This is a genomic window from Butyrivibrio proteoclasticus P6B7 (genome assembly GCF_000622085.1).
Taxonomy (GTDB): domain Bacteria; phylum Bacillota; class Clostridia; order Lachnospirales; family Lachnospiraceae; genus Butyrivibrio; species Butyrivibrio proteoclasticus_A.
The window spans coordinates 118,177-172,380 of the sequence record NZ_KK211395.1; the positions used below are offsets into that span (position 1 = coordinate 118,177).

Consider the following 54,204-nt stretch of genomic DNA (forward strand, 5'->3'; position numbering starts at 1 on the left):
GACTAGAAGAAAAATCCGGTTTGCTTTTGAAAGCTTGAGTAGTAAAGAACGTAAACCATTATCATATATGCACGGCAATATTCCGTTATAAGGGGTGAAATGAAGAGTATTGTAATAATGGGGGCTGGAGAGCTAGGAAAAGAAGTACTTTGGCTCATAGAGGATATTAATAAAATAGAGCCTACATGGCTTGTGTTGGGATTGTTGGATGATACTAAAAAAGTAGGCGAAATAGTAGGTGGCTATCCAGTATTAGGTGGAATGGATCATCTGGAGGATTTATATAAGACAAATGATTGTTATGCCGTAATAGCATTGCAGAATGGAGCTGATAAAGCAGCTATAGCTGATAAGCATAAGGATTTCAATAGGTGGGCTTCTATAGTTCATCCTACTGCGGTTATTGCGCCTCAATCCACACTAGGAGCTGGGAGCATAGTTTTTCCTCAAGTTACTGTATCCGTTGATAGCATGATTGGAAAACACAGCCTTCTATACATCCATGCAATTATATGTAATGACTGTAAGCTGGGTGAATTTACGTCAATTATGAGTGGAGTCAGTCTTGCAGAGCATGTAACAGTAGGAACCAAAAGCTATCTATCAGCAGGATGTGATGTTTATCCACATGTGACAATCGGGCAAAACTGTAAAGTGGCAGTAGGAGTAACTGTAAACGAGGATATGTCTGATGGCTCTGAGAAAAAGCAAAAGAATGGATTTTTCAATAAATACTGATACTTAATAATCTATGGGGGAGAAATGCAGGATATTATTATTTATGGAATAGGCGGCATGGCTAAGGAAACTGTCTATTTGATAGAGAAGATTAATAGTGTAAAAGAAAATTTCAAATTTGTGGGATTTTCTGTGGATGATACCTATTTCAGCGACAATATGCAAGTTTTAGGATATCCTGTATTTAAAAGAGAATGGTTAATAGACCATAAAAATGATGTTGTATGTGCGTGTGGCATAGGGTACCCAAAAGATAGAAGAGCGGTTATGAACAGCTTGGAAAAAGATGGCGTAAGATTTACAACGCTTATTCATCCTACTGCGTCAATTATAGATAAGAGCTTGGTTGGTAATGGAAGTATAATTGGAGCCTATTGTTCAGCATCAGTGGATGTTAAGATTGGAAAAGGTGTGTTTTTAAATGGAGATCTGGTAGCTATAGGTCATGATGCAGTGTTAGAAGATTACGTGACATGTTTTCCAAAAGCTCAGATATCAGGCGGATGCGTAATAGGAGAAGCAGCATTGATTGGCTCATTGTCATACATTCATGAAAAAAAGAAAGTGGGAAGAGAAGCTGTAGTGGCACCTGGAAGTATTGTGATGCGAAATGTGAAAGATGGCGTTCATGTTTTTGGAAATCCAGCTAAAGTTGTGAATATATAGGGGGAGAGTATGATAAATGCTTTTTTGTTCCCAGGTCAGGGATCACAAGAAATTGGAATGGGTAAAGAACTATATGAGACTCTTCCGAAAGCAAAAGAGATACTAGATGAGGCATGTGATGTGCTTGGTTATGATTTAAAGCAACTCATGTTCGAAGGATCTATAGAAAAACTGACTGATACGCAATATGCTCAACCGGCTATTTTTACTTGCTCCGCAATGTATCTTGAGAAGGCAAAAGAGCTAGGTATAAATTATGATTATGTTGCAGGGCATAGTCTTGGTGAGTACAGTGCAGTGTATGCTGCAGGAGTATTTAGTTTTGGAGATTGCTTAAAACTAGTTGACAAGCGTGGGAAAGCCATGTCTAAGCAGAATGGAAAAGGCACTATGGCTGCAGTATTGGGTCTGACAGAAGATCAGCTAGAGAAGTATTTGATCGGAAATGCTGTTATGGCAAATCTGAATACAAAGACTCAGATAGTTATATCTGGAACAAATGAAGATATCGACAGAGTTGAAGATAATCTGCAATCTATGATAGATGCAGAGGAGATAAAGCTAAGGCGTCTATCAGTTTCTTCGGCGTTTCATAGCCCGCTTATGGTTGAAGCGGCGGAAATGATGCAGAGTGAACTTGAGAATGCAGTATTCAATGTGCCAAAGTGTTGGATAGTACAAAATGTAACAGGAAAACCAACAAAGGACATAGAGGAAATAAGATCAAATCTTATTAAACAGATTACCGGACAAGTAAGATGGTATGATAGTATTTTAGGGCTTAAAGATGTCGGGGTTGAGCAATTCTATGAAGTTGGTAATGGCGAGATCTTGAGAAAGATGAATAAAGCTATTACTATCAGACCTAAATGTTTGTCTATTTGAGGGGATTATGGGGCTAGATGGAAATAAAGACTGTTACATCAGATATATTTAATTCAAATATGTACATAATCTCAGATAGGGGGCATGCAATAATAGTTGACCCATGTCGTGACTTAACTGATTTTGATGAATCATTGGTTTATGATTGGATATTTCTCACACATGAGCATTACGATCATATAAGCGGTGTTAAATTATGGAAAGAGAAGTCAAAAGCTAGAATTATGTGCAGTCATTCATGTGCAGAGAATATTATGGATTCAAGGAAAAACCTTTCAAATCATTTTGATGCATTTAATGAGTTGCAAACATTCTATCCTAAATATGAGGGCGAAAAAATAGAGGGATTCACTTGTGAAGCTGACGAGTTTTTTACTGAATGTACTTCATTTGAATGGCAAGGACATGAAATTGAAATGATGGAGTGTCCAGGGCATTCTAAAGGGAGCATATTGATTATTATAGATAATCAAGTTCTATTTTCAGGAGACTCTTTATTAAAAGATTATCCTACTGCATGTCGTTTTCCTGGGGGAAGCACAAAACAGTGGAAAAAAGAAGGCATTCCTATCATAAGGTCGTTGGATAAAGAATTAATGGTATATCCAGGGCATTTTGGAAGCTTTTTATTGAATGAAAAGCTATTGAAGGATGATGATTATGTATGACTTTAAAGGAAAAAATATATTAATAGTTGGCGCATCGTCAGGAATTGGGGAGAAGACGGCATCAGTGCTGGTTGATAGTGGTGCGCGCGTTGTTTTGGTTGCACGTCGTGAAGATAAAATGAAATGTATATGTGATGAGATAGGAAGAGAAAAATCATCATATTATGTAGCAGATTTTTCGAAGATAGATGACATTAAGGGAATAATTGACAGTATAGTAAGAGAAAAAGGCAAGATTGATGGCTTAGTTTATGCAGCAGGTATTGGGGAACTAATGCCAATTAAGCAGATGACGTATGATAAGATGCTAGAGATATTCAATATTAACTTTTTTGGTTTTATTGAAACAGTGAGAAATGTTTCTGCCCGGAAGAATCATAATAATGGTCTTCGTATCGTGGCAATTTCCTCAGTAGCATCAGTTCGAGGGCAAAAGGCAAATACAATTTACTCTGCCTCAAAGGCGGCAATTGATGCATCGGTAAGATGCCTGGCCAAAGAGCTGTGGGATAAGGGAATTGTTCTTAATACAGTGCAGCCCAGCATGATAAGGACTCAAATGTACGAAGAGTTTTTAAAGACATGTGGAGAAGATAGTGATGGAAATCAGCAGTTGTTAAAGATGCAATATGCTGGAATTGGTGAAACGACTGATGTTGCAAATGCGATAGCTTTCCTGTTATCACCAGAAGCACGATATATTACGGGAACATCTCTGCCTGTTGATGGAGGCTATACCAGTTCATAGTGCGTTTAAAGGAGAGAATAACATTGCGAGATAAACTGTTTCTTGTCGTTGGAGCATCGTCTGGGATAGGCGAACAGACTGCGATAAGCCTGAATCAATTAGGCGCTAGAGTAATACTGTTAGCAAGGCGAGAAGATAGGCTAAAAGAAATAATGACCAGGATGGACAATAATGGTAATGCCTATTATTGTTTTGATGTTTGTTCGATTGATCAAATAGATGGATTAGTAAAGAAGATAGTTGAGAAACACGGCAAGCTTGATGGAATGGTTTTTGCTGCCGGAATATCAGATGATTGTCCATTGCGAACGTTGACATATCAGAGAGAATTGGAAGTTTTCAACACTAACTATTTCTCATTTGTGGAGTTTGTTAAGCTTACAACTAGGAAAGGCAGACATAATAATGATATGCGAATAGTAGCAGTATCTTCACCTGCTGCTGATTACGCGAACAAAGCACATTCAACATATGCTGCATCGAAGGCGGCAATGAACGCTGCTATGCGCTGTATGGCAAAAGAACTAGGACCAAGAGGAATTTGTGTTAATGCTGTAGCGCCAGGCTGGACTTTAACTGATATGACAGCAGATTTTATAGAAATGAATGGTGAACAGAGTGAAATTGTAAAAGATCTGTTTAAGAGGCAGTATTTGGGAATGGGAAAGCCTGTTGATATTGCAAATGCGATATGTTTTTTACTGTCACCAGAAGCTAGATTTATTACAGGTACTGTTTTGAATGTTGATGGGGGATATTGCGGATCTGAATGACGTAAATTTTGGATTCAAGATTGTTTTAGGTATGGAGGCTACATGAGAGCAAAACTAGATAACATTAGCATCGTAGGGGTTTCAGCAGCGGTATCAAATAAATGGACTCCATTGCTTTCTTTTCAAGATGAAGATTTAGATGAAAAGACGATTAAAAAGTTTTCTAAACAAACAGGTGTGATCGGTCGATATGATGCTGGTGAAAGACAAACTTCTGCGGATTTGTGTTATTCTGCAGCAAAGGAACTGATTACTAGTAAAAATATCGATGTACACGAAATTGGAGTGGTGATTCTTGTTACCCAAACGCCTGATTATAAATCTCCATCCTCGGCTTGTGTTATTCAAGGTCGTTTGGGACTTGATGATAGTTGTTTGGCCTTTGATATAAATCTTGGATGTTCAGGATACACAAATTCTATTATGGTGGCTGGCAGTTTACTTAAAAGTGTTGTAGATAAGCCGTTAGCGTTGCTGCTATGTGGCGACACTTGTGCAAAAGGAAGAGCTGGTTATTATAATTCAAAGACATCCAATGCTTCAAAAATGCTGTTGGGAGATTGTGGAACAGCAACACTTTTGCGTGTTTCACCTGAAGAATGCAAAATTTTAGCAGCTTCATATACAAGAGGGACAGAATTTAATAAGATTATTTCTCCATATTTGGGATTCCGCCACCCTGTTATCAAGGATGATGGAAAAGGTGAGGATCGAATGGATGATATAGAGGTTTTTAACTTTGCTACAACTGAGGCTCCAAAGGTGATACAAGAGGTTATGGCTAGTGCTGGTGCAACACCAGATGATTATGATTGCTTGGTACTTCATCAGGCAAATCTAATGATTATGAAGCGTATAGCAAAGCTTACCGGTTTCAGTGAAGATAAATTGTTGGTGTCAATTGACGAATTTGCAAACACTGCATCGGCTACAATACCAACAACATTAGTAAAGAAGTATGGTGAAACTAATCAACATAAGGCGTTAAGATGTCTAATGTGTGGTTATGGCGTTGGATTGTCATGGAGTGCGGTGGATTGTTTAGTAAATGAAGATGATATAATTCCATTGGTACATACAGATGAGTACTTTGATGATGGATATTATGAATAATTTATGAAAGGAAAAGAAAAAATGACAGAACAGGAAAAAATCGCTTTATTGGAGGAGACACTTGATGCAGAGGAAGGAAGCCTTAAGGCTGATATGGAATTAACAGAGGTTGAAGAATATGATTCCATGGCTAAGTTGTCTATTATAGTTATGATGGAAGATGAATTTGGAAAGAAGTTGTCTGCTGATGATGTACGTGCATTTAAGACTGTAGGGGATATATTAAAGTGGATGGAATGATTAAATCAGTAATTCATTATCATAAACTGGGGAGATTTATATGGATGGCGAAAGAGTGTTAAGCAAAGCTAGGATAGTTGCACTTTCTACGGTAATACCAGAAAAGAAACTGAGCTTACAAGAGTTGGCTGAGCTATATGGAGATGATTACATCGAAAGAATAACAAAGTCAACTGGAATAAAGGAAGTGACAGTGGCAGCGGAGGATAAGACGAGTGCTGATTACTGCTATGAGGCAGCTTTGAAAGTGCTTAAAGAAACAGGATTAAGTCCCTCAGATATAGATGGACTTATTTTTCTATCTGAGACGCCTGATTATATTATCCCTAATACAGCAGCTATTTTACAAGAGCGTTTGGGACTGCCTACTAATTCCGTTAACTTTGATATGCGATTAGGATGTGCAGGCTATGTATATGGATTGTTCCAAGCATCAATGATGATAGAATGTGGATATTGTAAAAATGTTCTTTTTTTGGCGGGCGATACCATGTCAAAATATACAAATGTACATGATCGTTCATTGAAAATGGTTTTGGGTGATGCTGCTAGTGCAACACTTATTTCAAGAAGTGATAATCCCACGCCTAGTATGTACAATTTTTTTGTAGATGGAAGTGGAGCGAATAGTATTATTATTCCTGCTGGTGGGTGCCGAATGCCAATAAAACATGGCGTGACAGATGTTCTTGAATATGATGCTGATGGAAATGGAAGAACTCTGGAAAATGTTTGTATGAATGGTATGGATGTGATGGTTTTTGCTATCAATCAGGCCCCAAAACTAATTAATGGGCTACTTGAAAGCACAGGATGGTCTAAAGATGATGTTGGACTTTTTGCATTACATCAGGCAAATAAGATAATAGTAGATAGGATTGTTAAGGTGTTGAAAATAGATAAAGATAAAGCACCATTCAATATAGAGGATACTGGAAACTGTGGTTTTGTTTCTATACCTTTATTACTCAGTACATACTATTCCGGAATTAACAGTGATCTTAATAAAGTCATAGCGTGTGGTTTTGGAACAGGTCTGATTGCTGCAGCTGCAGCACTTGATCTTAGTCAAACTAATATAATTAAGACATTTTCAGTATAATGAAAGGGAAATTCTATGAAAGAACAATTTGAGCCAATTTATAATCTTGGAGCATATGAGATTCAACAATATCAACAAAATAGATATCCACTGTTGTTTATCGATGTTGTTGAGGAAGTTAGACCTGGGGAGTATGCTAGGGCAAAAAAGAACTTTTCTTATAATGAATGGTTCTTCCCAGCACATTTTGCGGATGAACCGAATGTTCCAGGATTTGTGCAACTTGAGTGCCTTGCACAGACGTTCATTATGACATTTCTCACATTTCCAGAGCATAAAGGAAAAAAGACTGCTTTTTTAAATGTTAATAATTTGAGCATGCGTAAACAAATAGTTCCTGGGGATACATTAATAATTGAAGCGCACTTGAAAAGTTTTAAACGAGGAATAGCTATTGGATATGTCGAAGGTAAAGTAAATGGAGAAAACGCTTTGTATGTAGATATAAAAGTCGGATTACCAGATGTGATGAAGGCATATATTCCAAAGAGTGCTGAGAATAAATAAGAGGTAAACGATGAAAAATGTTCCTGATATAAAGATAGCAATTATTGTAGGAAGTACGGATTGGCTTCCTTCTGATATTGCAATTGAAAACAGGCAGAAACTAGTAAGATCATACGTTGAGAATTATGGTGACGAGTGCATATATGAATGTCCTATATGCTTAACAGATAACGAAGTTAGTATAAAAAGGGCAATGCGTGATGTCGTTAAAGCTGAATGTAATGCGATATGCCTCTATTTCGCTAATTATGGACCTGAATCCGCAGGAACACTACTTGCAGAAGAGTTTGATGGTCCGGTTATGCTTTTGGCAGCAGCCGAAGAAGGTACAGAACCATTTTGTATTCAAAGAACAGATGGAATGAGTGGGTTCAGTAATGCTTGCTACGCTCTTAAACTCCGCGGCACTAATGTTTTTATTCCACCAAATCCAGTTGGTACAATAGAAGAATGTGTGGAAATGATTCATGAATTCATACCAATTGCTAGAACCATAATTGGTGTAAAAGACTTGAAACTCATTACTGTTGGACCTCGGCCTACGAGTTATTTGGCTGCTAGTGCGCCTAAACATCTATTTTATGATATGGGGATAGAGGTATCAGAGTATTCAGAACTGGAACTTTTCGACTCATATAAAAAACATGAGAATGATGGTCGTATCAGCAAAATAGTAGCTGAGATGGAAACTGAACTCAATGAAAACAAGATGTTAGATATCTTGCCTAAACTAGCGCAATATGAACTCACAATGGAGGATTGGATCCGTAACCATAAAGGCAATCGTAAATATATAACGGTGACAAGCACTTGTTGGCCTGCATTTCCGGTTAATTTTGGTTTTGTTCCGTGTTATGTGAACAGTAGAATCACAGCTAAGGGGATTCCTATTGCTTGTGAAGTTGATGAGTATGGTGCGGTTTCAGAATTTATTGGGCAATGTGTGAGTGGAGATGTCGTTACTATCCTAAATATTAATAACAATATCCCACAGTCAGTTTTTGAAGAAAAGATTAAGGGAAAAGTATTTAACGGGAAAAAGTATGATATAGGGGATTTATTTCTTGGATATCATTGCGGTGTAACACCGGCATGTCGCTTATCTGGTAATAGGCTTGAATACCATTTCGTTAATCAGCAGCTTATCGGTGAGGAAAACTCTAAGGGAACAATACAAGGAATCATTAACCCAGGAGCAGTTACTCTTTTAAGAATTCAGGGAACTAGAAACGGAAAACTTGAGGCGTATGTAGCTCAAGGACAGATCCTACCTGTGACAATGGATACGTATGGAGGGCAGGGAATAGTAGCAGTACCAGAGATGAGACGTTTCTTTAGAAATGTTATCTTGGAAAAACAGTTTCCAAATCACTGTGCTGTATTGTTTGGACACTATGCTAAACAGTTAATTAGTGTCTTGAGACAATTGGGAATTGAGGATATTGAATATAATCATCCTAAAAATCATCCGTATAGAACAGAGAATATATTTAGTGATAACGTCGATTGGTATTAATACTTTGTGACAGATAATTAATTTAAAGAAAGGATAAAATAGATATGAATAACAGAGAAAAGTACAATAATGCATTTATTGAGAGTCTTGATGTGGAGGAAAGTCAGCTTGCTGGACTAAAGTATCAGGATGTTCCTGCGTGGGATTCAGTAGGACATATGGGACTAGTAAGTGAGATTGAGGATGCATTTGATATTCAGTTTGAGACTGATGATATTGTGGATTTTAATAGCTATGAAAAGGGCATTGAGATTCTTAAGAAGTATAGTGTTGTGATAGAGTGATTATAGCGACAAATGGAGCGGGAAATGCAGGATAAAAACGAAGTTATTGGTTCACTTAAGGAACATGCTAAGAATATCAGAAAAAATTCTCTGTTGATGGCAAATAGATGCGGTACTAATGCCCATCTGGGTGGGGGGCTTTCTTTAGTTGAAGCGTTAACCGTTCTCTATGGTGCGGTAATGAATAGCAAGGATTTACCTTACGATGAAAAAGACAAGTTTATCTTGAGTAAAGGACATGGAGTTCTTGGTTTTTATGCTGCATTGGCTGAGTTTGGCATCATAGATAAGGAATTGCTTGATACTTTCCTTCAAGACGGATCAGATCTTATTGCGCATCCTGTTATGAATACAGATCTTGGCATAGAAGCTTCGTCAGGAAGCCTTGGTCAAGGGATCTCAATGGCGATAGGTCTTGCTTTATCAGCAAAGCGAAAGGGATATTCTTATCAGACCTATGTATTATGTGGAAACGGTGAATCAAATGAAGGCTCGGTTTGGGAAGCATGTATGTCTGCTGTGAATTATGAGTTAGATAATTTCACTTTGTTTCTCGATAATAACCATATGCAAAGTGATGGGACAAGCGAGAGCGTTATGAACATATCAGATAAGTATTCAGGTATGTTGGATGCCCTAGGTTTTCAAGTAATTGAAATTGACGGAAATGATATAGAACAGGTTTATGATGCCTTTCTGATTCCTCATCAGAAGGGAAAACCAAAAGCTATTATTGGAAATACTATTAAAGGAAAAGGTGTTAGTTATATGGAAAATAATAATGACTGGCATCATAATCGTTTGACAAATGAGCAATTAGAATCTGCTCTTGCAGAAATTGGGTGGCACAATGATTGAAATAAAAAGAAACAAGGTAAAGCTATGGTCACGTCTAGGTGCTCGAGCTACTTTTGGACAAACTATATTGGAACTAGCAAAAGAAAGAGATGATTTTTTTGTGACATCAGCAGATTTGGCACAATCATCAGGATTAGTCAGATTTAAAGAGGAATTTCCGGAACGCTTTGTTAATGCTGGAATCGCTGAGCAGAACATGATAGGTATAGCAGCTGGGTTGGCTAAGGACGGAACTAACGTGTTTGCTACTTCTTTTTCGCCATTTGTTACTATGCGTGCATGTGAACAAGTTCGTATGAATATGGGATACATGCAGTTGAATATAAAGACTGTTGGACTTGGAAGTGGGCTTATAATGTCCCAACTTGGAAATTCTCATTATGGTATAGAGGATGGTTCGGTTATGAGAGCTATTCCTGGAATGACTGTTGTGAATCCTGCTGATGGAGTAGAAATAGTTAAGATGGTGGAGGCTTTATGCGATTTTGAAGGCCCTGTATATTTACGATTGACAGGTGGGCCTGGTCTTCCAGTTGTATATGAGGACGATATAGACTTTCAAATTGGAAAAGCGATAAGGGTAAAAGATGGGAAAGATATTGCCATTATCGCGTGTGGCACAATGGTCTACTATAGCAAAATTGCTGCAGATATATTAGAGAAAAAGGGGATTAGTGCGTCTGTTATTGATATGCATACGATCAAACCACTTGATGGCGTAATGGTGGATAGTGTGTTGGGGTCAAAACTGATCGTAACAGTGGAAGAAGCTAGTACAATTGGTGGACTTGGTAGTGCTGTTGCTGAGTATATATCGTTAAAGAAGAATAAGCCGCCTCAGTTAATGGTTGGAATTAAGGATTGCTTTCCGCATGCTGGAAGTTACCAGTATTTACTTGAAGAATGCGAATTAACTGGTGAACAGATAGCGATAAAAATAGAAAAAGCATTATTCGATGCAGATTATTGAATCAGTGTATAAGTATTATGTATGGTGTCCGATATTGTTTTATGGTTTTTGGCTGAAGGGAAATAAATGAATAAGATTTGGAACTTAGAAAAGTACAAAGATTGCGAAGCGTTAATTGATGAAAATGGGAATGTAGTTACATATGAACAGTTAAAAAGCCAAGGAGAAGATTTGATAAAATCAATCGGAGAACGTTGTCTTGTTTTTTGCTTGTGTAGAAATGAGATAGGTTCGATTGTGGGGTATGTGTCCTTTATCAATAATGGAGTTGTTACTGCGCTTCTTAATAGTCATTTAGAGGAAAAACTGTTAGAAAACCTGTTAGAGAAGTACAAGCCATCGTTTATTTGGGCACCAGAAGATCAGATGAATCAATTTGAGGGACTAGAGTCTGTTTATGAGAAGTATGATTATGTGCTTTTGAAAACAAACTATTCTAAAGAGTATTCGCTTTACAATGAATTGGCATTACTTCTTACGACTTCAGGTTCGACAGGTTCGCCAAAGTTCGTTAGACAATCATACACAAACATTCTTGATAATGCCAGTTCTATTGTTGATTATCTTAAGCTGGATAGTTCTGAGAGGCCAATAACAACCCTTCCGATGAATTATACATATGGTTTATCAATAATAAACAGCCACTTGCTGGTTGGAGCAACAATACTTGTTACAGACAAAGGATTGATGCAGAAGGAGTTTTGGAACTTCTTCAAAGAAGCAGGTGCAACTTCTTTTGGTGGAGTGCCTTACACATATGAGATGCTTGATAAGCTACGTTTTTATAGAATGCAACTTCCGAGTTTAAGAACTATGACGCAGGCTGGAGGAAAGATTACTCCAGAACTACATGAAAAGTTTGCAAAGTATGCTGAAGAACAACACAAAAAGTTTGTAGTAATGTATGGACAGTGCGAAGCTACTGCACGAATGGGATATCTTCCACCCGAAAAGGCAGCTGAGAAAAAGGGCTCAATGGGAATACCGATTCCAGGTGGAAAATTTACGTTGATAGATGTCAATGGCCAAGGAATTACCACTCCACATACCACGGGAGAATTGGTATATGAAGGAAAAAATGTAACGCTTGGTTATGCTGAAAGTGGAGAAGATCTTATTGAAGGCGATGAAAGACACGGCGTATTAGCTACTGGAGATATGGCACAGTTCGATGAGGATGGGTACTATTACATAGTTGGACGTAAAAAAAGATTCCTCAAGATTTATGGGAACCGAGTGAACTTGGACGAAATAGATAGACTTATCAAAGGTGAGTTCGAGATAGAAGTTGCTAGTTCTGGTGTGGATGATCACATGTACATATTTATAACAGATACAGGTTTTGCAGACAGAGTAAAAGATTTTGTGGTTTCTAAGACAAAACTGAATCCTGCTGCATTCAAGACTATTGTTATTGATGAGATTCCCAAAAATGATTCAGGTAAAACTCTTTATAAGGAATTAACAAAGTACTATGCCTAGTATAAAAAAGCAACGTAAGAGGATTTTTTGTTTTACTTATGCAGGTGGAACATCGGCATTTTTTAATCAGATAGAATTAGACCTCAAGGGTTATGAGCTTGTTAAACTCGAATATGCAGGGCATGGAGTAAGGCATAAAGAACAAGTTTATGATAGCTTTGATTCATTGGCTGATGATATGTTTGAGCAGATAAGAGACAATCTGGACAACGATTATGCACTTTTTGGATACAGTATGGGAAGCATAAGTGCGGTAGAGGTATTGAAACGTATTATTGACAGTGGATTGAATCTTCCAACTCACGTTTTTCTTGCGGCACATGAACCACATACCAAATCTGAGTTGCTTGGATATATGGATGATGAAGCGGATGAGTGGGTGAAAAAGAGAACTATAGAGTTTGGTGCTGTTCCAGAAAAGTTGCAGAACAACAAGGTATTCTGGAGAACGTATCTTCCACTCTACCGAGCAGACTATACCATAATTGGAAAATATAATTTTGAAAAACTTGGATTTAGTACAACAATTCCTGGCACAGTTTTTTACTCTGATACCGATACTCCCCGAAGTGAAATGGAGCAGTGGAAGAGGATTTTTATAGGCGAATGTGAGCTTAAGAGGTTTGAGGGAAACCATTTCTTTATTCAACAGCATCATGATGAAATGGCTGAGATAATCAGACAAAGAATGGAAATGAAGAATGACATTTGAAGACATTATCAGCATATCTCCTTATTCTCTTGATAGAGAGGATAAGGAGAGTTTGCTTACAAGCAGATTAAAAGAGTTGACCAAGCTCCATATGGATAGTTGTCATGAATATAGACGCATGATGGATGCGGTAGGGTTTGATGTAGAGCATGTTAAATCCTATAAGGACATCCCTTTTCTTCCAGTGCGTCTTTTTAAAGAACTTGATTTAAAATCTGTTTCGCAGGAAGACGTTGTGAAAACTATGACATCTTCAGGCACGACAGGGCAGGCGGTTAGTAAGATATATCTGGATCGCAATACTTCAGCGAATCAACAAAAGACAATGGTTAAGATTGTCTCAGAGTTTACTGGAGCTGGAAGAATGCCAATGATTATTATTGATTGCCCTAGTGTCATAAAGAACAGGGCAATGTTTTCTGCGCGTGGAGCAGGAATTCTTGGCTTTTCGATGTTTGGAACCAAGAAAGTATATGCTCTCGATGATGATATGAAGTTGGATGTTGAAGGGCTGAAAGAATTCCTTGAAAAATATCAAGGACAAAAGATTCTTTTGTTTGGATTCACATTCATGATTTGGCAGCATTTTTACAAGGAACTTGTCAGACTGAAGGATGCAGGTGTTACATTTGATTTATCAGATGGCATTCTTATTCACGGCGGTGGTTGGAAGAAATTGATTTCCGAAGCTGTAAGTCGAGATGAATTCCACGCTAGATTGAAAGAAGTGTGTGGTTTGGAGCATATACATGATTACTATGGCATGGTTGAGCAGACCGGATGCATATATATGGAGTGCGAGTGTGGTCATTTACACGCCAGTGTTTTTTCTGATGTAATTATAAGGCGAGCTATTGATTTTAAGGAATGCGAGATTGGAGAACCTGGCATTATCCAGGTTGTATCAACTATTCCTGAATCTTATCCTGGTCATAGCCTTCTTACTGAGGATGAGGGGGTTATTCTAGGTGTGGATGACTGCCCATGCGGAAGAAAAGGTAAGTACTTTAAGATAAATGGAAGACTTAAAAATGCAGAGATAAGGGGGTGCAGTGATACTTATGCAGCTAAATTCTAAGGTGCTAGATAAAGTTACGTTTTTGACTGGATCTGCTGATGATGTAATGAACCTTCCTGAAATCAGAGCATTGAGTCCTTTTGATGACAACGTAATGGTTTTTCTCAATGATGTTTCACGAGAACTCATGGGAAACAAAGAAGTAAAAGCTTACCCTGATGTTGTTACATTCGCTTTTTGGATCAGGAAAGGCTCTTTGTTAAAGCTTAAGGAGCGTTTTAAAGATAAAGATCAGATGAGGCTTGGGAAGGGTATTGCATTTCATATAGCACCTTCAAATGTACCGGTGAATTTCGCATATTCGCTTGCGGCTGGACTTATTTTAGGAAATGCAAATGTCGTAAGAGTTCCGAGTAGAGATTTTGCACAGGTTAAGATGATTACTGATGCATTTAATAAAGCTCTGGAGCAACATGAGAGTCTGAAATCATATTTGCTTTGCGTTAGATATGAAAGAGATTCTGAGATAAATGACTTGTTTTGTGCTATTTCAGACATGCGAATAGTTTGGGGAGGAGATCAGACTATTTCCGAGCTTCGTAAGTCACCACTTCCTCCTCGCTCGGGAGAGATTACTTTTGCTGACAGGTATTCTTTGGCAGTTATTGACTCTGATAGTTACATGACAATTGAAGATAAGGCCCGTGTGGCGGAAGATTTTTATAATGATACTTTTTTGACTGATCAAAATGCTTGTACAAGCCCGCGTATTGTTGTGTGGACAGGAAAGCAGATTAATGAGGCAAAAAAGATTTTTTGGTCCGAGGAGCACAAATTGGTTGAGAAAAAGTATACCTTCCAACCAATTCAGGCGGTTAATAAACTGACTCAGGTATACATTGCTTCTACAGCTATGAATGGTGTAAAAGTAGAAAATCACGAGGATAATCTTATTGTAAGAATTAGTGTATCGGAAATAAATGAGAATCTTATGGATTATCGTGATAATAGCGGTTATTTCTACGAGTACGATTGTAAAGATATTATGGAACTTATTTCTCTTTGTAATGATAAAAGATGTCAGACTATCGGATACATAGGCGATAGAAATATGTTTGTGCCGCTTATTTTATCTGGTGTTAAAGGAATTGATCGTGTTGTTCCTGTTGGAAAGACTATGGATTTTGATTTGATCTGGGATGGATACAATCTGCCTGCTATGCTAACAAGAACAGTAGCAATGGTGTGAAAATTGTATGAAGAGAAACTATATTGTTGGAAACAGAAAAGTAGCAATTATCGGATCGGGATATGTTGGATCGTCCATAGCATATGCTCTAGCTATTAAGGATGTGGCTAGAGAAATTGTGCTCATAGACATCAATCATGATAAGACTGATGGAGAAGCCAAAGACATTAGGCATGGATTACCCTCGATGGGAACTGCGGATTTATATGCCGGTGATTATTCAGATTGCGTGGATTGTGATCTCATAGTTATAACCGCAGGTAGAGGACGCAAGCCCGGTGAGTCAAGGCTTGATCTGACTAATGAGAATGTCGCCATTATGAAAAATGTTGTTACTTCTATACAGCAGTATTACACGCGAGGCGTAATATTGGTGATTTCGAATCCAGTAGATATACTGACTTACAAAGTGACAGAATGGATGGAATTGCCTGATGGTATGGTATTTGGCTCGGGGTGTATTCTGGATTCATCTAGGTTTGTCAGAACTATCGCAGATTATGCTGAACTAAGCACTGGTGTCATTAACGGATACATTGTTGGCGAACATGGTGATGGCATGGTTCCTGTTTGGAGCCATGTTACAGTTGGCGGAATTCCTATAGATGATTATTGCTCAGATATGGGAATTGAATGGAATGATGGCATAAAGAGTGATATAACAAATAAAACTAGAACTATGGGATCTGAAATAATAGCTGGAAAAGGTCGAACTCACTATGGTATTGCAACCTGTGTATGCCAGCTTGCTGATGCAATAATAAATCAGAAGCCTACCATAGCATCAGTATGCTCCATTCTTCAAGGCGAGCATGGTTGCAGAGGTGTTGCGTTATCAGTTCCGTCGGTGGTCGGGCCTTCAGGGATAGTCCAAAGGATTAGAGAGAGGTGGGCTCCAGAGGAGTATAGGGGGTTCTTTGATGCAGTGGAAAATGTTAGAATGATTTTAAATAGTGCTAATATTGGTAGTTGATAATATGGTATTGACGTATTTTTTCATATCTTATTAAGATTTTTATGGAGTAGAGTTCATGGAATATAGAATTGATGATATAAATAATAGAAAATATAAGTTTAAATACTTACATTACTTTTTTAGAGAAATATTCGAACAGAAGATATTAGAAGATAGGATGGGTATAATCCGGAAAAACAAAAATAATTGTTGTGGGTACGAATTGCCGGATATAAATCAAACTAACGATATAATCTTTTCTGCTATAGAATCAGATAAACCGTTTGCTTTAGTCAGACCTGGTAATGGTGAAAATAGTTTTGCTGTAGAATGGGAAGAAGAGAAACTATTTGGAAAAAAACTATATAAAAGACATTCTGACAATTATGACAAGTTTAGCGCAGGATGTGGTAATAGGGTTGATGAATATCAACTCTTGTATAGAAATGATGTATCGGATGCTGATATCTTCTCTGTTTTTCCTGGGTCTATTTTGGAAGAATACTTTGTCGATAGATACTGTCGAAGCGCGTGCAAAATCAATTATACTGTGATGAATCCTATATCAGCTAAAAGACCGTGGACAGATGCATTAAAAGGCAAGAGAGTTTTATTTGTTTCTCAATTTGCAGATTATCTTATTGATCAGTATTTGAAGAAGGAACAAATATATAATGGTAAATGGATGTGGCCTGATTTTGAATTAATTCCAGTAAAATCTGTTTGGTACTTCCATGAGAGTAGCAAGTTTCCATCTATGTTTGAGGCTCTAGACTATTTATACAATCAGATCATGAAACATGATTTTGATATAGCTATTCTTAGTTGTGGTCCATTAGCAATTCACTTAGCTCCGATGATAAAACGAGCAGGAAAGCAGGCTATTCAGTATGCAGGGGAATTGCAATTGTTATTTGGAATTAAAGGAGCAAGGTGGGATAATAATCCCTATTTCAAACCATTCTTTAATGATTCTTGGATAAGGGTAACAAAAGAACAAGTTGGAATAACTGAGGAAGAGTCCAAGAACTTGGATGGTGGTGTATGTTATTGGTAATGTGATTTGTTAATTGAAAGGATGATAAGTAAAGTGGATAAGATATTGGTTACAAGATCATCAATGCCTCCAATGGAGGAATATTTTGATGAGATAAAGTCGATATGGGAATCTCATTGGCTTACTAACATGGGAATCAAACATGTGGAATTGCAAAATGAATTAAAAAGAAAATTTGATGTAGATAATGTTGAGCTATTTACAAATGGTCATATGGCTCTAGAGATGACTATTCAAGCGTTTGGATTTGAAGAAGGAAGCGAAGTAATAACAACACCGTATACATTTATATCTACTACCCATGCAATAGTGAGAAATGGTCTAAAACCGGTGTTCTGCGATATAAATCCTGAAAACTATACGATTGATGTGGATAAAATAGAAGATCTGATAACTGATAAAACAGTAGCTATATTACCAGTTCATGTATACGGTAATATCTGTGATGTTGAAAGAATACAGCAAATAGCAGATAAGCATGGATTAAAGGTTATATATGATGCAGCGCATTCTTTTGGTGAGAAGTATAATGGCAAAAGTGTAGCTCAATTCGGTGATGTATCGTGCTTTAGTTTTCATGCGACTAAGGTTTTTAATACTATAGAAGGTGGCGCAGCGTGCTATAGTGATAGGGCTTTAGGCACAAGGTTATATCAGCTTAAAAACTTTGGTATAGCTGATGAAGAGACTATAAATGGAATAGGTGCCAATGCAAAAATGAACGAATTTTGCGCCGCTATGGGTATATGTAATCTTAGACATTTTGATGAGGAAATTGCTAAGAGAAAGGCAGTATATAGCAGATACTTAGAAAATCTTGAGGATATTCCAGGAATTAAGCTTAATAGAATTCAAAGAGATGTTAAGTACAACTATGCGTATTTTCCAATAGTTGTTGATCCTTCAGTTTATGGAAAAACTAGGGATGAGCTTCATGACCTTTTACTTAATAATGGAATGGGATCAAGAAAGTACTTCTATCCTATTTCAAATGCGTGTGATTGCTATAGTAAGGAATACGACGCGGAAGATACTCCGATAGCTTTAAGTATCAGCCATAATGTTTTGACTCTTCCGATGTATTCTGATTTAGAATTAGAAATTGTGGATAAGATATGTAATATCATTAGGACTAAGTGCTTCTGAGATTTGATGTGAAGACGCGAAAGATATTCTAGGATATATTGAGAAAGGAGTTGAAGGTAGATTAGATCTACTAAATACTGCTTTTATGGTTATAGTACGTATTCAAGGTGGATTGGCTAATCAAATGTTCCAATACGCCTTTTATTACTGGTTAACACAAAAACATATTGAAAAGTCACTTGATATAGATACTTATATAGATAATTCTATGTATTATCACAGGGTTCCTAGCCAAGAATGTGATCCTGTTCATAATGGGTATGAATTAGAAAAAGTTTTTGGAATAAAAGATAAAAGTGCTGATTTAAAAGATGTTTATCGCTTAAGTGAATATAGGTATGATATTGTGCGAAAAGCTTTTGTTAAAGCTAAAGTGAAACTGGCTGGAAGAAAAAAAACTCAAATTGGCGATAATGAAGATTATTTAGAACATGTTGATCTAGCTACAGCAGATGAGATGTATTTTTCAGGAACTTGGGCTGCGAAGTTTAAATACGCAAATGATTACTCGTCAAAAATCCGTGATATATTTTCATTTCCGGAGATAGTTGATGATAATAATATGAAAATACGTTTGAAAATAGAAGAAACAAATTCTGTTAGTATCCATGTTAGACGAGGAGATTATCTTAATATTCGTAATGGAATTAACCTAAAAAAGGATTATTACGATAATGCAATAGAAATAATTAGAAGAAGAGTTAACCATCCCGTGTTTTTTGTTTTTTCTGACGATATAGAGTGGTGCAAAAAGAATATCAATTATGGAGATACATTTTTTATTGATTGGAATAAAGGCGATGAGTCTTATCGTGACATGCAACTTATGAGTTTGTGCAAGCACAATATTATTGCGAATTCTACATTCAGTGCCTGGGCAAGTTGGCTTAATAGAAACGAGGATAGAATTGTTATAAGTCCAGAATCGTGATAGTCTTTTCAACGGGGAGAGGTCATATGCTACATTCTGTTTCTGAGGGAAAAAACAGAAATTCTTTTGTGGAAATTTTAAGGATTCTGTGCATTTTCGGTATATTGCTAATGCATAAGAATGGGCGTTTTGTAGATAATGCGACTGGCGTTGAGATTCCGTGGATAATGGCAGTTAACTTGTTTAATTTTGAGTCAACCTTTTTGATGCTAGTTTCTGCGTATTATGGGAATCCATTTTCTTCTAGAAAAAGGCTTCTTAAGCTTTGGTTTATGGTAATATTTTATAATTACAGTGTTTTTATCATTTCTTCTTTTAGCAATGGCTTTTTAATTGATAATCTAGAACAACTCATGAGTGCATTCTTCCCTATAATATCGGGTAGATCATGGTTTGTTTCAGGCTATATTTTGATATTGATGGGAGCTCCATATATAGAAAAAATGCTACAGACATTAGATCAAAAGGAGTTTTTTGAAATTATAGTTTTGGGTGTGCTATTCTTTTTTATAATACCAACTTTTTCTTTGTGTGGAATGCTTTCCGTCTCTGGAAAAGATGCTGGAACGCTTTTTGTTGCATATTTAATTGGGAGGTATTTAAATAGGTTCAAGATTCTGGATAGAAAGAGCACTAGGCAGTATGTGTTACTTGCTTTTATAAGTGTGATTTTGCAATTGGGATTAAATGGATTCTGTATAGCAATGTGGCGGGTAACATTGCACAAAAGCGGAGTTATTTTACCATTTTCATGGGATCATTCATTTTTGGAGTTATTATTATCTATTTCTTTACTTGGTATAGCATATAATAATAGTTTTACGAACAGTGTGATTAACGTTATTGGAAAATGTGCTTTGGGTATAATGCTGGCTGAAGGAATGGTTTATTTACCCTTTGAATTATTGAGACAATATCAGAAAATAGAATTTGGAATGAAATATGTTTTATCAGTAATTCTTTCAGTTGTTTTTGTGATGATAGTTGGCTTAGTTATTGAAAGTTTGAGAAAACTAGTATTCAACTCAATAGAAAACTATTTTATTAGTAAATTTGTATTGTTGAGAAGAAAAATACAGAATGGAGAGGTTAAAAATTGATTAGTGGCATAAAAACTTGGATTGAGTATATTAGAAAATTACAATACATCATGACCAAGAGACAAAAGACCATAGCTACCTTTTTGGTTGTTCTGGTATTGGTAAATGCTGTCCTTCAGACAGTGAGTGTATATGCCATTTCTCCTTTGGTTGGCTCTATGACGAATAGAGATTTTTTCCTGGAGAGCAAGATTATACAATTGATATCCGCTGTATTTCGAACTAGCGATTATACGAGATTATTTTGCTTGTTGTGTGTTGGTATTGCTATTTTGTACCTGATAAAGGAAATAATTTCAGTGTTTCAAATATGGTTTGGAATCAAATTTGCTCAGAAGGTTCAAAGAGAGATATCGCAAACTGTTTTAGATAGTTACATGAGCAGAGAATATGACTTTTTTCTTGATTATGGAACTCCGAAGCTTATTCGTGATATAAAAGAAGATCCTTCTGCGACATACAATATAATAACATGTCTACTAAACATAGTTACTGAGTTGTTAACTGCATTATTGCTTCTTGTTTTCATTATTCTGTCTGATTATAAGATGGCTTTATTTATTCTAGTATTGGCTGTGATCAGTATGCTTGTGATGATTTATGGCTTTAAACGTACCTTGTTAAAAAAAGGTGAAGAAGCGAGATGGAAAGCTGCAGAAAATCATAAGGTGCTACTAGAGAGCGTTGAGGGAATAAAAGAAGTAAAAGTAATGCGAAAACAGAAGTTTTTTTCAAAACTGTTTTTTGAAACATACTTAAAATCACAAAAGCCAATGGTGTTTCAAAACATGGCAGCCACAGCTCCAACTAACGTAGTAGAGGGGATTTTTGTTGTGGGTATTATGTTTTACTTAGGGGGAATGGCTATTGTCGATGGTAGTTTTTGGAATAAGCTCCCTATGTTGGCGTCATTTTTAGTTGCTGCTATTAGATTACTTCCCTCAATTGGGCGTATAACAAATAATATAAATAATATACAGTTTTTTATACCCGCATTAGAGTCGGTTTATAACAATGTTAGACTAATAAGAGAGAGTAATGAAGTTCTAACTACTGACAATAAAGAGGATGAAGATAATAGTATAGAATTTAATAATGAGTTAGTATTGCAGAATATATCCTATCAATATAAAAATACTGATAGAAAGGTATTGGATGGTATTAGCATGACCATTCATAAGGGCGAATCGGTAGGAATAATAGGGCATTCGGGCGCAGGAAAATCCACTTTGGCGGATATTATACTTGGGCTTCATATTCCACAGAGTGGAGAGGTTTTACTTGATGGAACAAGTATATATGATATTCCTTATGAATACAGCAGAGTTATAGGGTATGTACCTCAGAATGTCTATCTAGTTGATGGGACAATAAGAGAAAACATAGCATTTGGAGAGGCAAAAGCTTCTATCAATGACGATGCTATCATTGAAGCATTAAAGAAAGCAAAATTGTATGATTTTGTAATGGATTCTGAAAATGGATTGGATACTATTGTTGGTGAACGTGGAGTTAAGTTTTCTGGTGGTCAAAGACAGCGATTAGCTATTGCTAGAGCCCTGTATCGAAAACCACAAATACTTATTCTTGATGAGGCAACATCCGCATTGGACAATGAAACGGAATCTGCAGTTATGGAACAAGTTGAGGAATTGCAGGGGGCAATTACTATTATCATAATTGCGCATAGGCTTTCTACTATTGAAAAATGTGATTATGTTTATGAAATAGTGGAAGGAAAAGCAGTTAAGAAAAAGTAATACTGATATAAATAGCGATTCTGTATTGATTATTAGTACATAGATGATATATTAGGGTGTATTTGTGGCGTGATGAAAAAAGAGAGTTGATTTTATGATTTCTTCAAAGGTTATTTCATTTAATTCTGACAATGCCAGAATGATAAGGGCAATTGCTTGCATGGGGGTTTTTATTACGCATACAGGAAGGTATTTGACTAGTAATAACTTATTATCTAGTTATTTTTCATTTGGTGCAGAAGGTGTTAGGGCTTTTTTTATATTGAGCGGTTTTTTTATGTGCTGTTCTGCTGAGTTAAGTGAAGGTAATGTATGGGGATACTATAAGAAAAGGACACAAAAAATAATACCAATATATTATTTGGTGATTATTGCATATGTCATTCTAGGGAAGCTAAATATTTATCCTTGGCCCATTGATACTTCCAAGCTATATTTTACGAGATATTTTTTCTTTATAAGTACTAGTGTACCGTCTAATGAAGAGTATTGGGTTAATTTGGGAGGAACATGGACTATTAGCTATTTTGTTTTATCTGCTGGCCCCTATACTATATAGGTATATAAATAATTGGAAAAGAAGTATGATGCTAATTGTTCCATTTTTGGTATTAGGTGCAGCTATACCAGACGGTGTAATAGAACCAATAAAAGGGTTAAGTGTTTTTGTGCTTGGAATAGCAACATATTATGCAATAAAAGAAGAAAAGACTCTTGAAACTATTGTAGCATTTTCACTAGCTGGGCTTTTTCTATATATTCCTGGGTATGGTTATCCATATGGAGATGGATTTATGATTGCAGCTATTATAGTTGCACTACTATCCGTAAAGAGCAAATGCAACTTGAAAATAGTCAATAAAATCATGGGGAACATAGCAAAGCATTCCTACGCTATATACCTTCTACATCCTTTATTTATTTCAGCAATTAAAGAGAACTATATCAGATCAGTTTGTCCATTAGGTGGTATTGTCTATTTTATATTGATATTGGTATTAACAATAATAACAGCGCAGATTTTGGATGGCTGTCTTTATGTTGGCGACAATGTTTAGTTTAATTCTATTTCTTCTGTATAGTATCATTTGAAGGGGGATAATGAACATTATGCGGTTCATTAAGTAATGAGATGAAAAAAATAGTATATATCGGCTGTGGATGCGATGCCATAGAGGGCGCAGACAATTTGGATAATTCGTTTTCTGTAAAGTTGGCGTACAAGCCATTTTTGTTATTTGTGTTTAAAGCGTTGCATCTGCTATCAACGGAAAACATAGAATTCATTAAGTACGTAAAAGAACATAATGTTACATATGGGACAGCCAAAAAGTTAAAATATGACGATGATTCTGTAGATGTAATTTATACATCACATATGTTAGAACATTTATATACTGATGAAATTGAAAGATTTATTTCTGAATCGTACAGGGCATTAAAGTATGATGGAGTATTGAGAATAGTGATTCCTGATCTACGGAAGAATGTTGAAATGTATTTGAATAATCAGGATGCTGACCAGTTTGTAGATTCTTTATTGCTAAGAGATTATGGAAGAAAAAGACCGACACTTAAAGAAAAGTTGAAAATGTTCATGTTTGGCGAGAGAATGCATAAGTACATGTATGATGAAGAGAGTTTAAAGAAGCTAATTCTCTCAATTAGTGAGTTTGATGTCATCAATCTTAAACCAGGTGAAACAACTATAGATTTTAGTACGGGTATTGATTTAACACGTAAGTCTGATGAGAGTCTTTATATTGAATGTATTAAAAGATCAAGGTGATAATAATGATTTTTTGCACATTATTCGACAGTTACTATTTAGATAAGGGACTTGCATTATACAATTCCCTCTTAAATGTAACCAACAATTTCAAATTATATATTTATGCTTTCGATGATGTTGCATACAATGTACTTAGTGAAAAGAAGCTTCAGAATGTCGTAGCATTGCGCAAGGAGGATCTTGAGACCTCATATCCTATTCTTAATAAACTCAAGGAAGAACGCTCAAAGGCAGAGTACAGTTGGACATGTACTCCAGTAGCGATAGAGTATGTTCTAAAACACTTCAATGAAGAAAGCTGTACATATATTGATGCGGATCTGTATTTCTTTTCTGATCCGCAGATTCTTTTTAATGAGATAAAATCTGCTGGGGCTAACGTATTGGTAACGCCACACAGATTTACTGACAGTATAAAAGATAGAAGACTGCTTAATAGAAGTGGTAAGTATTGTGTGGAATTTAACTACTTTGATAATTCGGAGAATTCGTTGGAGGCACTTTCCTGGTGGAAGGAGAAGTGCTTTGAGTGGTGCTATCATATATACGAGAAGGATCGCATGGGTGATCAGAAGTATATTGAGAAGTTTCCGGAGATGTTTGAGGGAGTACATGAACTTGAGAACCTTGGCGGAGGTGTGGCACCATGGAATTTAGCTCAGTATGAATATACAGGCAATAATCTGGATAACGGGATGAATGCCCCTGTATTAAGAGAGAAAGCAACTGGTAAGGAGTTTCCAATTGTCTTTTACCATTTTCAATCAATGCGCTACATTAGTGAAGATTTGATTATAATTAGATCTGAAACTCATTCGAAGAAGACTAAGGATATTATATATAGACCATACTTAACAGAGCTGGAAAAAATTAGGCAGCAGTTAAAAAAGCAAGGAATAACCTTTTATGTAGCTCAGTCATATGCGAGTAATCCAATAATAAAGTTTGTTCAGAAGTATATTCTTCGTTTTAAGATGAAGAGCCTTACGGATGTTTATAATTTGAAAAAGTTAAGGAAGACTATATAAAATAGTTCTGAGAACTGACGATTTCTATTTATAGAAAGAATTAGTTATAAGGCATAGTTATATGGGAGAGTGGTGCATGGCCATTGATAATTATCGTAAGTTGACACTTTCAAAAGTGTTTCTATTTTTATATTTCATAATCATGTTTGGAGCCAGAGCTTTTGGCATTATGGAAGGTAGTCTTGCCTACAACATAGTGCTTGTAATCGGAGCTGGCTCTATTTTTCTTAGACTTATTTCAATTGAATACACTGTATTCGAATTGATTGTTATATCCGTTATTATGGCATTTTCTGGGCTTTCCTATGTGCTAAGTGGTGAGAAGGGTATTCTTTTGTATCTATGTTTGATGTTTGGTATGAAAGAAATAGCTTCAAAATCTGTGGTAAAGGCTGCAGAGGTTATATATGCAATTGCATTTCCAGTCATGGCATTTCTTGCTATTACTGGAATTATTCATGATACGGTTTGGTATATTCAAAGGGGCGTTCTGGGTACATCCACTGATGCAATAATACGATGGTCTTTTGGTTATCATCATAGCAATGTGTGTCATATCGTATTTCTGATTCTGTGTGCTACTTTTCTATATTTTTCTCCCAATAATAAAAAGAGATTGATAATAGATGCTATAATTGTGGTTGCTATGAATATAATCCTATATTTTTATACTTATAGCAGAACTGGATTGGCGTGTGCTTTTTTGCTCATATTTATGAATCTTTATTTTGGACTTATCAAGAAGATACCAGTAGTAGTGAAGGCTTTATTAGTTTCGGTATATCCTTTAATAATGGCAGGATCTTTACTTTTGCCACTGCTTATTAAGCCAGGAAGATTATTTGATGTTTTAGATAAGGTTACAAGCTGGCGCCTTTTTAAGTCATACAATTTCATGCACAATTGTAATCTTCCTTTGTTTGGTCAAAGGCTTAATATGGACTTTGCTACAATGCTAGATAATTCATATCTTTATGTGATTGGTCAGAATGGCATAGTGGTTGCGGTTATTATGTTAATTATAAATATAATGACCGTTGTGTACTTAATTAAGCAAGATAATAGAAAAGCTTTAGCACTTGTAGTCATGATTCAGGCCGCTGGATATATGGAGCCCTTCATGTATAACCTTTCATTCAGGAATATTGCCTTTATCTTCTATGGTGAAGCATTCTACTATTATGTAAGAGTACTTGCCAATAGAATCAATAATGCGCTTTTACGCAAAGAATTCAGAATTCTATGCCTTGATAAAGAAATAAATACGCTTGATGGTATTTCGAATAGAATTGAAGAATTTAATAACAAGCTTACGAGAGCAATTTATGGTAATATTGTAGTGGTTCTTATTGTGTCTGCTATAATAACTGGTATTGCTTATCTTGTTATTAACAATACGTCGCAATGGCCAACTGTAGTGTATTCATGTGATGTTAATGCAGATAACTATAAGGAGATTAATGAATATCTGACATTGGATGAGGTGAACTCAATAAGGGAAAATGGGGGGATCGTATTTAACTACAAAGATGAATTTACACCAGTGTACAAGATTCCGTTTGATTATGGATACATTTATCATATGTTTATCTATACTAAATGTTTTGCGCTTTTTTTACTTTCGTTTATAGTTTCTTCATTTGGAATGTTAATAAGGAAGAAGCAAATTAAACAGAACGCATGATTACTTTTAGAAGGGCTATTTTAAAATAGATATATTATAAAGTGGAAATGGAAAGAAAGACATATTGTGATTATTTGAGAATAGTAGCAACGTTTGCGGTTATAGTTCTTCATGTATCAGCTACTAATTGGTATGGAACAAACGTAAATGAATTTGCGTGGAAAACCTTTAATATCTATATGAGTATTGTTAGATGGGGCGTTCCGATTTTTGTTATGATAAGTGGATCTTTATTTTTGAATAAAGATATTTCCTATGGAAAAATATATAGTAAGTATATATTCAGATTGATGTTTGCTTTTTTGTTTTGGAGCCTTTTTTACGCGTTAGCATCTGAAGATACTTTGAAAAGAGGAATTGGTTATGGCCTTAAAACACATATGGGTGATATAGCAAAGGGATACTATCATATGTGGTTTATTTTGATGATAATTGGTGTTTATATGTGTATTCCAATATGCAAAGCTATTATTTCCAATGAATTGGTTATGAAGTATTATTTGTTTTTATCTTTCATATTTGCGTTTCTTTTACCATGGTTGATTCAAATTCTCAAGGATTTCGTAATAGCAGATAGTGAATCAATGATGAAAGTTATCGGAGTTATTATTTATAATCTAGATACAATTGGTATTAAAATGGTTTTGGGATATACATTTTATTTTGTACTAGGTTATTATTTGGACAGAATTTGCTTGAATAAAAAAGCCAGATTAGTAGTTTATTTTTTTGGGGGGGTGGGACTCATCTTTACAGTCGCAGCGCAACAAGTTTTAGCGGTAAGAATGAAGGAACCCTTTCAGAATTATTTTGGGAATTTTAATGTAAACGTCTTGGCAGAAGCTATATGTATACACACTTTCTTCAAATATCACTCATATAAAGGAAGTATCGTAAATTCAAGGGCTGCTTTTCTTTCAAACTATACATTTGGAGCGTATTTGATACATGTATTTTTTATAGAGAAGTTATCGTTTATGGGACTAGATACAATGAGCTTCGCACCATTATTATCAGTTCCAATCATTTCGTTATTGGTATTTGTCATGTCTATGTGCGTATCGGCAATATTGCATTCTATACCAATAGTTAAAAAATATTTGGTGTAGCAGTCGATAATAGGATGTATGTTATAGTATAGGAATGATTATAGAAGTGATATTTATAAAGGACTAGTTATGGATCCACTTTTTACTATAATCACTGTCTGTTATAACAGTGAAAAGACAATTGAACGAACAATACAAAGTGTCTTAAATCAGACTAATAAGGACTATGAGTATTTGATCATAGATGGGGCATCTACTGATGGAACACTTGATATAGTTCGGAAGTATAAAGCTAGATTTGATGGCAGATTAAAGCTCATTTCGGAAAAAGATAATGGGATATACGATGCCATGAACAAGGGAATACAAAAGGCATCAGGCACTTTAATTGGTATTGTGAATAGCGATGATTATCTAGAAGAGGATGCGCTTGATAATATAGCTAATGCATATGATGGATATGATTATGAGATATTGTACGGGATGCTTAGGACTGTCAGAAATGGACAGGAGGTCCAGGTATACATCAAGAATCATGAGTTGATTGATGAGGATATGATTGCTCATCCAAGCTGCTTTGTGACCAAGAAGATATATGATGCATTCGGAATGTATTCTCTAGACTATAAGTATTCAGCTGATTATGAGTTTATGCTGAGAATGAGCAGAAATCCTGAAGTTAAGTTTAAGGAAGTATATAAGATTATATCGAATTTCAGCATAGATGGAGCGTCATCTTCTGTTCGAGGCTATATGGATACATTGAGACTAAAGAAAGAATATGGTCTTATTGGAAGCGGAAAGTATAGAAGAGAAATGCTTAAATGCAAGTTGTCACTAATTTTGAAAGGCTGATGGGAATAACATGAATTGGAACCAGACAGTTCTGTATATTAAAAAGGATATATATCGTAGTATTGGAGATTATTCCATAGGCCTCTTTTGGAAGACCTTTTTTTCTGGTGCCTCAACAGTCAATCTTTTGATTCATTATAGGCTGTGTCATTACTTTATAGGTAAAGGAAACAAGCCATTCTACTATCTATTTTTGATTAAATTTAAAAAGCTTCAGGTTCGTTGTGGGATAGAGCTAAATCCGAGGACAGAGATAGGCTATGGATTACGCCTTCCGCATAGGGGAAGTATTGTGATTCATCCTAACACCAAGATTGGTAATAATTGCGAGATAATGTCTTGCGTTACTATTGGCAATAACATTCTCAAAGATAGAGATGCGGTCGCTACGATAGGCGACAATGTGATGATATGCACTGGAGCTAGGGTTATTGGGAATGTATCGATTGGAAATGATGTTATTATTGGTGCCAATTCTGTTGTGAACAAAGATATAAGGGAAGGCACGATAGTTGCTGGAATTCCTGCTAAAGAGATTAAAGATAATGACAATATGGATTATCTTATAAATACGGAGTACAAACCAGGTTGGTAAAGAGTTATGAATAAGACATTTACAAATAGAATATTAGGAATAGATGTGTCGGTTACCAGCTTGGAAGATTTGGTTCTGAATATTAAATCACAGCGAGATGATTTTAAAGGACAGACCATTAAGCTAGTAAGCGCAGGCGAGCTGGTGGAAGCTTCTAAATATTCTAGAAAAGCTGATGAACTTAAGAAGGCAGATCTTTTGCTACCTTCAAGCGAGCCTATTGCATGGATTCAAAGACTTAGAGGATTTAAAACAGCAGAATCTATCGACGAGGCAAAACTAAGGCAGGAGCTGGCTGATTTAATCCAACATGATGAAATAAAAATAGATGGCCCCGACTATCAAAATGTTGTAGATGAGATAAAGTTTATTTGTAAGTGCATCCCAGATGCATTTAGGTGGTCAAGGAAGAATAGTAATGATAAGAAAGATTTACTGATTTATGCTCATTACTACTATCCAGATGTGGCATCAACAGGGCAGATTCTTACCGAGCTTGCGGAGGGGCTAAATGAAACCTTTCATACCACAGTAATCTGCACTGTGCCAAGTTATACGGGGAAGATAGAAAAGAAGTACAAAAAGCATAAGTATTATTATGAGAATATAAATGGTGTAGATATATTGAGAATAAGAGTTCCTGAGTTCAGGAAGAATTACTCACCAAGTAGAATTATCAATATAGTTTCCTACTTTTTTGGAGCTATGTTTGCAACTGCCAGAGTAGGACATCAGGATTATATATACACAATTTCGCAGCCCCCTGTTCTAGGAGGGCTTCTTGGTGTGTTTGGCAAGCTAATAAAGCGAGGAAAACTGATTTATAATATTCAGGATTTTAATCCTGAACAGGTCAAAGCAGTGTCGTTTACCAATAACAAGCTTGTTCTCGGGACTATGATGTTCTTGGATAAGCTTAGTTGTAGATGCGCAGATAAGATAATCATAGTCGGAAGAGACATGATTGATACGCTAAAAAGCAGATTTCCCAAGAACATGCCAGTTTATGCACATATTAACAACTGGATCAATGAGAGGGAAATTGTTCCATTATTATCTACAGACGCTAATGTACAGGCGTTTAAGGATAAGTATGGCCTTAATGGCAAGTATATAATCATGTATTCAGGAAATATTGGTCTGTATTACGATTTGATTGAAATAGAAAAGATTATCGGTGAATTTAAGGGCAATAGTGATGTTGCTTTTGCATTTGTAGGCCAAGGAACAGTTCTTGATGAGATGAAAGCTTATAAAGAAAAAGAAAAGCTCGATAACATAGTCTTTATTCCATATCAGAAAAAAGAGGATTTGGTGTACAGCTTAAATGCAGGAGATGTGCACTTTGTTGTTAATGCTAAGGGAATTAAAGGCGTTTCCGTTCCTAGTAAACTGTACGGAGTAATGGCAGCAGGAAAGCCAGTACTAGGCATTCTCGCACCTGGATCAGAGGCGAGGCTCATTGTAGAAGAGGCCAATTGCGGCGTAGTTGCTGAACCTGGAGATTATAAGGAAATCGCAAAGACGATTAAGTTCTTTATCGATAATAAATATAACCAGACAGTGGTAGACATGGGCAAGAATGGGCGTGAGTTCTTGGAAAGGAAATTAACCAAAGAAATTTCAATCCAAAAGTATGCGCAGGAGATTTTATCGATATAGTTAGCTTTATATACTATGAATAGCTGAGATTTTGTGTATGTGAGGGATAGTTAGTGTCCATATTTTTGTTTCTTAAACAATTTGTAGATATGATATATACGTGGAAATGGCTTGATGTTGCTATGGTCATTCTTGTTGTTGGAATGCTTGCATATCAGTATTTGCTTATCAGACCTGATATCAAGAGTTCTATCAGACCAGCTGATGTTGTTGTACTTCTACTTATGCTGTTACTTTCAGTAAGCTTTCTGCGAGATGTTAGTGCGTATCAGGCATATATTAAAGTGATGTCAGCCTTTTTGCTGTATTTCATGGGAAGGTTGTATTATGACAGGATTTTAGAGTGCGACGATGCATTATCTCTTTCTTCGTATTTAATAATCTATATCAATTTCATTTATAGATTATTTGTATTCGGAATAAGGTTTTTCTCAGTAACAAACGCTAATGGTGATTTGTATTATTACGATACTGATATGGCATATGCCATGATATTGGCATTCATCTTCATAGCTATGTTTGCTAGAAACTCCGTGTTCAAATATGTGACAATGTTACTTGTGTGTCCATACATGATTTTTTGGTCAGATGCTGATATTCAGCAGTTGATGTTCGTGCTTATATTTATAGTGCTTCTAATTTATATCGTAGAGATAGCTCTTAGAAAGAGAGCATTTGCTATGGCAAGCATGGCTATTCTTTTAGTTCTCTTGGTTTCGTGTGTAGTTTTCATACATTTGCCAATGATAACAATGAACAGTGATGGCATCAGGAACCTTTTTGATGAGAAGCCTTTTTTGAATTTCACCAACATGGAATCCAGATATTCAGATTGGCAGAGTGTATTTGATATAAGAAAACCAACGTCAGTTATTGAGATGCTATTTGGGATTAGCTTTAACACTACACTTCCGCTTAGGAGTTTTTATTTAAAAGCGTTTTTTACGACAGGAGTTGTTGGGATAATCTTAGGTATAGTTCTTATAGCTCTGACATTTATTGCGGCTACTAAGAATGAAGAGAGAAAAAGCTTTTATGTTACAATAATGCTTGCAATTCTTATGCTTGGAAGTGGAGTCACTGTTAATACAATGGAGACTACACAGATGAGCTGGTTTATGATGTTATTTGCAGGAATGGTTATTTCTGCTAAAGATAAGTCTATGGAATAGAAGTGAATGGAGAAGTTATAGATGGCTGTGATCATAGCAATAGTTATAGCAATAGCTATAGCACTAATACTTAATAAGAAATTTGAAGATACAATTAGTTTGTCTATTTTTGCTATAATAACTATTTTGTATATATCTGGCCTAGTATCAACCTTTATTCCCGGATTATACGCTGTTTATGGGGTGGCTATACTGTCTCTTGTTTTTTGCATATATAAGACTGCTAAGAATCAGTCTGCATCAAAGAAGGTAGTATCATCATATGGATTCATTGCATTTATTGTATTAGCCATATATTTCTTTTTGACTTCATATGGTAGATACTTTGGTAGGATAGATGATTTTATTCATTGGGGAATAGCTGCAAAGTATTATTATTTGTATTCTGATTATTCATTCATGTATTCTGGGGATTGGGCTGGAAGGTATCCGCCTCTTGCAACTCTTTGGGCATATTTTTCTACAAAAGCATGGATGAGATGTGATACTGGAATGATGTTATTTGGACACCAGCTATTTATCGTTAGTTTGTTGATGCCTGTGTTTAACCTTTCCAATACTAAAAAGAGTAAAGTTGGACCAATAGTTCTTGCTTTGCTTGTTTTGTCTCTTCCTAACTGGATATACAGCGGAAAAGGTGAGGTTTCATATACAAGCTTGATGCCTGATTTGCTTATTGGTGCGCTATTTTTCTTTATTCTTTGGACATATAGAGAATATAAGATAACTAAAGATAAGTATTATTATTTCTCAAGTTTATATGCGGCTTTTGTTATTACACTTGTAAAACAGACAGGTATTATACATGTTCTGCTTGTGGCACTTGCTATCTTTGTCATTAACACTAAGAAGGAAGATGTTACATTGCTCGGAAGTATTAAGGAAATAACCCCTTATCTTGTGACAACTGCTATTGCACATTTCTCTTGGGACATATATAAGGGGATGGCGGAGGATGGATTTAATAAAAGTATATTTTATATAATTCTAAAGATCACACCATTAAAACTCGCTTTTGCTATAGTGTGTTTATTGGCTGTGGTAATTATGCTTTTGGCATGGAGCAGGACAAGGATAATGCTTGAAAGGCTTTATTCAAAGCATAAACGTTATTTTCAAAGTGCTATCTTTGTTTTGTTTCTTATATTTACAGTGGTTTTAGCCTTCGCGAAGAGATATAAACTAGAAGGAAATGCATATAGTTATTATCTTAAACACTTTGTTGAGTTCTTTTTTGACACAGAATCTATATATATAGGCTATTTGATCAAAATTCCTATGGCGATATTTGTTGTTTCGATAGGAATACTAGTACGCTATGTACTTAAGGCACATAAGTCAGAATTGTTGGTTTGGGATGTATTTCTTTATTGCTTTGTTATTTATGCGATATTTAGATGCCTCTGTAGAATTATTATTACGCCGACAGAGTATCCGCTTGCATCTCTTCCTAGATATGTATATAGCGGATTAGTTGGTGTCATAATATACTGCTTCTGCATGCTTTTTGAATATATGGATATTAAGGGAAGAGACATTATTTTGCTAGCTTCGTTAGTGATATTCACTAACACTTCAATGATGTTTTATGACCTTTTTGATAAGCCTGTGGGTAAGCATTTTTCAGCACTTGATATTTCCTATTTTAATGATGAGGATAGAATCTTTTTGGTAGATACTAATATAGAAGATGATAGATATGAGTTGGATTTTATGTACAAGGCTGTACCTGCAATTCATAGTGGAAGTGCATTTCAGGCAGATTGGTATTATGAAGAAGATGGTGTTAGAGAAAGACTTACAGTTCAAAAGGTTACAAAGAATATACTTGAAAATGGATATACTTTTATTTACATAAGAAATGTTGATGATGGATTCGCAGATTACTATGCAGATCTTTTTGAGGATGTTTCTGATATAAACAATGAGCATCTATACAAGGTAATTAAGGTGTCAGATGATAGTGTTAAATTGGAGTTATGTAAATAGGAACTAGAAAAGGATTGATATGAAGAATTTTCACGCACTAATTGAAATAGTAAATAAACTAAGGGTGATTCTTACCAAGAAGCAGAAACAGACAGGAATACTTGTACTTATTGTTATCATTGTGGGATCATTTCTAGAAACGCTAGGAGTATCAGCTATTCTTCCCTTCATTGAATCACTTCTTAATCCAGAAAATGTAAAAACCAAGTGGTATGCGAAGGCTTTAATAAATGTGTTTGGCATTGATGATACCAAGACTCTGACAATACTAATTGGAATATCTATTATCGCTATTTACGTTATCAAAAACTTATACCTTTACTTTGCTACCATGCTCCACACAATCTACAGAAGTAAGATTGAGAAATATCTTTCTACTAAGATGCTGGCAGCTTATATGAAGTGGCCTTATGAGCGCTTTATTGATATTAATACTGCTGAGGTTATCAGAGGTATAGGTACAGATATAATAGGCGTTTACAATCTTTTAGATGAGATGTTCAGATTTGTTGGCGAATTCTTCACAGCTATTCTTATAGGCTTGTTTATTATTTATACAGATTCTTTCATGGCTATTTGTATCATCCTTATCGCTGGAGCTTGCTTTGCTCTCATTACTCTTGGTCTTAAAAAGAGGACTAGTGATCTTAGTGAAGAAAAACGCAGAACTGATACTATCAGAGGAAAGAGTGCTTATCAGGCTATAATGGGATTTAAAGAGATCAAAGTGTCTAATACTGCAGATCACTTCATTGTTGACTACGAGAAGGCTTATGAGGATCAGAGAAGAGCTGAGGTTAATAACCAGTATATTGTTAATCTGCCTGAGAGAGTAATTGAATCTCTTAGTATTGCAGTACTCATGGGAGTTATATGTGCTAAGCTTGTTATGGGTGCTGATATGACAACTTTTGTACCTAAGCTTGCTGTGTTTGCAGTAGCTGCATTCAGGCTCCTTCCGTCAGTATCAAGAATGACCAGGTACATGAATGGTATTATATACAATAACAACTTCTTGAAGGCGGCTTATGGCAACCTTCTTATGCTTGGAGATTGCGGTGAAGAGTATGTGAGTTATGCTCAAAGCTGTAACAAGAATAAAGAAAATGCGGAATTTAAAGATTCATTAACTATCAACAACATTCACTGGCACTACAAAAACAGTGATAAGAAGATTCTGTCAGGATTATCTCTTAAGATTAAGAAAGGTGAATCCATCGGTCTTATGGGATCATCTGGCGCAGGTAAATCTACGTTGGCAGATATCATGTTAGGCTTGTTAAAGCCGCAGGAAGGCGATGTGTTCATGGACGACATGGATGTATTTGACCATCCAGAAGCATGGAGCGAAGTAGTGGCATATGTTCCACAGAGCATCTTCCTTTTAGATGATTCAATTAGACGCAATGTTGCGTTTGGATATTCTGATGATGAAATAGATGATGATAAAGTATGGGCTGTGTTGAAAGAAGCGCAGCTTGACGAGTATATAAAGACTCTTCCCGATGGTCTTGATACACAGGTGGGAGAGCGAGGAATTAAATTCTCTGGTGGACAGAGGCAGAGAATTGCTATCGCTAGAACTCTTTACAGAAATCCAGAAATCATTGTATTGGATGAAGCTACATCAGCTCTTGATGGTGAAACAGAAACAGCGGTCATGGAAGCTGTTGATGCACTTCAGGGACAGAAGACGCTTATTATCGTTGCACACAGACTTTCGACAATCAAGAATTGTAACAGAATCTATGAGATTGGTAATGGAGTAGCAACTGAACGTAGATGGGAAGATATTAATCCGGATAAAAAATGATGAGATAGTCTAGTAGGAGATTTACAGAGAATGCAGCACGCGGTAAGAATAAGTGATGGCTTAGGTAATCAGATGTTTCAGTATGCATTTGCTTATGCATTACAGAAAAGAACAGGCGATAATGTTGTGATTGATCCTTTTTTCTTTAAGAATGGATTAAGACAGTATCAGCTTGACAATTATAATATAAGCATGAAAAGACTTGTGTCTAAGGGGAAGGATTATGTTCTAGGCCTTGGCCCCAGAGATGGCGGAAAGTTTAAAAGAATATATAGAGAACATATAATCAAGCAAAGATTTAGGTTGGTTGAAGAGAATAACCATATGCATTTTGATGAAGAGAAAGTTTCTCCTTGTTGCGACAGCTTTTATTTAGGATTTTGGCAGGCAGCAAAGTATTTTGACGATTACTACGATGAGATTTGTGATGAGTTCACGCGTGTTACACCAGTTTCTGGTAAAGCTCAGAACTATATTGACCAGGTAAAAAACGAGTATTCAGTTTCTTTACATATACGTAGAACAGACTATGTCGGAGATGATTTCGATTCCTCTTTAAATTTTGAGTTTTATAGAACTGCATTAAGCGGAATTGAATCTCAGATTGGTGATTTCAATCTTTATATTTTTAGTGATGACAAAGAATTTGTTAAAGAGAAATTTGACTTGATGCCATATACGTTGGTGGAGGGGCTATCTGATATTGATGAGTTTGAAGTAATGAGAAATTGCAAACATCATATTATGGCTAATAGTACTTTTAGTTGGTGGGCAACTTATTTAGCAGAAGATAAAGGGGGCATAGTATATGCTCCTAGCGTTACTTGTTGGAAAGATGAATTCTATGTTGAAAAATGGAATAAATTGGAAACAAATCTTATTAAATCCAGGACTTAATAATGAGCAGAGATGAAAGATATGTTTGGGTAGACTCGCTTAAAGGTATAGCAATCTTGGGCGTTATAATGATTCATAGTGGAGCCATGAGTGTCGGAGGAATTATTGGAAAGATTGGACAGTATGGCTCTTCTTTTGTGCAGGCTTTTTTTGTTATAAGTGCTTTTTTGACATGGAAGTCTTTGGATATAATCGGAAGAGAAATGACCATAAGGACAGGAATAAAATGGGTAGCGAAAAAACTATTGTCATTAGTGCCGATGTACTATATGGCTATATTTCTATATCTTTTTCTTGTTGGAGGTAATCATTATTGGGCAGGAGATAAAAATCCTTTGTCTGTCTTTAGTATTCTAGTTCATCTTTTGTTTTTGCATGGGCTTTTTCCAAAATACTGCGATTGTATCCTGGGAGTAGAATGGTATCTTGGTGTTCTTTCAATTTTCTACTTTATAGCAATACCATTACACAAAGTAATAAAGAACTTTCCTAGATCGCTTTGCTTTTTTGTTATAACTTCTATAGTAAGCAATCATTTAAGCATATTAGCGTGTGGCTACTATGAAGCTAATGGGTATGCGTATATATATCAACAGTATTATAATAATTTTAGTATTATTGCGCAGTTACCAACGTTGACACTAGGAATAGTACTATACTATTTGTTACAATTTGATTTAAATAAATATCTGAAAAAGAAAAATATAAAGTGCATACTATCCTGTGCTTCCATTGTACTTGCTACATTGGTGCTGAAGTATTTTGGAGTGGTGGATTCATTTATCCCTATTTTTACGCTAACTGTACCGACTCTATTTGCGCTTGTTTTTACTATATACATATTTGGACAGGATTTGTATAGTATTCCGATTTTAAATAATAGGATGCTATCTTACATAGGAAAGAATAGTCTTGGAATATATTTATTTCATGTACTAATAATTTATATATATGACTGTGTAATACACTATTCATTTGGATTAGTGGCTGTTGATTGGTTTATGAAGTATTTAGTTGTGGTTTTTATTTCTACAATGATTAGCGTCATATTGAATAAACTGTTATCGAGAGGTAAAAAATGATAGATAAGATAAAAAAATGTAATTGGACTATTGCTTTAACTATGACTTTTATTATAGTTGTAGTTTGTTTTTTGATTAATATGCACTTCTCTTCTCGCGATTTTTATTATAACGAATCAAGTAATGCTGGATATATTAATGCTAAAGAAAAAAGGGAAGATGGTACGAAGCTTATAGCTGAAGGCCTTAGGTTGAATTATCTATATTCGGGGCAGTATGTAATTACAATAAGCCACAGTAAGGCCAATCCTGGCGATTACTGTGAAGTGGTTGAAACGAAAAATGGAGAAGTATTAGCTACTAAAGAATATAGTGTGGACAATAATTCCACGTCTGTTTTGTTAGAACTAAACGATAGAATTGAAGGCATAGTAGTTAGAAGCTATTGCAAAGAAAAAATAACCATAGCAGGATATGTTATTTCTTCAAATGGTAAGGTGTACACTGATACGCATTGGCTTAGGAGAATACTAATTCTTTATTTATGTGCACTTGCTTTTGGAGTATGGTTAAATAAGCAGAATAGACCAAGATTCCTAGAATTACTATTGTTTTCAACAGTGTGTAGCTTTCCGTTTTTGACTCAGAATCTTCCATATGGGCATGATATAGCTTTTCATTATACAAGGTTTAGAGGAATTATAGAGGGCATAAGATTGCATCAGTTTCCGGTTAGAATTGATGGGGCATTCTATAAAGGTGCAGGTTACCTTGTTGATATTATGTATCCAGGTGGCACATTATATCCATTCGCATTCATGTCCTCTCATGGAGCTTCACAGCTTTTTTCATTTAAATGTTTGCTAGTTTTTTCTGTATTTGCTACTGTTTTTTGCTCTTATTATCCATTAAGAAATATCATTGGCGATAAAACGGCAATGATATTTACTCTGATATATACTCTTAATCCATTTAGACTTAGTGAGTTATATACGCGATGTGCTCTTGGAGAGTATTTGGCTATGGTTTTTTTGCCATTAGCATTTGCTGGTATATACGAGCTTATTGTTGGCAATTACAGAAGGGGATTCTATGAGGCTGCGATAGGAATTACGTTAGTTTTTCAGAGCCATTTGATTTCTACATTGTTTGTTATATTTATAGCCATCATTATATTTATACTACTTCTTATTCTAACAAGGTTAGAAGTGATTAAGGATATTAAAAGAGATATAGCAATAGTATCAAGCGCTACAGCCACACTGGTTATAAATGCATGGTATTGGGTGCCATTATTAGACCATTTTAATGCAGATTATTGCATATCAAGATTTACAGGTAAAATATCAGATTCAACGATTTATGTTTTTGAAGCATTTATGGATGGGTTCACTAGCTATGAACATCAAACTATGCCAGGGACATCTATTAATGGTGGCGCATCACATTCAATTGGAATGTTTCTTCTCATTTGCACGTGCATCTATATCTATATTAGATTTATTAGAAGGGTGGAATTAAAGAATTATCATATCTATGATTTTTCTTTACTTCTAGGCACGCTTCTTCTGTTTGTTCAATTAGATATTTTTCCATGGAAATATATGGAACAGCAAGGAAGCGTTATTGCTGAAGCATTTGCCAAAATCCAGTTTTTATGGAGACTCCAGATGGTTGTAACAGTGCTCTTTGGGATTGTCGCAGCAGGAATTATGCGCTACCTATTACGAGAGAAAAAAGAGCTGTTTTGGTCGTTAACTGTGTTTGTTTTATTAACTGGAGCATGGTTTTCTCGTGGGTATTTATATGAGAGCGCATCTTATCAGGCGGATAAATATACGGTGCCTCAGAGTATGTTAAATGGTGATTATTTAGATAGTACTATAGATTACGATAAAGTAGGGCATGATCTGTACGATGGTGGTGAAATAATTAGTGATGGAGATTTGATTATTTCTAGTAAGAAACGAGATGGAGTAGGCTATCACTTTTCCGCGAAAAAGAGTGATAAAGATGCTATAACAGTTGTAGTGCCAGTTCTTTACTCTGATTTTTATGAAGTAAAAGTAAATGGAGAGACTACCTATTTTTCAATGGATGAAGATACTACATTTATTAAAATAGATATTGCTTCTGATGTAAGTGATATAAATGTAGATATTAACTATATTGTTCCTCAGAAATATAAATATACAGATTTGCTTTCTGGCATGATGTGTGTGATAATCCTTATCATATCTATTCTAGTATACATAAAAAAGAATATATCAAATTCTGGGATGTTTGTTATAAGAAAACGGGAGAGATAGATTTTTAGTATGGAAAAATCATTCAAAAAGTATAAATTTGAAAATGATTTAAGAAACTTTATGAATATAAATATATGGCGCAAGTTGGAACGTCATGGTTTTTCTACGCTCGCTAATAGGATAATGCGTAGGAATAAATATGGTAAACGTTCTGTCCATGGAGATACGTGGACAAGAGAGCAAATAACTAGTTTGCTGAGGCAAGATAAACCATGCATGATTGCAAGGTTTGGATTAACTGAGATGAATTATCTTTATTCATATTTGGCTGATCAGCGAAGTCATAATGAATCTACTAAAGAGAAATTAGATGATGCGATGGAGAGACTGTGTTTGCTCTCTGGTTTTTTTCCTAATAATCAGGAATATGGAGAAAAATTTGCAAAACTATATTTTGAGTCTATTCCTTTACTTGATTTGTGTGGCGTATGGAATTTATATATGGAAGATTATGTTTTAGATTGTTATGCTCCAAATTGTGAACTAACAGAATTAAAATACTTAGAACCATGGAACTCCAATGAAAAAGTTACTTGGTCTGCAATGTTAAAAGGTAAAAAAGTATTAGTAATACATCCTTTTAGTGATTCAATAGAAAAACAGTACAAAAATCATAAGTATATTTTTAGCAATAGATTTTTATACGAAGATATACTTCCTGAATTTGAGCTTCAAACCATAAAGGCGGTGCAGTCTTTGGGGGGAGAAAACGATCAATTCAATAATTGGTTCGAAGCATTTAATGCCATGGTGGATGATGTAAAGGAAAGGGACTTTGATATTGCGATTATTGGATGTGGAGCATATGGGTTGCCATTGGCAGCAGAGATAAAAAAGATGGGGAAAAAAGCTATACATCTAGGTGGTGCTACTCAGTTAATGTTTGGCATCTGGGGACACAGATGGGATCAAATTCCTGAGTTTAAGAATCTTAGAAATGAGTACTGGATTCATCCATCTGAAGATGAAAAACCCAAACGAGCTGATGAAGTAGAAAATGGATGCTATTGGTAAGAGGGGCACTTTATATGAAGACATGGATGATTTATATAGTTTCACATAAGGATCTGATGGATGAAATGTATTCTAAAGATTCTCTTTTTTCAAAAGAAAACTATACAGCGTTTAATGTTGGAGCAATTGAAAAGCTTGGATATACATGTGGATTGGATGAAATAAATCAAAAAAAGTTTTCTACATTTAAATCACTAGGGCCATGGTGGGCTGAAAGCGAAGCAATTTATAATCTGTGGATTAGCGGGGAATGGGGAAAATATGATTATGTTGGTTTCATTCACTATGATATAGAATTGAAGTTATCAAAAAAAGTATGTTTCAACCGCTATAATATTTCTGAACGGATTCAAAAAGCTATTAGTGACAAGGATCGATTACATATTAGTTTTGAGTCATACAGATTTAATGAAATGTATAGACAAAAGATAATGGCAGATACCAGTAGGCCAAACGAAATTGTAGGTGATGGATTTGGCTGCTATGAGTATATTTTAAGAGACTACAATGAATATTATAAAACAAATTATTCCATTAAAGATTTGAGAAATAAAAGCATTAACTTATGCTCATGTTTCTTTGTTGATGGGGAATCATTTAATAAGATGATGCTGTTTTGGGATTGGATAGTAAATAGTAAAAAACTTGAGGCTTTTGATACAAACCATAAAAATAGATTTCAGGGAGGACTTGCTGAAAGATATTTTGGGGTTTGGTTGATGCTGGAGAAACTTGAAAACGTTGATTTTTCTCTGGTACATCATTATAATACGACGCTTAGTAAAGGTAGGTAATGATATGCTTGGTACAAAGCCGGTAGTATTGTTTGTGTTTAAACGACTGGACACTGTAAAGATGATTGTGGATGTAGTAAAACAATATCAGCCTGTATGTATATATGTATTTGCTGATGGGGCAAGAAAAGATGTTGAGGGAGAAATAGATGCTGTAAATGGCGTTAGAGATTATATAACGGAAGCGTTTGACTGGGAGTGCGACAAGCGATTCTTTTTTGCTGAGAATAATAAAGGATGCGACAAAAACATTCGGGATGGACTGGATAAGGTTTTTTCAGAACAGGACAGTGCGATTATACTGGAGGATGATGCTATACCAACTCTTCAGTATTTCACTTTTTGTGATTTTCTACTAAACAAATATCGAGACACTAGATCAATTCAGTTCATAGCTGGATTCAACTCCATAGGTGATCTTGACTTAATAAAAAATAGTTACTCATTCGGGAAAACAGTTCCTTTAAATGGTGCTTATGCTACTTGGGCAGATAGGTGGAATGAATGTGATTTTGATATGAAGAATTGGCCATTAGAAAAGAAGAATCGTATGCTGGATGAGATCTTCTTTTTTAAAGAACTTAGAAAACAGTATTACAGGATATATGATGCGGCCTATAGTAAGGAATTAACTGCATGGGATTATTTATTTGAGCATGATATGTTATCAAGAGATGGATTGGCGGTAGTACCTAGGATCAATTTGGTTACTAGTTATGGGTTTGTTGAAGGAGCTTATCATCCTCAGAGAAGCAGTGAAACAAAAAGATTTAAAAAGATCATGACAGCCCCCAAGACTGATGAACAGTTACTTTTGGATGATAACTATGAAGTTGTAAGAAATTATATTTATGATAAAACACGACAAAAACTAATTATGGAATTAAAGGGTAATTATTTAGAACGAAGAATGATGGGAGTATATTTAACTATAAAGGAATTTGCGTATGATCATCTATCGGAGAATACCTGGAATTTCTTTAAGAAGATTGTAACCCCAGTTAAGAAACGTTGAGTAAGAAAAAGGCTTCTGTAGGAAAAAATGATAATAATTGTAACTGGAACTATCGCACCGAGCAGCGGAATTAAACAACTTGAATTGAGGAATACCAATGAGCGTTTGTTACAATACAAAAGCGCATTGGTTTCTTTGCTTATTTCCAAGCCAAACGCTAGTATAGTATTCTGCGATAATAGTGGTTTTGATACAGAATCATTTATGGATATACAGAGTATTGCTAAAGACAATAGAATAAAATTCGAATTATTATCGTTTAAAGGTAATGATGAAGCTGTAATAAAGCATGGAAAGGGATATGGAGAAGGGGAGATTATAAAATATGTTCTTACGAATAGTAGGCTTGCTAAAGATGATAATTATATGATTAAGCTTACTGGCAGATTGCAGTTTGTTAATATATCTGATTTGGTGAAGCGTGTACAGACTGATAGGATATATTTTAATGTTCCCAATAGGCGTAACCGAAAAATATATGATACTAGAATTTATGCTATGCCTATAGATGTGTTTAAAACTTATTTTATTGAAGCCTACAAGAGAGTAGATGATAACAAGGGATATTATATAGAACATTCATATACAGATGTAATATTGGAGAACCAGATAATGACGAGGAATTTTCCAGTTTATCCACGAATAGTAGGCAATAGCGGAAGTGGAGGATTCAGATATGAATATAAAGAATGGAAAGCTAAGATTAAGGATTTAGCTAGTAAGACTAATTTCTATGGTAGACTAAAAAGGATTATTTAAAGCTTTTGATATAGTGGGGGATTTGTCTATGAGAAGGGGATTAAATAACGTGATTTCTAGAATATGGCACGTTATTATGGCTGGCATAATCATTATTATAATGTTTGCCGGAAAGATTCCATATGTGAGTTTTCATAAAAGACCTTTTTTGCTTCCGAATATTATTTTTTTTATAATTGGGGCATTGCTATTAGCCATTATCAACAAAGTATTTTCTGAAGAAAGAACTAGAAGGATTAATGTCATTGTTTTATATGCGGCTATGTTAATCCTTCCTATTTTTGTTGCAATGGGGGCGATGTTTATTACTGGATGGGACGCAGGTGGCATATTTATGGATTCAATAGCGGTGGCACGTGGAGAGAGTATTACGTACGACTATTCTAGCAATCCTAATAATATGCTTTTGTTTGTCTTGGCCTCGGCAATAGTAAAAATGGCGATGAAAATTGGGTTTACCGACATTCATTTTCTTTATGGTAGTTGTGTGGCTCTTCAATGCATTCTTTTTGGTATTACAGGATGGTTAGTATATGACTATCTGCATGTGCTAAGAGGAAAAAGAATAGCTGTTATAGGAGCATTTATTTATCTTATCTTTATTGGTGTGTCACCTTTTGTTTATATAGTTTATACAGATGCGATGGGACTTATTTTTCCAGTTCTAATGCTTTGGTTATCTAAACGTATGCCTGAAGATAAAACATATAAAGTATTTGTAAAATGGCTTTTAATTCTCATGGTTGGAATACTTGGATATTATATGAAAGCTCCAGTTTTTATAATGTTTATTGCTTTGTTTATCTCTTTTTGCATTAATAGTATTTGTTTACATACGGGGAAGAAATTAGCATTAGATATTATAATCGTATTGATGGTTATTGGCCTTGGGGTATTTTTTAAGACTGCTGGAATGAACATAATTACAACTGCATTTGAGTATACCTCTGGGACTACGTATGATACAGAAAGGGCTAAATCAATATACCATTTTTTGATGATAGGTCTTAATAAAGATAATGATGGTACAACAAATCCTGAAGATGAAGCTTTTTCATTTGAAATAAACAATAGAAGTGAAAGGATAACGCAAGAGAAAAAAAGGTGTAAACAAAGAATTGCTGATTTGGGGATATCTGGATTTGGTAATTTATATATACATAAGATTGCATTGAATTTTAATGATGGTTCATTTGGATATGCGATTTCTGGAATGGACTATATAGAACAAAAATTTGATGATGGGGAGCAACTATTTGGCAATATTGTGAAAAAGATATATTGGCCTGGGAGAGGAAGATTTTTTATCTGGATTAATTATGCGCAGATGCTTTGGCTAGGGATACTAGCATTTGCTTTACGATATAAGGTGGAGAATGAGAACGATTATCCAGCGGTAATAGCCTTGGTAGGAGCTATCTTATTTACAATGATATTTGAGGCACAAGCTAGATATTTGTTTATTTGGTCACCTGTTTTTGTGGTTTTAGCTGCTAGTTCAATGTCTAGAAAGAGTATGAATTAGGTATAAATTGAGTTGATTATGCCAGTTACAATGCGTGAATGATGCGCTGGGATTGATTATATAATTATAATTATTTACAATTTTATTGGTATGATTATAGGATTGGATGTTGAGAAAAGCATATAGAAATACAGTTAATGAAGGAATACTTGATGGTAGAAAAAAAGACGTGTCAATATACTCCTGTCGTAGCTTTTGCCTACAACCGAGCAGAGAAAATAGAAAGATGTCTTGAAAATTTGGATAAAAATCCAGAAGCTGAACATTCAGATCTCTACATATACTGCGATGGGCCAAAAAATGAACAAGGGATAGCAGATGTGGAGGCGACTAGGACGACTCTTCGGAAATACAAAGAGAAATCCAGATTCGCGAATGTTTTCTTGATAGAATGCGAGCATAACAAGGGACTTGCCACATCCATTATGGATGGAGTTACAGAAGTGGTTAATAAGTATGGCAAGGCTATTATTGTAGAAGATGATCTTAAAGTATCTGAAAGCTTTCTCAAGTATATGAATGAAGCGCTTGATTTCTATAATGACAATTCAAGAATTGGGGCTATTTGCGGATATACCTATCCCCTAAAGGGACTCGATTCTTATGACAAAGATGTTTACGTGATGCACAAGGGCGATTGTTGGGGATGGGCAACCTGGAAGGATAGATGGAACAATGCTTCCTGGGCCAACGTGGACTTTGAGGCATATTTTTCTAATAAAGAGTTGCGGAGAAAATTTGAGAACACGGAGAATGGCTGGGATCTTCTTATGATTCTTCTTAGTGAGAACAAGACAAGTTCTTGGGCTATTAGGTGGGTCCTATATTTGCTACAGAATAACCTGTGGACTGTTTATCCTAAGGATAGTCTTGTAGTTAATGCAGGCTTTGATGGTTCCGGAAGTCATTCCAACAAATATGAAGAGAGATTGTATTACAGACCTGATTTGGAGGCAAAATCAGAGTTTGTATTTGAGAACTTGGAACCAAATGTAGTGCTAGAGAAGGAGGCTGCCAAGCATCCACGAAAAGGATTTGTTAATGGTAGTGTATATTGGCTTAAACGCTTATATGTACGACTTCATGATTTGGGAATAGTAAAGAGATAAGACAGTGAATATACAGAGATTGTACGAAGCATCTCTTAGGCATAAAAATTCTAAGATTGCTTCTATTCATTACAAACTTAATAAGGGAATAGTTAATGTACTGTATCCAATATTTGGAAAATGCGAATTTGGTGTGGAGCCGTCTAGTAATGTGATAATCTCACTTACCAGTTATCCTGCAAGGATTAAAACAGTTCATTTGACCATAATGACTCTTTTAAATCAGACCGTTAAGCCGAAATCAGTAGTACTATGGCTTGCTAGTGAACAGTTCCCAAATGGAATAAAGGATTTGCCAGTAAAACTGACGATTCTAGAGCCAAAGGGACTAAAGATTAGATTTTGTGATGATCTTAGATCCCATAAGAAGTATTACTACGCGATGAAGGATAATCCTGAATCATATGTAATTACCGTGGATGATGATGTTTATTATCCGGAAAACCTGGTGGAAACATTGATAGAAACATCTGCTAAATATCCAGATACTGTAGTTTGCACTTGGGGACATGAGATTTTTCTAGAGAAAGGTGATGTTTATACTGCTGATAAGTGGCAGTATTCTACAGAGGGTTCGTTGCCTTCCTATGAACTTATTCCTACAGGGGTGGGAGGAGTTCTTTATCCACCACATTCATTGTCGGAGGAAGTGTTTAATAAGGATGCATTCAAGGAACAATGTATAAATGCAGATGATTTGTGGCTTAAGGCAATGGCCCTTTTGAAAGGTACCAAGGCTGTCAGGGTAGATAAACCTGCTAAATTGTATTTTTCTATCCTTTCTACTCAAAAGGAAGGGCTGTACTATGACAATGCGATTCAGGATAAGAATTCTATTGCGTGGAAGAACATAATGGAGGCTTATCCAAAGTGCAGAGAAGTGCTGATAGAGAGTATTGGCAAATGTTGATTTGTGATTGGAGCATGCTGTGAATAAGCAGAAAGTAAGATATCCAATAAAAAGAATATTTATATTAGATGAGCTTGCAGTGATTGTGGCTTTCTTTTTGGCACTACTTGTTAGATACCAAAAGGGAGTAATGGACTGGTACTGGATCTACGACGGGCTGTATGAGTCATTTTTTATAGTTCTTATTATTCTTCAGGCTCTGGTTTTTTTTGTTTACGACATTAGGAAGAAACCATTATTTGAGCAGGATTTGGTAGAGACTTTCACTTATGTGATAAAAAGCCGAGTGCTATTACTAGTGTTCAGCATTTTGTTCTTATATGCTACTCAGAAAGGCGATATCACTTCAAGACTTGTTATCTGTGCTACGTTTGTGTTTACTGTAGTATTGGGATTTATTTTTAGAGAAGTGTATAAGAGAGCGTATATCAAGAAGCATGGAGTTCGAGAAGTAAATAGTGCTTTGGTAATTAGTCATCCATTTCCTAGTATTGATGAAATTGTCAGAGAGTACGAGACTTTGGAATACAAAGAGGTTTTGGTAAAGAATAGTGATGCTAGCCACGAATCAGATGTGGAAAAAGTAGTCTCTGAGCTAGAAAGAAAGGGTATAAGGACTTTTATTAGTATTGATAATAATGGTTATGACGTAAGATCCAGCATTGTTACCGATGTAAATGGATTTGCTTCAATACCTGCATTTGTTCGTAAAGAGAGATTCAATCTATTTGGTATTAACTATGCCATTTCGCGGACAGAAGAGGCTGTATATCATGTTTTGAGAAATGTGAAAGAACTTTCTGGAAAGTATATCTGTTTTTCTAATGTTCATACCTCAGTTATGGGGAGAGAAAATGCAGAGTATAGAGATATTCTTAATGGAGCAGCATTTGTATTCCCTGATGGCAGCCCAATAGCTGTCCTTCAGCAAAAGAAGGGATTGGTTGGAGCAGAACGTGTCGCTGGTCCTGATTTTATGGAGCATATGTTTAGAGATACTCAGGATGGTAAGATATCCCATTATTTTTACGGAGCTTCTCAGGAAACCATTGACGCACTTAAGGAGAACTTACTCAAGAAGTATCCTGGCATCAACATTAAAGGAATGTATTCACCACCATTTAGAACACTTTCTGAAGAGGAAGATCAAGCTGATGTGGATATGATCAATAATTCTGGTGCAGATATTCTCTGGGTTGGACTCGGCGCTCCTAAGCAGGAGAAATGGATGCATGATCATCAAGGCAAAATCAATGCTGTAATGATGGGCGTTGGAGCAGGGTTTGACTTCCATGCAGGTACGATTAAGAGAGCACCTAGATGGGTTCAGAAGATTGGGCTTGAATGGCTGTTTAGATTATTTCAGGATCCGAAGAGGTTGTTTAAACGGTACTTTGTTACTAATGTAAAGTTTGTTTGGTATTACATTATAGGTTTGTTTGGATAGGTATTAGTGGTGGAAACACTGAGGAATAAAAAGAAAACCGTTATTGTAACTGTATTAGCTATAATTTCTATACTTGTGATAGGTGGCATTGTCTATAGAGGCCGACGTTATGTAGAAAGTACAAGGATAGCATCAGAAAATTATATCTCTGTTTATGAGAAGTTAAGCGCTGGAGAATCAGTAAATGTCATTATTGTAGGAGATTCCATTGCTCAGGGAACTGGTGCCAGTGATGGCAAGAGCTGGGCTAAGCTTCTGAAAGCGGGTATTGAAGAGGAGTATGGTGTTACCTGTAACATGACTAATGTCTCTATGGGTGGTAATACCAGTATTGCTGGAATTGTTAGGGAGATGGCTTTAGATGATGGCATTTCCTATGACCTGGCAGTTATCTGCTATGGTGAGAATGACCTTGACGACGAGTACTTTGCAGCCAATTATGAGGGAATAGTCAGGGGAATTAAGGCTAAGTACGCTGGATGTAGTATTATTAGTGTTCTTGAGAGTTCTCAGAGGGAGTTCACCAATAAGATAAATCAGATAATAGCTATTGATGAGTATTATGGGATTCCTATTGCTGATACTATAGCTGCGTTCAATGAAAGTGGTCATGCTTATGAGGAGCTAGTTGGAGCACCGGATGACTTAACTCACCCTAATGACCTGGGACATGAGATTTATTATGAGACTGTTAGTGAAGTTATCAGAGAAGAGGTGGCAAAGGCGAAAGCCTTTGATGATAAGACTCACAAGTACGACAATTTCGTTTATTATCCTAAGTCAGCCTTTACTAAGAAGGGAGATAGTTCTTTTACCATAAAGGTGGATCCTGCGGTGGTAGAGATGGCTATATCAAGGAGTTTTGTTCCGGGCGAAAATGGGCTTAAAATATATGTGGATGGGAATCTGATAGTTGATGAGAGCTTCGAGTGGAGCTATGGATTCGAGCAACCACATATCACTGAAGTGACAGAGGAGCCTATGAGCGTTACCAGTGAAATTAAGATTGAGTTTGCTAATAAAGCACAGGCTGATAGTTTTGAAGGGCTGGCATTATACTATCGATAATAGTGTAATACGCTGGGTGATGTGTTATTTCTAGCGGATATGTTCTGTTAATACATTTTGAGGGAATAAGTATGAACAGCAATTGGTACAAGTTAGTACTTAAGTGCATGAAAGTTAAATATGGGAAGGGACTTCTTCTTAAAGGCGTTCCTGTTATATTCCGTAAAAACGGCTCTAGGTTAGAATTGGGCAAAAATGTTACTGTTAAGAGTAGTTTTCTCTCTAACCTTGTGGGCCTTTATAGTAGGACGATTATTGTGACCAGAGCACCTGGGGCAGAGATTGTGATAGGTGATAATGTTGGAATATCTGGTGCTACAATTTATGCTCGAAAAGGCATATATATAGGCGATAATACTTGTATTGGTGGCAATTGCAAGATTCTTGATAATGACTTTCACCCTTTAGAGGCAGAGACTAGAAACAAGCTTCTTGCTGATGCTAACGGTGGAAATTCTGATCTGGTGCCAGCAAAGCCAATCAAGATTGGGAAGGACTGCTTCATTGGATGCAATTCAATTATCTTGAAGGGAACAGTTCTTGGTGATGGCTGCGTAGTAGGAGCTGGGGCGGTTGTTTCAGGCAAGTTTGAGTCAGGAAGCGTGATTGCTGGTAATCCTGCTAAGGCCATACGTATAATATGATATATGGTTGCTTGCATATAGAGCGGTCACATTATATGACCGCTTTTAAAATATAAGGGGTATTTATGCTTTTTAATTCAACATCTTTTCTTTTATTTTTTCCTATAGTTACAATTATATACTTTCTTTTGCCTTCCAAGGGTAGAACGCTTTGGCTTTTAGCTGCCAGCTATTATTTTTATATGAGCTGGAATGTTAAGTATGCGGTTCTGATACTGACATCAACGGTTATAACCTATGTTTCAGGAATACTGATAGAAAGATTTAGAGATAAAAGTCTTGTTATAGTAAGGTCATCATTTGTTTTATGCTTATTATCTAACCTGTCGATATTGTTTGTTTTTAAGTATTTGAATTTTGCAATTTCTACATTACATCTAAGTTTGAAACCGCTAAGTCTTTTGTTACCTGTGGGTATATCTTTTTATACGTTTCAGGCACTTGGTTATGTAATAGATGTTTACAGAGGAACAACAACTGCAGAAAAGAACTTTGTAAAATACGCTTTATTTGTGTCTTTTTATCCACAGCTGGTCGCAGGACCAATAGAGAGATCGACAAACCTGCTTAATCAGATTTCTGTAGTGCCTGATAAAACTAGAAGAGAGCTCCTTAATTATCAGCGGATTTGTGAAGGTTTGTCCTTGATGCTTTGGGGAATGTTCATGAAGCTGGCTATAGCGGATAGAATAGGCACTTTGGTTGATACGATTTTTGATAATTATTATAGGCATGGTAGGTGTGCATTGATTATTGGTGCCGTCGGTTTTGGCATACAGATATATTGTGATTTTGGTAGTTATTCGGCAATTGCAATTGGTTCTGCAAAAGTTATGGGCTTTAGCCTTATGGATAACTTCAAGGCACCATATTTTGCAACGTCTATAACAGATTTCTGGAGAAGGTGGCACGTATCTCTTTCTATATGGTTTAGGGATTACCTATATATACCGCTTGGCGGCAACAGGAAAGGCACAATTCGAAAGATGATAAATCTTCTTATTACTTTTTTAGTAAGCGGATTGTGGCATGGCGCTGCGTGGACATTTGTATTATGGGGATTGCTCCATGGAATATATCATGTGATTGAGTCTTTATTAAAGCCTGTTTGGAGGAAAATATGCTCCAGATTTGATGTAAATACTAATAATTTCGGATATCGATTCTCAAAGATTGCAATTACTTTTGTGTTGGTTGATTTTGCATGGATTTTCTTTAGGACCAAGACTGTAGGTGAGGCATTTTATTACATAAAAAGAATGGTAATGATCCCGGATTATTGGATGGTTTCAGGGGACGCGTTATATAGTCTTGGATTGTCTTCAAGACAGTTCCATCTTTTGATATTATCTCTTCTTTTATTACTATTTGTAGATTTAATCTATCAGAAAAAGAAACTCAGATTTGATGAGTGGATATTCACACAATGGACTCCATTTAGAGTAGTATTTCTTGCACTACTTTTGATGTGGGTTATAGTATTTGGTTCATATGGCCCTGGTTTCAGTTCCAGACAGTTTATTTATTTTCAATTTTAGGATAAAACGATATGAGAAAAAGATTACTTGCTGTTTTTTCTTTTATAATAATTGTTGCTTTAATGTGGAATATGACGTTTAGCACACTTTCATACAAGGATACTGGAGGAGGCGGAGGATTCCAGAATTTTTATGCGACAGATCAAGGACTGATTGATGTTTTGATATTAGGAAGCAGTCATGCCCATTGTTCTGTTAACAATGCGAAATTATGGGAAGATGCCGGAATAGCCAGCTTTACTCTCTCAAGTGGCAATCAGAGTATTGATACAACATGGACTTTTCTTAATGAAGCATTTAAAACACAGCATCCAAAGGCAGTTTTTATTGAGACATATACATTTAGAAATACAACAAATGATACGGATTTAGCTAATGTTTATCGAGCAAATCTGCTACCTAAATGGTCAACATCAGTTATTAGAAATGTCTTAGCGCAGAAGAATAATAGCTTGGTTAGCAATACATTAATGGGAGAGCTGATGCTTAGATTTCCTGTGATTCATTCAAGGTATGAAGAACTTAGCGAACAGGATTATTATAATGATTACTGGTATAAAAGAGGATATATAGGCAGCTTTGATACTGCGCCTGTAGAGCATGCGGCATGTACTGACAGTAGAACAGAGCTAAACGATAAGACAATTAAGTATATTGATATGATTGTTGATAAGTGTAATAAGGAGGGAGCTAAGCCATTTTTCTTTTGTGCTCCTTATAGTATTTCTGAGGAAGAATACGCTTATCAGAATGCATTATCAGATTATTTGGCAGAAAAAAACGTTTTTTACATAAATATGAATTCCCCTGAAGCGTCATTGGGAATTGATTATGATTCTGACTTTAGAGGAGATGATCATTTGAATAATTCAGGCGCAGCTAAAGTAACAGACTGCATAGAGAAGATTATTTCTGATGAAGGTTTGGCCAAGGACCATAGAGGTGATGAGGCTTATAAGACATGGGATTATGACGCAGTATTCCTAAGAGATAGAGAATTGTATCACAATCTAAGTAATAATTCGTGGGATATTGCAAGTTATCTTGATTGTTTTAAAGATGAGGATAGCAGATTCAAGTTTGTCGTAGCTTTTTCTGGAGATTATACCGCGTTTGGAGAAGCCAGCTACGCTATGCTTGAATCAATTGGTATCAGTGCTGATGCTTATGAAGATGGCGGAATATTTGTGGTTTCAGAGAATTCTTCAATAGTGCATTATCCTGCAGAAACCAAGGGAAATATATCGCTTGGTAAAAATGACTGCTCCGTAACCTATACTGCGGATGGTAAATGCCAGTTATTCTATAGACTTGATGAATTTGCAGAAATAGAGAATGGTTTAATCGTATTTGTATATGACACTACCCTGGATTGCCCATTAGACGTGGTATATCTGGATTTTTACAATAGTGGTCCTGAAGTAATTAGAAATGAAAATGTTCAGTTAATAGGAAACTAATACGTATATATTCTGTTTTACCAGGAGTTATTTATGCCAGTTTACACAAAGCTATATGGTTTATTCTTTCTAGGGATTAGCATCATTTTATTTTGCTTTTCATATTTTTTCAGGCGCTCTAAGGACAGGCCGGCCAGTACCCGGCTTTTTTTGCTTGGGGCAAGCCTGATTTTCTATGCTTATGCGGGGGTGAAATTCATACCCGCTCTTTTCTATGTTGTATTGGTTACTTTGTAAACGTCAATGAAAAAGTTTACCACTCGCTAACGAATTAGTTTACCACCCCGCTAGCGAAAAACTTTACCATTTTATCCTTTTTCGCTGGTGAATAAGTTTACCAGCAGCGCTATCGAAAAAGTTTACCACCAACGCTACCGAAAAAGTTCATCACCAAGTCTCTTGTTATGGGGAACACCGCAATAGCAGCATTCCCCGGGTTACTTTAGTTATAAAACATAGTTTTCAAATGGCAGATCCTCATCAAGACGAGCCTTGTGGGCATGAGCTTTAAAGTATTCAAAGTCTTCTGTAAGTCCCTTCCATTCGATATAGTCACTAAGGTATTGCCTCTCATCA

General features: G+C 35.8%; 50 protein-coding genes and 1 pseudogene (1 of these 51 only partly in view). All 51 read left to right on the forward strand.

All coding sequences use genetic code 11. From position 1 onward, the window contains the following. On the forward strand, nt 1-91 hold the final stretch of the coding sequence (locus T541_RS0117080) for an acyl-CoA carboxylase subunit beta (RefSeq protein ID WP_026653780.1). Its footprint begins 1,463 nt before the window's first position; 91 of the gene's 1,554 nt are visible here — the last part of the coding sequence; its start codon lies beyond the left edge, outside the window; its stop codon occupies nt 89-91. A gap of 8 nt (nt 92-99) precedes the next feature. Beyond that, on the forward strand, nt 100-738 hold the full coding sequence (locus T541_RS0117085; RefSeq protein ID WP_026653781.1) for an acetyltransferase: 639 nt from the start codon (nt 100-102) through the stop codon (nt 736-738). A 24-nt stretch (nt 739-762) separates the two neighbouring features. Next, on the forward strand, nt 763-1,404 hold the full coding sequence (locus T541_RS0117090; protein WP_026653782.1) for an acetyltransferase: 642 nt from the start codon (nt 763-765) through the stop codon (nt 1,402-1,404). Nucleotides 1,405-1,413: 9 nt separating this feature from the next. Further along, nucleotides 1,414-2,289 (forward strand): ACP S-malonyltransferase, encoded by an 876-nt coding sequence (gene fabD, locus T541_RS20195; protein WP_034467796.1) that lies wholly within the window; start codon nt 1,414-1,416, stop codon nt 2,287-2,289. 17 nt (nt 2,290-2,306) lie between these two features. Then, complete coding sequence (locus tag T541_RS20200; protein WP_051538330.1) at nt 2,307-2,957, forward strand: MBL fold metallo-hydrolase; 651 nt, start codon at nt 2,307-2,309, stop codon at nt 2,955-2,957. Beyond that, complete coding sequence (locus T541_RS0117105) at nt 2,950-3,705, forward strand: SDR family NAD(P)-dependent oxidoreductase (RefSeq protein WP_242840799.1); 756 nt, start codon at nt 2,950-2,952, stop codon at nt 3,703-3,705. Before T541_RS20200 ends, T541_RS0117105 begins: the two co-directional genes overlap by 8 nt. 23 nt (nt 3,706-3,728) lie before the next feature. Beyond that, the gene (locus T541_RS0117110; protein ID WP_242840800.1) at nt 3,729-4,478 is read left to right on the forward strand and encodes an SDR family NAD(P)-dependent oxidoreductase; all 750 of its coding nucleotides are present in this window, start codon (nt 3,729-3,731) and stop codon (nt 4,476-4,478) included. 42 nt (nt 4,479-4,520) lie between these two features. Then, a complete protein-coding gene (locus T541_RS0117115) occupies nt 4,521-5,591 on the forward strand; it encodes a ketoacyl-ACP synthase III (RefSeq protein ID WP_026653786.1) in 1,071 nt (356 codons plus the stop codon). A gap of 3 nt (nt 5,592-5,594) precedes the next feature. Further along, nucleotides 5,595-5,831 (forward strand): acyl carrier protein, encoded by a 237-nt coding sequence (locus T541_RS0117120; protein WP_242840801.1) that lies wholly within the window; start codon nt 5,595-5,597, stop codon nt 5,829-5,831. 40 nt (nt 5,832-5,871) lie between these two features. Then, nucleotides 5,872-6,933 (forward strand): 3-oxoacyl-ACP synthase III family protein, encoded by a 1,062-nt coding sequence (locus T541_RS0117125; protein ID WP_026653788.1) that lies wholly within the window; start codon nt 5,872-5,874, stop codon nt 6,931-6,933. Nucleotides 6,934-6,948: 15 nt separating this feature from the next. Next, nucleotides 6,949-7,440: a 3-hydroxyacyl-ACP dehydratase FabZ family protein gene (locus T541_RS0117130; RefSeq protein WP_051538331.1), complete on the forward strand. Its 492-nt coding sequence runs from the start codon at nt 6,949-6,951 to the stop codon at nt 7,438-7,440. A 10-nt stretch (nt 7,441-7,450) separates the two neighbouring features. Continuing rightward, nucleotides 7,451-8,956, forward strand: coding sequence for an L-fucose/L-arabinose isomerase family protein (locus T541_RS0117135; protein ID WP_026653790.1), 1,506 nt, complete (start codon nt 7,451-7,453; stop codon nt 8,954-8,956). Nucleotides 8,957-9,000: 44 nt separating this feature from the next. Next, nucleotides 9,001-9,240, forward strand: coding sequence for an acyl carrier protein (locus T541_RS0117140; RefSeq protein ID WP_026653791.1), 240 nt, complete (start codon nt 9,001-9,003; stop codon nt 9,238-9,240). A gap of 24 nt (nt 9,241-9,264) precedes the next feature. Continuing rightward, on the forward strand, nt 9,265-10,098 hold the full coding sequence (locus T541_RS0117145) for a transketolase (RefSeq protein WP_026653793.1): 834 nt from the start codon (nt 9,265-9,267) through the stop codon (nt 10,096-10,098). Next, nucleotides 10,091-11,068, forward strand: a complete 978-nt coding sequence (locus T541_RS0117150; protein ID WP_026653794.1) for a transketolase family protein — start codon at nt 10,091-10,093, stop codon at nt 11,066-11,068. The genes T541_RS0117145 and T541_RS0117150 overlap by 8 nt, the downstream gene beginning before the upstream one ends. Before the next feature lie 66 nt (nt 11,069-11,134). After that, nucleotides 11,135-12,550: an AMP-binding protein gene (locus tag T541_RS0117155; protein ID WP_034467799.1), complete on the forward strand. Its 1,416-nt coding sequence runs from the start codon at nt 11,135-11,137 to the stop codon at nt 12,548-12,550. After that, nucleotides 12,543-13,262, forward strand: a complete 720-nt coding sequence (locus tag T541_RS0117160; RefSeq protein WP_026653796.1) for a thioesterase II family protein — start codon at nt 12,543-12,545, stop codon at nt 13,260-13,262. The genes T541_RS0117155 and T541_RS0117160 overlap by 8 nt, the downstream gene beginning before the upstream one ends. Continuing rightward, nucleotides 13,252-14,340: an acyl-protein synthetase gene (locus T541_RS0117165; protein ID WP_026653797.1), complete on the forward strand. Its 1,089-nt coding sequence runs from the start codon at nt 13,252-13,254 to the stop codon at nt 14,338-14,340. Before T541_RS0117160 ends, T541_RS0117165 begins: the two co-directional genes overlap by 11 nt. Beyond that, nucleotides 14,324-15,529, forward strand: a complete 1,206-nt coding sequence (locus T541_RS0117170) for an acyl-CoA reductase (protein WP_026653798.1) — start codon at nt 14,324-14,326, stop codon at nt 15,527-15,529. Before T541_RS0117165 ends, T541_RS0117170 begins: the two co-directional genes overlap by 17 nt. Nucleotides 15,530-15,536: 7 nt before the next feature. Next, the gene (locus tag T541_RS0117175; protein WP_034467802.1) at nt 15,537-16,502 is read left to right on the forward strand and encodes an L-lactate dehydrogenase; all 966 of its coding nucleotides are present in this window, start codon (nt 15,537-15,539) and stop codon (nt 16,500-16,502) included. A 58-nt stretch (nt 16,503-16,560) separates the two neighbouring features. Further along, nucleotides 16,561-17,541 carry a hypothetical protein gene (locus T541_RS0117180; RefSeq protein WP_026653800.1) on the forward strand — a complete coding sequence of 327 codons (981 nt, stop codon included), beginning with the start codon at nt 16,561-16,563 and terminating at the stop codon, nt 17,539-17,541. Nucleotides 17,542-17,562: 21 nt separating this feature from the next. After that, entirely contained in the window at nt 17,563-18,687 is a 1,125-nt protein-coding gene (locus T541_RS0117185) for a DegT/DnrJ/EryC1/StrS family aminotransferase (RefSeq protein WP_034467805.1), read from the forward strand. A gap of 85 nt (nt 18,688-18,772) precedes the next feature. After that, nucleotides 18,773-19,618 carry an alpha-1,2-fucosyltransferase gene (locus T541_RS0117190; RefSeq protein ID WP_026653803.1) on the forward strand — a complete coding sequence of 282 codons (846 nt, stop codon included), beginning with the start codon at nt 18,773-18,775 and terminating at the stop codon, nt 19,616-19,618. 26 nt (nt 19,619-19,644) lie between these two features. Next, complete coding sequence (locus T541_RS0117195; RefSeq protein WP_026653804.1) at nt 19,645-20,718, forward strand: acyltransferase family protein; 1,074 nt, start codon at nt 19,645-19,647, stop codon at nt 20,716-20,718. Next, complete coding sequence (locus T541_RS0117200) at nt 20,715-22,478, forward strand: ABC transporter ATP-binding protein (RefSeq protein WP_026653805.1); 1,764 nt, start codon at nt 20,715-20,717, stop codon at nt 22,476-22,478. Before T541_RS0117195 ends, T541_RS0117200 begins: the two co-directional genes overlap by 4 nt. A 160-nt stretch (nt 22,479-22,638) precedes the next feature. Next, nucleotides 22,639-23,536, forward strand: a pseudogene (locus T541_RS22105) (acyltransferase family protein). Between the two features lie 74 nt (nt 23,537-23,610). After that, on the forward strand, nt 23,611-24,267 hold the full coding sequence (locus T541_RS0117215) for a class I SAM-dependent methyltransferase (RefSeq protein ID WP_026653809.1): 657 nt from the start codon (nt 23,611-23,613) through the stop codon (nt 24,265-24,267). A 5-nt stretch (nt 24,268-24,272) separates the two neighbouring features. Continuing rightward, the gene (locus T541_RS20205) at nt 24,273-25,298 is read left to right on the forward strand and encodes a hypothetical protein (protein ID WP_051538332.1); all 1,026 of its coding nucleotides are present in this window, start codon (nt 24,273-24,275) and stop codon (nt 25,296-25,298) included. Between the two features lie 76 nt (nt 25,299-25,374). Next, complete coding sequence (locus T541_RS0117225) at nt 25,375-26,982, forward strand: hypothetical protein (RefSeq protein ID WP_026653810.1); 1,608 nt, start codon at nt 25,375-25,377, stop codon at nt 26,980-26,982. Nucleotides 26,983-27,029: 47 nt separating this feature from the next. Then, nucleotides 27,030-28,091 carry an acyltransferase gene (locus tag T541_RS0117230; RefSeq protein WP_026653811.1) on the forward strand — a complete coding sequence of 354 codons (1,062 nt, stop codon included), beginning with the start codon at nt 27,030-27,032 and terminating at the stop codon, nt 28,089-28,091. A gap of 69 nt (nt 28,092-28,160) precedes the next feature. Continuing rightward, nucleotides 28,161-28,886, forward strand: coding sequence for a glycosyltransferase family 2 protein (locus T541_RS20210; RefSeq protein WP_034467808.1), 726 nt, complete (start codon nt 28,161-28,163; stop codon nt 28,884-28,886). Nucleotides 28,887-28,896: 10 nt separating this feature from the next. Next, nucleotides 28,897-29,481, forward strand: a complete 585-nt coding sequence (locus tag T541_RS0117240) for a serine O-acetyltransferase (protein WP_051538333.1) — start codon at nt 28,897-28,899, stop codon at nt 29,479-29,481. A gap of 6 nt (nt 29,482-29,487) precedes the next feature. Continuing rightward, the gene (locus T541_RS0117245; RefSeq protein ID WP_081780014.1) at nt 29,488-31,143 is read left to right on the forward strand and encodes a glycosyltransferase family 4 protein; all 1,656 of its coding nucleotides are present in this window, start codon (nt 29,488-29,490) and stop codon (nt 31,141-31,143) included. Nucleotides 31,144-31,265: 122 nt separating this feature from the next. Next, complete coding sequence (locus T541_RS0117250) at nt 31,266-32,315, forward strand: hypothetical protein (protein ID WP_155839573.1); 1,050 nt, start codon at nt 31,266-31,268, stop codon at nt 32,313-32,315. Between the two features lie 21 nt (nt 32,316-32,336). Beyond that, the gene (locus tag T541_RS0117255; protein ID WP_026653816.1) at nt 32,337-34,304 is read left to right on the forward strand and encodes a hypothetical protein; all 1,968 of its coding nucleotides are present in this window, start codon (nt 32,337-32,339) and stop codon (nt 34,302-34,304) included. Between the two features lie 19 nt (nt 34,305-34,323). After that, entirely contained in the window at nt 34,324-36,117 is a 1,794-nt protein-coding gene (locus tag T541_RS0117260) for an ABC transporter ATP-binding protein (protein WP_026653817.1), read from the forward strand. Nucleotides 36,118-36,147: 30 nt separating this feature from the next. Beyond that, nucleotides 36,148-37,014: an alpha-1,2-fucosyltransferase gene (locus tag T541_RS0117265; RefSeq protein WP_026653818.1), complete on the forward strand. Its 867-nt coding sequence runs from the start codon at nt 36,148-36,150 to the stop codon at nt 37,012-37,014. A gap of 2 nt (nt 37,015-37,016) precedes the next feature. Further along, nucleotides 37,017-38,096 (forward strand): acyltransferase family protein, encoded by a 1,080-nt coding sequence (locus T541_RS0117270; protein ID WP_026653819.1) that lies wholly within the window; start codon nt 37,017-37,019, stop codon nt 38,094-38,096. Beyond that, nucleotides 38,093-40,345: a hypothetical protein gene (locus tag T541_RS0117275; RefSeq protein ID WP_026653820.1), complete on the forward strand. Its 2,253-nt coding sequence runs from the start codon at nt 38,093-38,095 to the stop codon at nt 40,343-40,345. Before T541_RS0117270 ends, T541_RS0117275 begins: the two co-directional genes overlap by 4 nt. A gap of 9 nt (nt 40,346-40,354) precedes the next feature. Next, nucleotides 40,355-41,359 carry a hypothetical protein gene (locus tag T541_RS0117280; protein ID WP_051538334.1) on the forward strand — a complete coding sequence of 335 codons (1,005 nt, stop codon included), beginning with the start codon at nt 40,355-40,357 and terminating at the stop codon, nt 41,357-41,359. Between the two features lie 14 nt (nt 41,360-41,373). Beyond that, on the forward strand, nt 41,374-42,153 hold the full coding sequence (locus T541_RS0117285) for a hypothetical protein (RefSeq protein WP_026653822.1): 780 nt from the start codon (nt 41,374-41,376) through the stop codon (nt 42,151-42,153). A gap of 4 nt (nt 42,154-42,157) precedes the next feature. Next, entirely contained in the window at nt 42,158-43,168 is a 1,011-nt protein-coding gene (locus T541_RS20925; RefSeq protein WP_026653823.1) for a hypothetical protein, read from the forward strand. A gap of 27 nt (nt 43,169-43,195) precedes the next feature. Next, the gene (locus tag T541_RS0117295; protein WP_026653825.1) at nt 43,196-43,927 is read left to right on the forward strand and encodes a hypothetical protein; all 732 of its coding nucleotides are present in this window, start codon (nt 43,196-43,198) and stop codon (nt 43,925-43,927) included. A gap of 28 nt (nt 43,928-43,955) precedes the next feature. Next, nucleotides 43,956-45,452, forward strand: a complete 1,497-nt coding sequence (locus T541_RS0117300; RefSeq protein WP_026653826.1) for a glycosyltransferase family 39 protein — start codon at nt 43,956-43,958, stop codon at nt 45,450-45,452. A gap of 152 nt (nt 45,453-45,604) precedes the next feature. After that, nucleotides 45,605-46,561: a glycosyltransferase gene (locus T541_RS20220; RefSeq protein WP_051538335.1), complete on the forward strand. Its 957-nt coding sequence runs from the start codon at nt 45,605-45,607 to the stop codon at nt 46,559-46,561. Between the two features lie 4 nt (nt 46,562-46,565). Beyond that, entirely contained in the window at nt 46,566-47,471 is a 906-nt protein-coding gene (locus T541_RS20225) for a hypothetical protein (protein ID WP_051538336.1), read from the forward strand. Between the two features lie 19 nt (nt 47,472-47,490). Beyond that, on the forward strand, nt 47,491-48,918 hold the full coding sequence (locus T541_RS22110) for a WecB/TagA/CpsF family glycosyltransferase (protein WP_330375739.1): 1,428 nt from the start codon (nt 47,491-47,493) through the stop codon (nt 48,916-48,918). A gap of 6 nt (nt 48,919-48,924) precedes the next feature. Continuing rightward, a complete protein-coding gene (locus tag T541_RS0117320) occupies nt 48,925-49,986 on the forward strand; it encodes an SGNH/GDSL hydrolase family protein (protein WP_026653828.1) in 1,062 nt (353 codons plus the stop codon). Nucleotides 49,987-50,057: 71 nt separating this feature from the next. Then, complete coding sequence (locus T541_RS0117325; protein ID WP_026653829.1) at nt 50,058-50,630, forward strand: acyltransferase; 573 nt, start codon at nt 50,058-50,060, stop codon at nt 50,628-50,630. 65 nt (nt 50,631-50,695) lie between these two features. Then, nucleotides 50,696-52,168: an MBOAT family O-acyltransferase gene (locus T541_RS0117330; RefSeq protein ID WP_026653830.1), complete on the forward strand. Its 1,473-nt coding sequence runs from the start codon at nt 50,696-50,698 to the stop codon at nt 52,166-52,168. A gap of 11 nt (nt 52,169-52,179) precedes the next feature. Continuing rightward, complete coding sequence (locus T541_RS0117335; RefSeq protein ID WP_026653832.1) at nt 52,180-53,628, forward strand: hypothetical protein; 1,449 nt, start codon at nt 52,180-52,182, stop codon at nt 53,626-53,628. Nucleotides 53,629-54,204: the final 576 nt, after the last annotated feature.

Coding starts and splice junctions, on each gene's coding strand:
- T541_RS0117085 (WP_026653781.1), top strand. CDS start 100: ATGAAGAGTATTGTAATAATGGGGGCTGGAGAGCTAGGAAAAGAAGTA.
- T541_RS0117090 (WP_026653782.1), top strand. CDS start 763: ATGCAGGATATTATTATTTATGGAATAGGCGGCATGGCTAAGGAAACT.
- fabD (WP_034467796.1), top strand. CDS start 1,414: ATGATAAATGCTTTTTTGTTCCCAGGTCAGGGATCACAAGAAATTGGA.
- T541_RS20200 (WP_051538330.1), top strand. CDS start 2,307: ATGGAAATAAAGACTGTTACATCAGATATATTTAATTCAAATATGTAC.
- T541_RS0117105 (WP_242840799.1), top strand. CDS start 2,950: ATGTATGACTTTAAAGGAAAAAATATATTAATAGTTGGCGCATCGTCA.
- T541_RS0117115 (WP_026653786.1), top strand. CDS start 4,521: ATGAGAGCAAAACTAGATAACATTAGCATCGTAGGGGTTTCAGCAGCG.
- T541_RS0117120 (WP_242840801.1), top strand. CDS start 5,595: ATGAAAGGAAAAGAAAAAATGACAGAACAGGAAAAAATCGCTTTATTG.
- T541_RS0117125 (WP_026653788.1), top strand. CDS start 5,872: ATGGATGGCGAAAGAGTGTTAAGCAAAGCTAGGATAGTTGCACTTTCT.
- T541_RS0117130 (WP_051538331.1), top strand. CDS start 6,949: ATGAAAGAACAATTTGAGCCAATTTATAATCTTGGAGCATATGAGATT.
- T541_RS0117135 (WP_026653790.1), top strand. CDS start 7,451: ATGAAAAATGTTCCTGATATAAAGATAGCAATTATTGTAGGAAGTACG.
- T541_RS0117140 (WP_026653791.1), top strand. CDS start 9,001: ATGAATAACAGAGAAAAGTACAATAATGCATTTATTGAGAGTCTTGAT.
- T541_RS0117145 (WP_026653793.1), top strand. CDS start 9,265: ATGCAGGATAAAAACGAAGTTATTGGTTCACTTAAGGAACATGCTAAG.
- T541_RS0117150 (WP_026653794.1), top strand. CDS start 10,091: ATGATTGAAATAAAAAGAAACAAGGTAAAGCTATGGTCACGTCTAGGT.
- T541_RS0117155 (WP_034467799.1), top strand. CDS start 11,135: ATGAATAAGATTTGGAACTTAGAAAAGTACAAAGATTGCGAAGCGTTA.
- T541_RS0117160 (WP_026653796.1), top strand. CDS start 12,543: ATGCCTAGTATAAAAAAGCAACGTAAGAGGATTTTTTGTTTTACTTAT.
- T541_RS0117165 (WP_026653797.1), top strand. CDS start 13,252: ATGACATTTGAAGACATTATCAGCATATCTCCTTATTCTCTTGATAGA.
- T541_RS0117170 (WP_026653798.1), top strand. CDS start 14,324: ATGCAGCTAAATTCTAAGGTGCTAGATAAAGTTACGTTTTTGACTGGA.
- T541_RS0117175 (WP_034467802.1), top strand. CDS start 15,537: ATGAAGAGAAACTATATTGTTGGAAACAGAAAAGTAGCAATTATCGGA.
- T541_RS0117180 (WP_026653800.1), top strand. CDS start 16,561: ATGGAATATAGAATTGATGATATAAATAATAGAAAATATAAGTTTAAA.
- T541_RS0117185 (WP_034467805.1), top strand. CDS start 17,563: ATGATAAGTAAAGTGGATAAGATATTGGTTACAAGATCATCAATGCCT.
- T541_RS0117190 (WP_026653803.1), top strand. CDS start 18,773: ATGGTTATAGTACGTATTCAAGGTGGATTGGCTAATCAAATGTTCCAA.
- T541_RS0117195 (WP_026653804.1), top strand. CDS start 19,645: ATGCTACATTCTGTTTCTGAGGGAAAAAACAGAAATTCTTTTGTGGAA.
- T541_RS0117215 (WP_026653809.1), top strand. CDS start 23,611: ATGAAAAAAATAGTATATATCGGCTGTGGATGCGATGCCATAGAGGGC.
- T541_RS20205 (WP_051538332.1), top strand. CDS start 24,273: ATGATTTTTTGCACATTATTCGACAGTTACTATTTAGATAAGGGACTT.
- T541_RS0117225 (WP_026653810.1), top strand. CDS start 25,375: ATGGCCATTGATAATTATCGTAAGTTGACACTTTCAAAAGTGTTTCTA.
- T541_RS0117230 (WP_026653811.1), top strand. CDS start 27,030: ATGGAAAGAAAGACATATTGTGATTATTTGAGAATAGTAGCAACGTTT.
- T541_RS20210 (WP_034467808.1), top strand. CDS start 28,161: ATGGATCCACTTTTTACTATAATCACTGTCTGTTATAACAGTGAAAAG.
- T541_RS0117240 (WP_051538333.1), top strand. CDS start 28,897: ATGAATTGGAACCAGACAGTTCTGTATATTAAAAAGGATATATATCGT.
- T541_RS0117245 (WP_081780014.1), top strand. CDS start 29,488: ATGAATAAGACATTTACAAATAGAATATTAGGAATAGATGTGTCGGTT.
- T541_RS0117250 (WP_155839573.1), top strand. CDS start 31,266: ATGGTCATTCTTGTTGTTGGAATGCTTGCATATCAGTATTTGCTTATC.
- T541_RS0117255 (WP_026653816.1), top strand. CDS start 32,337: ATGGCTGTGATCATAGCAATAGTTATAGCAATAGCTATAGCACTAATA.
- T541_RS0117260 (WP_026653817.1), top strand. CDS start 34,324: ATGAAGAATTTTCACGCACTAATTGAAATAGTAAATAAACTAAGGGTG.
- T541_RS0117265 (WP_026653818.1), top strand. CDS start 36,148: ATGCAGCACGCGGTAAGAATAAGTGATGGCTTAGGTAATCAGATGTTT.
- T541_RS0117270 (WP_026653819.1), top strand. CDS start 37,017: ATGAGCAGAGATGAAAGATATGTTTGGGTAGACTCGCTTAAAGGTATA.
- T541_RS0117275 (WP_026653820.1), top strand. CDS start 38,093: ATGATAGATAAGATAAAAAAATGTAATTGGACTATTGCTTTAACTATG.
- T541_RS0117280 (WP_051538334.1), top strand. CDS start 40,355: ATGGAAAAATCATTCAAAAAGTATAAATTTGAAAATGATTTAAGAAAC.
- T541_RS0117285 (WP_026653822.1), top strand. CDS start 41,374: ATGAAGACATGGATGATTTATATAGTTTCACATAAGGATCTGATGGAT.
- T541_RS20925 (WP_026653823.1), top strand. CDS start 42,158: ATGCTTGGTACAAAGCCGGTAGTATTGTTTGTGTTTAAACGACTGGAC.
- T541_RS0117295 (WP_026653825.1), top strand. CDS start 43,196: ATGATAATAATTGTAACTGGAACTATCGCACCGAGCAGCGGAATTAAA.
- T541_RS0117300 (WP_026653826.1), top strand. CDS start 43,956: ATGAGAAGGGGATTAAATAACGTGATTTCTAGAATATGGCACGTTATT.
- T541_RS20220 (WP_051538335.1), top strand. CDS start 45,605: ATGGTAGAAAAAAAGACGTGTCAATATACTCCTGTCGTAGCTTTTGCC.
- T541_RS0117325 (WP_026653829.1), top strand. CDS start 50,058: ATGAACAGCAATTGGTACAAGTTAGTACTTAAGTGCATGAAAGTTAAA.
- T541_RS0117330 (WP_026653830.1), top strand. CDS start 50,696: ATGCTTTTTAATTCAACATCTTTTCTTTTATTTTTTCCTATAGTTACA.
- T541_RS0117335 (WP_026653832.1), top strand. CDS start 52,180: ATGAGAAAAAGATTACTTGCTGTTTTTTCTTTTATAATAATTGTTGCT.